The sequence below is a fragment of the Nakamurella leprariae genome (assembly GCF_016918035.1).
Lineage (GTDB): Bacteria > Actinomycetota > Actinomycetes > Mycobacteriales > Nakamurellaceae > Nakamurella > Nakamurella leprariae.
In genome coordinates, this window is the sequence record NZ_JAERWK010000010.1 from 344,048 (window position 1) to 401,718 (window position 57,671).

The following is a 57,671-nucleotide window of genomic DNA, read 5'->3' on the forward strand; positions in this document are numbered from 1 at the left end:
CCCGGATCTGCTCGTCGGTGGCGCCCGGCCGGCCGTAGCCGATGTTCTCGGCGATGGTGCCGTCGAACAGCCAGGTGTCCTGCAGCACCATGCCGATCCGGGACCGCAGGTCGTGCCGGGTCATCGACGCGATGTCGACGCCGTCCAGCGTGATGCGGCCGCCGTCCAGTTCGTAGTACCGCATGATCAGATTGACCAGCGTGGTCTTGCCGGCCCCGGTCGGACCGACGATCGCCACGGTCTGCCCGGGCCGCGCGGTGAGCGACAGATGCTCGATGAGCGGCTGGTCGGGCCGGTAGGAGAACGACACGTCCTCGAACCGGACCTCGCCCTTCGGGTCGGCCACGGTGGCCGGCTGCTGCGACTCCGGGATCTGCTCCTGCTCGTCGAGCAGCTCGAACACCCGCTCCGCGGAGGCGACGCCGGACTGCATGACGTTGGCCATGGTGGCCAGCTGGGTCAGCGGCTGGGTGAACTGGCGGGAGTACTGGATGAATGCCTGCACGTCGCCCAGGCTCATCGACCCCGACGCCACCCGCAGCCCGCCGACCACGGCGATGGCCACGTAGGTCAGGTTCCCGACGAACAGCATCGCCGGCATGATGATCCCCGAGGTGAACTGGGCCAGGAACGACGACCGGGTCAGTTCCGCGTTCTTCGCGTCGAACTCGGCCTGGACCTGCTGGCGGCGGCCGAACACCTGGACCAGCGCGTGCCCGGTGAACGCCTCCTCGACCTGACCGTTCAGCTCCCCGGTGGTGCGCCACTGCCGCACGAACATCGGCTGCGACCGCTTGGCGATGAGCGCGGTGATGACCAGCGACAGCGGGATGGCGACCAGCGCGACCAGGGCCAGCAGCGGCGAGATCGACAGCATCATGATCAGCACGCCGACCACGGTGAGCAGCGAGGTCAGCACCTGGGACAGCGTCTGCTGCAACGACTGCGAGATGTTGTCGATGTCGTTGGTGACCCGGCTGAGCACCTCGCCGCGGGGCCGGCCGTCGAAGTACTTCAGCGGCAGCCGGTGCACCTTGGCCTCGACCGACTGCCGCAGCCGCAGCACGGCCCGGTTCACCACGGTGTTGAGCAGGTGGGCCTGGGCCCAGGCGAAGAGCGAGGACGCCAGGTACAGCCCCAGCACGATGAGCAGGATGCGGCCGAGCGCGCCGAAGTCGATGCCCTGCCCGGGCACGATCCGCATGCCGGAGAGCAGGTCGGCGAAGGTGTCGTTGCCGGAGGCCCGGGCCTGCGCGATGGCCTGGGCCTGGGTGATGCCGGCCGGCAACTGCAGGGACAGCACCCCTTCGAAGATGACGTCGGTGGCCCGGCCCAGCACCCACGGGCCGAGCACGCTGAGCGCCACGCTGACCGCGCCGAGCAGGATCACGAACGTCATGACCACCCGGTCCGGGCGCAGCAGCCCGAGCAGCCGCTTGGCCGACGGGCCGAACTGCAGCGCCTTCTCGGCCGGCATGCCCATACCGGGGCGACCGCCCATGGGAGGGCGAGGCGCCGCGGGGCGGGCCGGCGCCTCGGCCGGCTGGTCGGCCGGCTCATCGGCCGGTGACGCGGCCGCCGGCTCCTTGGTCGTGCTCACGCGGCCACCTCCGTCCTGCGCTGCGACTCGGCGATCTCCCGGTAGGTCGGGTTCGTCTCGAGCAGCTCGTCGTGGGTGCCCAGGCCGACCACCCGGCCGCCGTCCAGGACGACGATCTGGTCGGCCTCGACGATGCTCGAGACGCGTTGCGCGACGAGCAGCACCGCGGAGTGCCGGGTCCACGGCCGGAGGGCGGCGCGCAGCCGGGCGTCGGTGGCCAGGTCGAGGGCGGAGAAGCAGTCGTCGAACAGGTAGATGCGCGGCCGGCGGACCAGGGCCCGGGCGATCGACAACCGCTGCCGTTGCCCGCCGGAGACGGTGGTGCCGCCCTGGGAGAGCCGGGTGTCCAGCCCGTCCGGCATCTCCCGGACGAACTCGGCGGCCTGCGCGATGGTCAGTGCCTCCCACAGCTCCTCGTCGGTCGCGTCCGGACGGCCGTGCCGCAGGTTCTCGGCGACCGTGCCGGAGAACAGATAGGGACGCTGGGGGACCAGTCCGATGCGGGCCCACAGCCGCTCCGGGTCCCACTCCCGGACGTCCAGTCCGTCGACGGCGACCGAGCCGCCGGTGACGTCGAACAGCCGGGGGATGAGCGAGAGCAGCGTGGTCTTGCCCGAGCCGGTGGCGCCGATGACCGCGGTGGTGGTGCCGGGCCGCAGGTGGATGGAGACGTCGCTGATGACGGGGGCGTCGGCGCCCGGGTAGCGGAACTCGGCCGCGTCGAACACCACCCCGGCCTGGTCGGGGCTCGGGTCGGCCGGCGGAGCCTGTGGGTGCTCCGGCGGTTTCACCGAGCTGCGGGTGTCCAGCACCTCGGTGATCCGGCCGGAGCTGACCGCGGCGCGCGGCACCATGATCAGCACGAAGGTGGCCATGATGATCGACATGAGGATCTGCAGCAGGTAGCTGAGCAGGGCGATGAGCGAGCCGACTTGCAGCGTCCCGTCGTCCACCCGGTGCGCGCCGAACCAGAGGACGGCCACGCTGGAGGCGTTGATGATCAGCATGATGATCGGGAAGAGCAGCGCCATGAGCCGGCCGACCCGCAGCGCGGTGTCGGTGAGCCGTCGGTTGGCGTCGCCGAACCGCTCGACCTCGTGGTCCTCCCGGACGAACGCTCGGACCACCCGGATGCCGGTGATCTGCTCGCGCAGGATCCGGTTCACCGTGTCCAGCCGCCGCTGCATGCGCTGGAACTGCGGCACCATCCGCGCCGCGACCACGGCGATGCAGGCGATGAGCAACGGCACGCTGATGAGCAGCAGCCAGGACATGCCCACGTCCTCGCGCAGCGCCATGATCACGCCGCCGACGGCCATGATCGGCGCCTGCACCAGGATCAGGCAGCTCATCAGCACCACGGTCTGCACCTGCAGCACGTCGTTGGTGGTGCGGGTGATGAGGGACGGGGCACCGAACTGGCCGAGCTCACGGGCCGAGAAGGTGCCCACCCGGGCGAACATGTCGCCGCGCAGCTGCTGACCGACGCCCATGGCGATGCGGGCGCCGAACCAGGTCGCGGCGATGGCGCAGACGATCTGCAGCACGGTCACGCCGAGCATGAGCCCGCCGAGGGAGATGATCCGTCCGGTGTCGCCGGTGGCCACGCCGTCGTCGATGATGTCCGCGTTCAGCGCCGGCAGCAGCAGCGCGGCGATGGTGCCGATGAACTGCAGCACCACGACGACGACCAACGCCCCGCGGTGGGGCCGCAGGGAACTGCGCAACAGCCGGATGAGCATCGGAGCTCCTCAGTGAGCCCGCCGACGGGCGGTGCCGGGCGGCGGGGTCGGAGGCCTGGCGGCGACTCGCGGGCGACGTCAGACCGGATCGCGGGGCGGATCGGGGTGCGGTTCGGTGCTGATCTCAGGGCGGCGGCGGACAGTTCCCGTCGGACAGCACCGGGCGGAGCGTAGGCCGGACATCCCCGACGATCACCTGGATTCCGCCCGCAGCTGATTCCGTGGCGGAAGCAACTGGGCGACCCGGCGCCGTGGCGTGGCTGAGCGACCGGCGAGCGTCTGCGTCCGTTCGCTCCTCGGGCCGGGTAGTCGGGTGGACGGTCGGTGAGGCCGGGCACGCCCGTGCTGATCCGGGCTGATCCGTGCTGATCCGTGCTGATCCGTGCTGATCGGAGCAATCCGGGCAGGCTCGCGGCTCGAACGACGACGGGCTGTGGCACCTGTCAGCGGCGTCGGTGCCGGGCTCTACGCTCTGCCTGATGCGGTTGCCCCCCCCCGGGGTCACCGCGGCACGCCACCCGACCGCACCATGCCGATCGTGACGATCATGACGAACCTGCAGGAGGGTCCTTCCGTGACCACGAGCACCCACGCTGGGCGCGCGCTCATCGTGTCGATCACCGACCACACCCTGCACGGCGAGGACGACGAGGGTGCGGGCGCGCTGGTCAGTGAGCTGCTCGTCGAGGCCGGGTTCGTGGTCGACGGGTCGGTGATCGTGCCGTCGGACGGGGTGGCCATCCGGACCGCGCTGAACACCGCGGTGATCGGCGGGGTCGACCTGGTCGTCACCGTCGGCGGCACCGGCGTGACCCCACGGGACGTGACCCCGGACGTGACCGCCGAGGTGCTGGACCGCGAACTGCCCGGCATCGCCCAGGCCTTGCGCTGGTCCGGCATGGCCGCCGGCGCCACCGACGCGGTGATCTCCCGCGGGCTGGTCGGGGTGTCCGGCTCGACGCTGGTGGCCAACCTGGCCGGCAGTCGGCAGGCCATCCGCGACGGCATGGCCACGCTGACCCCGCTGGCCATCCACGTCATCGAGGACCTGGCCGACCCGGAGCTCGAGGTCTGATCCGACCGCCGGGCTGCTCGGCGACGCCGGGCCACCAACAACACCGGACCGGCCGGGCCGCCGCACGCGGCCCGGCCGCCGCCGTCAGTGCTGAGGCTCGCCCGTGCTGTCCACCTCGTCCTGCACCTCGTCCTGCACCGCGTCCACCTCGGTCTCGACCGGCGGCTCGGCTGCATCGGGCTGACCGGCGTCCGGGCCAGCGGCGGCCGGGGCGTCGTCCCGTCCGGTGACCTTCTCGACCACGGTGCCGGCCACGTCGGTGATGGTGGCGCTGACCTGGCCGACCACCGCCGTGACCTTGTCCCAGGCCGGTCCGGCGGTCTCGCCGATCTTGTCGCCGACCTGACCGGCGGTCGCCTTGGTCTTCTCCCAGGCCGGCTCGGCCACCTCGCTGACCTTGTCGCCGACCGCGTCCGCGGCGGTCGTCAGCTTCTCGGTGACGTCGCCGGCCAGGGCCTTGGCCTTGTCAGCGGCCTTGTCCAGGAAGGTCATGACGCGGTCCTCCAGGTGATCGAGGGGTAGGGACTCCCATGATGATCGTTCGTCGGCGCCGCGTCGGTGAGATGGCACGCTCGACGACATGAGCGCGACGAACGACCCGGAGCCGGGCGCGGAGCAGCGAGGCCCGGCGGTGGACCGGCGGCGGCTGGACGAGGTGTTCGGCACGACGTTGCCGGACGTCACCCGGGACGAACTGGACCCGGGCAGCTCCGGCGCCGGGGGGACCGGCCGGGACGAACGGTGGTACCGGGAGAACCGGCCGCCGCACCACGGCGGCTGAGTCGGTCGGCGTCAGCGGCTGGTGGGGCCGTCGGTCGGATCGACGGCTGGACGAGGGGAGTCGGGCAGGCGGGACTCCACCTCGGCCGGCGTGGCCCCGTCGCGCAGCAGGTCGCGGATCTCCAGGAGGATCTCGATCTCGGTCGGGTCGGCCTTGACCGGCGTCTTGCGCGCGGCGAGGCGGGCGTTGATGGCGTTCATCGGCGCCACGAACACGAAGTAGACGACCGCTGCGGTGATCACGAACGTGATGAGCGCGGTGATCAGCGCACCGATGTTGACGAACGACTCGGGCTTGCTCGGCACCACCCGGAACCCCAGCCCGCCGGCATCGACCGAGCCCACCGCGTTCAGCAGCGGCTGGATGACGTTGGTGGTGAAGGCGGTGACGACCGCGGTGAACGCCGCACCGATGACGACCGCGATCGCCAGCGAGATGACGTTCCCGCGCAGGATGAAGTCCTTGAAGCCCCTGAGCATGCCCATCCTCGATCCCCGTTCCGGCTGCGACGTCAACGGATCCGGACGGTAGCAAGGTCGTCCATCCCGATCGATGCGGCTATCGGCGTGGCCCCGAGATCGGATGCGCAGCACGCCTCACCCCACCAACCGCAGCGCCAACGTCCCGGTGAGCGTCGCCGCCACCACCGCGTCGGCCACCGACTCCGGCAGCGCCAGCAGCACGGTGGCCGCCGGGTCCGCCCGTGCCGCACGTCCGTCGGATGGCGCAGCCGCGTCCAACCGCAGCACCAGCGCATCGTCGGTCAACGCCTCGGGAGCTCCGGCCGGACCACCGGTGGGATCGGCCGCGAGGCGCAGCACCGCCACCCGAGACCCCGGCTGCAGCACCGACAGCACGGCCGGGTCGGCCGGCGCGACCGGGACGACCGCGCGCCCCGGACCGGGATCCGGCGCGGCGCCGGTCAACCGGACGTCGGTGAGCACCTCGCCGCGGCGGATCGACGCAGCCAGGGTGCGGCCGTCCAGGGCGAGCGCCGGGTCGAGCGCGCCGTCCGGTGGGTCGCGACTCACTGCCGCGCGCAGATCACCGGGCTGCAGCACCGCGCCCAGCGGCAGATCCCGCGCGGCGATGGTCACCGGCACGCCGGCTTCCGCCTCCTCCGGGGGAGCGAGCGCGACCGCACCGGCCGCCAGCACCAGCGCGACCGCGATCAGCCGGCGCAGGGTCCGCAGCTGCCGGCCGAGCGGCCGCCGGTCGATCCACCAGGCCAACAGCCGGTCCCGCCGGCCGGCCGTCAACCGGTCCTCGACATCTCCACCACGATCTCCGCTCCGTCGCATGCCGCGGACGCTACGAAGCGCGAGCCTCCGGAGCAGGACCCGACGAGCACAGCTGTGGACAACCCGGCCATGGGGACAACTGCTCCGAGCCGGATCAGCCGTCGGTGTCCCACACCAGCAGCTGGTCGTCACCGTCGCGCGGGTCGCCGCGCCCGTCGGTGTTGGAGGTGGTGATCCACAGGATCCCGCCGGGACGCGCCAGCACCGACCGGAGCCGGCCGAACTCGTCGGCGAACCGCGGGACCGGCTCGCCGGTGGTCTCGTCGATCAACGGCACCTGCCACAGCCGTTCGCCGCCGAGCCCGGCCATCCACGCCGACCCACCCGTGATGGCCAGCCCGCTGGGGGAGGCCTCGTCGGTGGTCCACACCCGGTGCGGGTCGGTGAACCGCGGATCGCCGCCCATGCCTTCGACCTCGGGCCAGCCGTAGTTCGCGCCGGCGGTGATGAGATTCAGCTCGTCCCAGGTGTTCTGGCCGAACTCGGCGGCCCACAGCCGGCCGGCGGCGTCGAAGGCCAGGCCCTGCACGTTGCGGTGTCCGAGTGAGAACACCAGCGGCGCCTCCGGGAAGGGCGCCCCCGGGGCCGGGCTGCCGTCGAGCTGCAGCCGGAGGATCTTGCCGCCGAGCGAGCCGAGGTCCTGGGCGAGGGCGCTGTCGCCGCTGTCCCCGGTGCCGACGTACAGGAAGCCGTCCGGGCCGATGGCCAGCCGGCCGCCATTGTGGATGCGGCCCTTGGGCATGCCCTCGAGCACGACCTGCTGGCCGGCGATCGCGCCGTCGGTGACAGTGAGCCGGGCGACGCGGTTGTCGTCGGCCGCGGTGTACATCACCAGCAGGGTGCCGGAGATGGTGGCCGCGTCGAAACCGGGCGCCACGACCACGCCGAGCAGGCCACCCTCCCCGCCGGGCACCACGCCGGCGACCGTACCGAGCTCGCCGACGGTGCCGTCGGGGGCGACGGTGCGGACCCGGCCGGTGTCCCGCTCGGTGATCACCGCGCGACCGTCGGGCAGCGCGTCCAGCCCCCACGGGGTGTCGAGCCCGGTGGCGACGGCGGTCGGCTCGGCCGGCCCGGCGGGAACCGGAGCCGGCGACGGTGCCGGTGCCGGGGTCATGACGGTGGCCGGCGCGTCGGTGGTGGGGGACGCCGGCGGCGCGGCGCTCACCGTCGTCGTCGGGGTCGCGCTCTCCACGGCGTCGATGGATGACGACGACATCGTGGATGACGGGGCCGGTTCGGACCCGCCGGCCGAGCAGCCGGTGCCGACCGCAAGCGCCGCGGCGGCGAGAACGGCCAGAGCGGAGCGGCGCCGGATCGTCACCCGCTCCAGTGTGCCCGGCGCCCGCGCGCTCAGCTGGAGGTGGACGCCGCCTTGGTGCTCGACGAGGACGACGAGCTCGACGCGGCCGGGGTGCTGGCGGTGGAGTTGCTGGACGAACTCGTCGACTCCTTGGCCGCGGGCTTGCTCGACTCCGAGGACTTGCTGTCGCTGCTCGAGGACGCGCCGGAGGAGGTGTCGGTCGCGGACGAGCCGGACCGGGAGTCGGTGCGGTAGAAGCCGCTGCCCTTGAACACCACGCCGACCGAGCCGTACACCTTGCGGAGCTTGCCGTTGCACTCCGGGCAGGTGGTGAGCGAGGCGTCGCTGAAGGCCTGGACGGCCTCGAAGCGGTGGTCGCACTCGGTGCAGGCGTACTGGTACGTGGGCACGACATCCTCCTGGCTGGACCCCGTCCGTCGACGGGGATGCGCGGGCCCCCGCCCGCCATTGGCACTCGCAGCGCGCGACTGCCAGAACCGATGATGCGACGCGGGCCGACCCGGACGCAACCACGCTGGTCAGCGGCCTGGTCACACTCCTCGGGCGAGGCCTCAGTCGGCCGATCCGGTGTCCTGCACGGCATCGACGACCAGCTCGGCGATGGCCCGCATCCCGTCGGCGTTCGGGTGGTAGGGCGCGGCGGACCGTCGGCCGAGGGAGAACCCGGTGGTCCACGGATGCGCCGACCAGGCATGGTGGTCGGCGCTGACGGCCGAGGCACGGACCAGCAGGCAGCCGTGGCGCTCCGCCGCCGCGGCCGTCTCGGCCGCCAGTCGGTCTGCGGTCTTCCGGGCCTGGTCGGCGACCTCGTCCGGCAGCGGGGGCGCGGGCACGCCGGCCGGGGGCAGCACGGTGAGGTAGTCGACGACCACCACGGTGGCCTGCGGCGCGCGGTCGGTGATCGTGCCGAGCAGCCGGTCGAGGGTGGCGGGCAGCCGCGCGAACCGGTTCTCCAGCGGTTCGACCGCCGTCCGCCGGGCCCGCCACTGCGCCCAGGCCCGCAGCGGCCGCGGCAGGCTGGCCATGATCAGCCCGCCGATGTACCCGACGTCGTTCCCGCCGGCGGTCACGGTGACCAGCGAGGTCGCCGAACTCACCGCCTCGACCTGCGCGGGCATGCCCGGGCCGCCGTCGACCAGCTGGGCGGCGGTGGCCCCGGAGCAGCTGACGTCGGTGAGCGGCACGCCCAACCGGGCGGCGACGAGATGGGCGGCGTTGGCGCTGGACCGACCGGCCCGGCGCGGGCTGCCGGACTCCCGCGGCCGGATGCCCGGACCGGCGGCGAACGAACTGCCCAGAGCGACGTAGTGGCCGTGCGGTGCTTCCGTCACGACGCGGACCCGACCGCCCGCACCCCGCCGCGCGGGGTGACCACGTGCGTGACCGGGTGGTCGAGCGGATCGGCCGGCAGCGCGTCGAGCACCTCGTCGTCGAACACCACGGCGAGCAGCGGCGGCGGGGGACTGATGGTGCCGACGGTGTCGAGCAGGGCCAGCGTCCGGTCGTAGTGCCCGCCACCGCGGCCGAGCCGGTGCCCGGTGCGGTCGACCGCCAGTGCCGGCACCAGCACCAGGTGCACGGTGCCGATGGCGTCCGGTCCGAGCCGCGGGCCTGCCGGTTCTTCGATGCCGTGCTCGCCGACCGTCGTGGCAGCGGATCGGTACTGCACCCAGTCCAGCGGGGACGCCCCGGTCACGGCGGGCACCAGCACCCGCACCCCGCGGGCGGCCAGCGCGGGCAGCGCGACCGGGTCGAGCGGCTCGGTGGGCAGGGGTAGGAAGGCGGCCACCGTGATCGCGGCGTTGCGGGCGACGGTGAGCGTGTCGGCCAGGGCGGTGACGTGTCCGCCGACCGCCTCCCGCGCGGCCTGTCGCTCGGCGTCGGGTCGGGACCGCCGGCGGTCCAGCAGCTCGCGACGCAGCGCCGCCTTGGCGTCCGGGACCGAACTGGTCGCCGACTGGCCGGTTCGGTCGGGACCGTCGCCGTTGGGCCGATCGGGGGTCACGGGCGAGAACGTACCTGCGGTGACGAACCAGCGACATGGCCGGTTCGCGCGGTCTGCGGGCTGGTCGAACGCGTGATCGAACAAGTCGGCCTCCGGCGTGATGATCACCGCCTCCTGCGGCCGTGCTCGCCGTTCGGGGCGGCGCCACCCGCTAGCGTGAACGTCCATGAACGCGCAGACACGCCGCACCAGGTGCGCCGCGCTCGTCGCCGGCTGGTGCAGGGACCGGCCGCTCCCCGGGATCACGGCGGCGTCGGCCGGAGGGATCGGCTGATGCGGTCGGTCACCGAGCAGCTGGAACGGGTCCTGTCCGGCGTGGTCATGCCGCCGCCGGTGCGGGTGGCCATCTCCGAGGCGCAGGGCCTGCTGTGCGCCGAGGAGGTCGTGGCCTCGGCGGCGTTGCCGTCGTTCGACCAGGCCGCGGTGGACGGTTTCGCGGTCCGCTCGGTCGACGTGGCCGGTGCGTCCCCGGTCCGGCCGCTGACGTTCCCGGTGGTGGGCGAGCTGGAACCCGGCTCCCGCACCCCGCACCGGCTGCAGCCGCAGCAGGCGGTGTTCGTCCGGACCGGTGCGCCGCTGCCGACGGTCGCCGACGCGGTGGTGCCGCTGGGCGAGGCGCAGGGCAGCGCGGCCCGGGTGACGGTGACCCGCTCGGTCGCCTCCGGGCAGTACGTGCGACGCACCGGGGAGGACGTGCTGCCCGGCGACATCGCCGTCCGCTCCGGCGCCTTCATCGGGGCCGCCCAGGTCGGCCTGCTCGCCGCGGTCGGCAAGGACAAGGTGCTGGTGCATCCGCGGCCGCGGGTGTCGGTGATCAGCTTCGGCGAGGAACTCGTCGACGTCTCCCGCTCGCCCGGCCCCGGTCAGGTCACCGACGTCAACTCGTTCGCGCTGGCCGCGGCCGCCCGCGATGCGGGCGCCGACGTGACCCGGGTGGGCATCGCGCCGGGCGATCCGCGCCGGTTGCTGGAGCTGATCGAGGCGCGGCTGCTGGTGTCCGAGGCGGTGGTGCTGGCCGGTGCGGTCGGCGGGCACGCAGCCGACGTGGTGGCCGAGACCATCTCGGAGCTGGGCGAGCTGGACTTCACCCGGGTGGCCATGCAGCCGGGGTCGGCGCAGGCGTTCGGGCTGCTCGGCCGGGACAAGGTGCCGGTGTTCCTGCTGCCCAGCAATCCGGTGTCGGCGTTGGTGGTGTTCGAGGTGATGGTGCGGCCGGCGCTGCGGGTGATGCTCGGCCGCCGCAACCCGTACCGCCGCACGGTGACCGCCCGGACGCTGGAGTCGTTCGAGTCGCCGGTGGGGCGCCGGCAGTTCCTGCGCGGTCAGCTGCTGCGCGACGAGCGGGACCAGTTCCTCGTGCACATCCTCGGTGGGAGCGGGACCCACCTGCTGGCGTCGCTGGCCGAGGCGAACTGCCTGGTGCTCATCGACGAGAAGACCTCGACGGTGCCGGTGGGCTCCGAGGTGACGGTGTCGTTCCTGGCCCAGCGGGCATAGTTCGGGTTCCGGGACGCGGGTCGGGCGGCTCGCCGGGGGAGCGGAAGGGGCGGGCTGCGGATGGGGCCGGTCGGGGTGGCGCTCGGGGGATCGCTGCGGCATCCGGGCTGGCCGGTCGAGCTGGGTCCGCTGCACCTGCCCGCGCGTGGTCCCGGTGCGACCTCCGGGAGCGTGGTGCGGCTGCGGCCGCTGCGCCGGTCGGACGGCCGGGCCTGGCGGGAGATCCGGCTGCGGGACCGCGCGGTCATCGAGCCGTGGGACGCCAGCAGCGGGATGACCTGGGTACAGCGGCACGCCGCACCGATGTGGCGATCGCACCGGGCGCTGCTCACCGCCGGCGCCCGCCGGGGTGAGGCGGTCCCATTCGTGATCACCGTGGACGGCGTGTTCGCCGGTCAGGTGACCCTCGGCGGCATCCAGCGCGGCGCGGTGCTGTCGGGCTGGGTGGGCTACTGGGTCGACTCACGGCTGCAGGGACGTGGGGTGGCCACGGCGGCGGTGGCGTTGACGCTGGCCCACGCGTTCGACGCAGTGGGGCTGCACCGGGTGGAGGCGACCATCGCGCCGGAGAACATGGCCAGCCGCGCGGTGGTGACCCATCTGGGGTTCCGCCAGGAGGGTCTGCTCCAGCGGTACCTGGACATCGACGGGGCCTGGCGAGACCACCTGCTGTACGCCATGACTCGCGAGGAACTGCCTGGTGGGCTGGAGCAGCTGCTCGCCCGGTGGGCGCGAATCCGACAGACCTCAAGTGGAGGTTGAGACATGACGGCGTGTCGTCGAGGGTGCGTTCACCCACCCGGTTAGCCTCGCTCCACCGGATTGCCCCAGGTGGGGGAACCCGTCGTCCGATCCAGGATGAGTGGAGGCCGAGCCCGTGAACGTCCCGACTTCGCTCATCGTGGTCGTACTGGTGATCGCCTGGTTGGTGGTGTTGGTCCCGATGGTGGCCAAGTCACGCGATCGGGTGCCGCGGGTGCGATCGGAGGGCCGTGGGTTCCGCGTGCTGCAGCGCTCGACCACGGGGGAGTTGACCACTCCTTCGCGGCGTCGTCGTGCGGTCGGCAGCTCGCCGGCCCGGCGCGGATCCGGTGATCACGAAGCGTTCAGCAACGAGGAGGCCCTGGTGACCGTCGGCAGTTCGTCCCACCCCGCGGACGCAGCGGAGGAATGGGAGGCGGTGCAGGCTACGGCCTCGCAGCGCCGGCCCCAGACTTCTGCGTCCGAGTACGAGGCGCAGGACGAGGTCGACGCTGCCGACTCGGAACCTGAGGAGCACGCCATCCGGCGGGCTCGCCCGGGCCGCTCGAACTGGTTCAACTGGACCCGCCGCGGCGAGGCCATCGGGCCGGACGAGACCGAGCTGCGCGCCGAGCAGGAGCGCCTCGAGGCGGAGCGAGCCGGGTACGCGCAATACGTGCCGGAGTTCCAGCCGGTCGAGGCGCACGGCTCGCACCCCTACGATCCGTCGGTGCACCAGGACGAGGCCGCGACTGTGTCGACTGAGCAGTGGTACGACGAGGCCGAGCGCCCGGGCCCGGCGGCCCCGCGGCTGGCCGATGAGGATCACAACGACCTGACCGAGTTCGAGACCGGCCGGGCCGGGGCCGCCTACACCGCGGCCGAGGACGACCGGCTGCGTCCGGTGCCGCGTCGCGCCGGCCGGGGTGGGTTCGACCCGGAGGCGGCCGCGGCGGCCAAGGCCTACAAGTACGCGCAGCGCCGCAAGGTCGCGCTGAGCCTGCTGGTGGCGACGGTGCTGTTCGCGGTGCTGGCCGCGGTGGTGGCGTCGGTGCTGTGGGCGGGCGCGGCGATCGCCGGCCTGCTGTTGGTGGCCTACATGGTCTACCTGCGGCGTCAGGTGAAGATCGAGGAGTCCATCCGCCAGCGCCGCCTGGCCCGCCTGCAGCGGGCCAGGCAGATCCGGCCCGAGTTCCAGACCGAGGACGAGGCGTACGTGGCCGAGCCCGAGTACGCCCCGCGCCCGGTCGCGGTGGCCCGCGACGAGGACGCTGGCGCGGCCCGCCCGGCGGCCCGGCTGCACCGCACCCGGCAGATCGTCGATCTGGACGACGACGACCCGGCCTTCGATGACCTGGAGTACTACGACCCGACCGAGTACCGGCGGGCGGTCGGTCAGTGACCGTCTGAGCGGTGCTCGACTCGAAGGGCTCGGCCTCTTGGCCGGGCCCTTCGGCGTTCTCCGGTCTGTGCTCGGTTGGGCCTCGGGGTTTTGGCCGGCTCGGCGGGGCGCCGGTGGTCGTGGCGGGGGCCGAGCGCTGGTAGAGTTCCACACGGCTTCCGACGCAGGTCGGGGGCCGAGGGGCTGTAGCGCAGTTGGTAGCGCGCTTCGTTCGCATCGAAGAGGTCCGGGGTTCGATTCCCCGCAGCTCCACCATGACAGGCTGACTGCAAGCGGTGTTTTCTTGGACGCTTGGCGGGTCAAGTCACGGGTTCGAGTAGTTTGGCCAATCCCCATTAGGGCGGTCTTCCGAGTTCCTGGGCCTCCGAAGCGCGGCCGCGGCTGGTGGCGTTGCGGGCCGCATCTGGCGTGAGAACCTCCCAAGTCGCATTCAGCTGCTGCGAGACCCGCGGCGGCGAACGTATGCCGTCTTGGGATTCTGACCCGGTTCTCGAGACACGCTTGTGCATTGATCGCGTCGCTGCGACGGTGTGCGATCCGGAGGGCCTTGAAGGCAGCCGGGGCTGACGTTGCCAATGTAGACGTGCCGGGCGCCATGGGGTAGTAACGGCTGTCCATCCATTCGAAGATCGCACGTCCGATGCGTCAGACCGAGACCCGCTCACCGGTCGTCCGCAGTCCGGTTCCTGGCTGCGCTACCGGACGGCAGGTCGCACTCTTGCCGAAGCGTGTGCGACGGGCGGCGCTCAGTGGATGGATCGAGGTCGCTATCCCCGCGACACGTCCTAACTTCATGTGCCCGTTCTTTCACTCCTCCTGCTATGGTTCCGATGTCGGCGTCGTAGCGAGAAGGGACAGTTATGGCGATCCATACCCCAAAGACCCGCGAGGCTTTGGCGCGCCTGCTCGCGCCCATGCGACTCGAGTGCACCGTGTTCGAGCGGGCGGTGGCCGTCGCGGCAGCGGAGAGCCGTACCTTTGGCCCTGCTGCCCCAAAGTCTGCCCCAGAATTCACGCGCTGGGCGCGCACCATCGAGACGGTGCACGAGGGGCTGATGCTCCTGCAGCAGGGGTGGCAGCGGTTCGACCCGGAAAACCTCCCTTATTTCCTGCAACCTGAGCTCAACCTCGGGCTCATCGTCAGCAGCGGCAACGCCTTCACCGGCGTCACCTACGGCAGCCCGACCACCAAGAACCCTAAGGGAAGCGCCTTCGCTCGCCGTATTGACGAGAACGGTGCGGTTGCGATGTTTGGCCAGCCGACAGGCGAGGGTGAGGTGAACGTCGACGACGTCCGGATTCTTCTCTACGACGAGCGTGACGGCCTCGTCCACTTGGAACTTTCGCGGCCAGTCGGACGGCTCGGCAGTTTCGTGAGCAGCTGGTCCGAGCGAATCATATTTCCGGCCTTCGATCTGACACTCGGTTCATTCACCTTCGAAGAAGGCACCGACGACGAGGGATTCTCGTTCAAGATCGCCCGACGCTAAGACTAAGGTTTTACCCGATGAGCAACACCTTCGTTCCCGCGCGCCTGGACATGGCGCGCGCCATTCGGCAGATGACGGCCACCGCTCTCGCGGCTGAGGTAGGGGTCACCTCGCCGTGGATCTCTCAAGTAGAGAACTTGAAACGAACGCCCAGCCCCGAGCTGATCCACGAGTTCGCGCGCGCCTTGGACCTACCAGTCGACTTCTTCTACCGCCCCGTCAAAGCACTGCCGCCCACGGATGCGTTCCACTTCCGGGCTACCTCACGGTTGGCGAAGAGGGATGAGCGGACCGCTCGATCGCTCTCTGCGCTGGCCATTGAACTATCGGATTGGATCGAAGCGACCTACCAAGCTCCCGCGCCGGCGGTTCCAGAGCTCCAGGACCTGCTCGATGCCGACGAGGTGCTTCCGGCTGAGCAGGCTGCGGAGGCGCTGCGCGGCGCGTGGGGGCTTGGTGTGGCGCCGATCAAGAACATGCTGCAGCTCCTCGAGTCCAAGGGTGCGAAGATTTACTCAGCCGGTGGGCCGCTCCAGGCGATCGATGCGTTCTCGTTCCGGCATGGGGCGACGCCGGTGATTTTCCTTAACGTGCATAAGTCTGCCGAGCGTCTGCGGTTCGACCTCGCCCACGAGGTGGGGCACTTGGTCATGCATGGCGGCTCGCTGAGTGTCGAGCCTGGAAAGGAGAAGGAGCAGGCCGCCAACGACTTCGCGTCAGCCTTTTTGATGCCACGCGCTGACGTCCTCGGCTCGATCCGGGGCAACCTCATGCTTGAGGACATCCTGATCCTCAAGCGACGGTGGCGCGTCAGTGCGATGGCGCTGAACCTTCGTTCTCACAGACTGGGCGTGATCTCTGACTGGACATACAGCACGCTGGCAAGACAGCTCTCCAGTGCAGGCTTCCGGCGTGGCGAGCCGGGCTCAAACCTGCTCCCCGAAAGCTCTAGCCTGCTCACGCAGGTAATGACAGACGTGCGCTCCCAGGGCAAAAGCTTCATTGACATTGCTCGCACACTCGACGTGCGCGCCCAGGACGTTCGCGACCTTATGCTTGGTCTAGTCACCTTTGCCATCGAGGGCGAAGCGCACAGGCGAACGCCGAGCCGAGCCAACCTCAGAGCGGTGTAGGTTGATACGCCTTTGTTGTCAGCAATTTGGCAGGTCAAACTTGTCAAAGTCGCTTAGGGGCGAGCCGAAAATGCGTGCGCCGGAACCCACGATCCGACGAGGTGCATCCTGGATTCGCGGGAGTGTCGGTGCCAGTGGGCATGCTGGCCGCGATGGTACGAACGACGACGGCCGTGGAATGCGGTCAGGGTTCCGGCGGTCGGCCGTGCCCTTCGCTGAGGATCTGTTGGATACGGCTGCGGCTCATCCCGAACGCCTCCTGCAGTTCCTTGATCGACGCGCCGGCGGCCCTGAGTTCGCGACAGCTGCCGTCGCGCCGCCCCAGCAGTTCGTCGCGCTCCGCCTCGTTCTCGCGCAGGCGATCGACGAGATCGACGGCCTGCTTCAGCAGGACCGCCTTCCGCTCGGCGCGCGCAACAACGGACATAGCAACGATCGTACAGTCGCATGTGCAAACGTGTATAGCATCCTAGACTTCGAAGTTCAGTTCCAAGTACACTAGTGCGATGTACTCGACCGTCAGGGACACTCCATGACCATCTTCGGAGCAAAGGCGATCCCGACGGACGAGAAGCTCCGCGGCGGCTACTACACCCCGGCCCCGATCGCCGCGTTCGTGGCCGAATGGGTCGGCGTTGCCGGCAACCGCCTCCTAGAGCCGTCCTGCGGGGATGGAAACATACTCGAGGCCCTGACCAGGCTGTCCGACGACGTCCACGGCGTCGAGCTGTTTCCCGACGAGGCAGCGATGGCCATGGCTCGGACCGGCGTGGACGTCGTCGTCGGAGACTTCTTCGAGTGGTTCGACGACGAGAAGCACGGTGTCTTCGACGGCGTGGCTGGCAACCCGCCCTACATCCGCTTTGGCAACTGGTCGGAGCCGACCCGGAGCGACGCTCTCGACTTCATGCGGTCGGTCGGGCTGAGTCCGAACAAGCTCACGAATGCCTGGGTGCCCTTCGTGGTGGCTTCGATGGTCGCCTGCCGCGAGGGCGGCCGCATCGGCCTGGTAATCCCGGCCGAGCTGATGCAGGTCGGGTACGCGGCCGAACTGCGGCGGTACCTCATCGACAATTGCGCCGAAGTGAACGTTGTCACCTTCAAGCGACTCGTGTTCCCCGGCATCCTGCAGGAGGTGGTCCTCCTGCTGGCCGTAAAGGGAAGCGGGCCGGCCCGCATCCAGGTGGTGGAGATCGACGACGCGGCCTCGTTGGGCGATCTCGAGATCGGGACCGCGCACGTGCGCGCACCGCTCCACGAGAAGGAGAAGTGGACCAAGTACTTCCTTGAGCCCGAGCGGGTGACGGCTGTCCGAGCGCTGCGCGCCGACGCGCGGCTGCGTCCGATGGCGGCGTTCGCGTCGGTGGACGTCGGCGTTGTGACCGGACGGAACTCGTTCTTCGTGATGACGCCGGACGAGGCCGACGAGCACCGAGTGAGCAACTTGACAATCCCGCTGGTCGCTCGGTCTGCCCAGCTGAGCGGCATCGTTTACACGGACCAGGATCATCGCACTGCGGTGGGCAGGACGGCGCTGCTGGACGCGCGGGGAGTTCACCTGGGCAAGCACATCGGGCTGCGCGAGTACGTGTCGCTGGGCGAATCCCAGGGTGTGCACAGCGGGTACAAGTGCCGCATCCGGAAAGAGTGGTGGGTCGTGCCGTCGATCTGGGAGGCCGACGCCTTCATGTTCCGTCAGATCCACACGCACCCGCGGGTCGTCGCCAACGAGACGACGGCGACAAGCACCGACACCGTTCATCGAATGCGGATGGTCGATGGCGTCAGCGCGGCACGCTTGGCCACGGCCTCCTTCAACTCGATTACCTTCGCGATGAGCGAGGTCGTCGGGCGAAGCTACGGAGGCGGCATTCTCGAGCTCGAACCCAGCGAGGCCGAGGAACTCCGCGTTCCCGACCCGGAACTCGTGACCGACGACCTAGTCCAGAAGGTTGACGAGCTCGTCCGTGCGAAACGTATCGAGGATGCTCTTGACGCCGTCGATCGGGCCGTCCTCATTGACGGTCTCGACTTCACGCTGCAGGAGGTCTCGATTGCGCGAGAGGTTTGGGCCACGCTGCGCGATCGGCGAAACGGGCGAGCCAAGAGCAGGGTGGTCTGACTACGCGATAGTGAGCCAGAACGTGCCGTCGTTGTCGAGCGTGATGTCGAGGTGCTTGCGCGCGATATTGGTCTGCCGGAGGATGGAGCCGATGGGCTCGATGTGCAGCTCGGCCGTGTAGTTGTTCTGGCCTGCCTGCCGGCTCGAACCGTTGGTCACCTCGAAGTCGAGGATGCCGTGGTAAACACCGTCGATGGTGACGTTCATCGGCACCGTGGCCACTTCTATCGGCTGGCCGGTCCTGGCGGAAGTCGGCACCCACGTCTGCTGCCCGAACAGGTCGTTGCGGAAGTACGTGGTCTGATCGATCTCGCCCTTGTAGTCGCCCTGCACCAGTGTGATCGCCCCTCGCTGGTTGCCCGTCTTCTTACGCTGTGCGTCCGAGTCGGACAGCTTCTTGCCCCAGTGCTTCGCGGCAGCCAGCTTCGACGGTGGAGCCGGCGTCACCGGTGGGATCGCAGGCGTATCGGCAGTGGTGTCATTGGTGGGCTGAGTTGCTCGTAGTGCAGCAGTCTGGGCCAGAGAGTGCCGCACTGGCGGTGCAGCGACGAGCGGCTTGAGGGAATGCGAGGGCGTCGTGCCTGTGCCGTCGGACTCGACAGGTCGCACGGTCCGCGGCGGACGGGGCGGCGGGACGACACCGAGCACCCTCGCCTCCACGAGCGCGTCGAGGTCAGCGTCGTCGACGACGTCGTAAAGGCCCGGCCGCTTCGTGGAGAACCAGACGTCGATCGCTGCGGAGATCGACTCGAGCACGTCCGTCGGATCCCCCTTCCGGTCATCGAGGATGACCCCGGCCTCGACGTGCAAGGACGTCGTGCCGGGCACCGTGAGATTCGCCGAGCCGACATACGCGGTCGATGATCCGTCGAATCTCTGGATGTGAAATACCTTCGGATGGAAGAAGCCCGACTGGAAGCTGACGACCCCGACGCGCAGTCCATCGCGCGGGTGACCGACAACGGCGAGCAGGTCGGCCACAGCGCTGCGGCGAGTCTGCCCGTCGTTCGATCCGATGAGCAACCGTGTGTGCCCGTCCGTTCGTCTGAGAGCCGTCAGTGCATCTTCGAAGTACCCGAGCATCTGCGATCCGAAGAAGCCTGTCTGCACTCGTAGAGCCGTCAAGGGCGCAACTCCGATCAGCTCGCTGCCCAACCACGTGCCAAGGGCGTCTTGCGGGTTGCGAGACCCGGAATCGATGTACCGCATGCGCTCATCCTATGGGCGCGCGTTTTGCGGTACGGCATGCGGTCCGGAGCCGGACGACCCGCCGGAGTGTTGATCTGAAGGGTCTTGGCGCCCCATGGCACGGTATCTGGGCCGGCGAGAAGCCGGCGGATGGTGGCGGCCTCGGGCAGGCTTCGAGTGAGCGTTCGTTCCAGCAAAGGGCGGCGGATGACGATGGCCGCGGCGGATTGAGCCTGATCCAGATCCGCCGGGCATCTCGCCGGTGTCGCTCGGCGAGCGGGCGACAAAGCACATCTTGCCGGCTAGCTTGGCGGGTACTTCACGAGCCACGTGCGTCTCGCGGCTCGTTGTGGGGCCCGCCGGTTGTGGCAATGCTCGGCAGGGTTAGCGGCATTGGCGCGGCACGGACCCACGTGTGCCACCGTGGCAGTTGAGTGCTGTGTCAGTATCGCATATCGGCGAGTACGGCGAGCGGGATCAAGCTGAAGGGGACGACACGCCCCAATCGTCCCCGGAATGCCGTAACATTTCCGCTGTCGCTGCGGAGCGCGCCGACACCGTCGTTTACCTGGCCTGGCCCGGCGGGACCAATTCGGGGAGGTGCAATCAGGCTGCCAGAAAGCCTTCGTATCGTTCCAATAGCCTGTCGGTGTCTGGTCGCTCCCGTTTCGACACTGGTAACTTCATAAGGCGACGCCCGTGATGGTCTTGAAGTCCGTGCCTCAACATTGGGCCATCGATCTCACCGAGCAGGCGGTGGTGGATCTGGACCGTGTAGTCCGGTCGGATGCCTAGAATATTTCGGTCATAAGCCGCGTGGTGGAGTTTGCGAAGCGCCAGCGCATTGGTGATGACCGCGTCGCCATTCGGCTGTGAGTCCGGAATAATGTGGGCTGCGTCCAGTAGTTCACGGTGGTTAAGGGAGCAGACGGCGCAACGAGTCTGATAGGCAACCATTACCTGGCTGGCGAATACCTGCTGGTGCAGGCGGCGGTGAGTCATCGTTACTAGGTACTGGCGGAGTGCTGCCTCGACCCGACTTCCCGGCTGGAACTGTCGCTGTTCCTCGGTGAGCGCCATGATGAATTGAGCTTCATCGGGTTCTTCGCCGACGAGATAGACGGCAAAGATTGCCTGATATATGCTGGGACGGATTCCATAGAACCAAGTGAGCGGCACCTGCTGCAGCATGGCGGACCGTAGCCCCTCGTTCTCCGCCGCTCCGCGCTCGTCTCTCCGAAGTTTGTAGCGGTGCAGGCCGTCGGCACCCTTCGAGTCGTCATACGGGCGCGACGGCGTCCCCTTGGGTGCCGGGGTGAGGATGCTCAGCGCCGCGGACCATCCCCGAGGCTTTCGAATCCCGCGGCCGGCGTCCACCAATGGAAAGCGCGCCTCGTGAATATGAAAGTCGTCCCGCAACTGACTGCGAGTCACGGTGAGCGTGCCGTCCAAGGTTACCTTGTTCAACCAGTCAAGGGCGGCCGCTCGCACATGCGCCTCGGGAATCGCATCGTCCACGAAATGAGCGTGGATCTGAGAGCGTCCGCGGGCAATCACTACGCCTCCCCGGCGTGTCGGTTCAGGTAGCGCCGTTCCGGTCGCGGCTGGCACCTCCGCCGCTCAGCCGTGCAAGTGCCATAATGAATACGTGCAAGTCGTGCGAAGTTCGTTGACCGACACGATTCGTTCGCTGTCGGCCGATCCGCATGCTCTGGCCACGTCTGGTCGTCAGGTTCGCCTGACCCGACGGCGGACGGTCGACTTCGCGCTCGTCTGCAGCGCCCTTTGTCGCCCGTACAGCTGCTGACCGTCCCTTCGTCGCACCGCCGCTGACCTCCGGTTCGAGCTCCGCTGACACCCGTCACTGCGCCAGCTGAAGCCAGTTTGCCATCCCGTACGTCCGTCCTGCTCGCCAGCTCCTCACCTTGCACGGACGCCGCGCTGATCACCGAGAAGGAATTTCATGCCACGAACGAGTGCGACCGGCCGTCAGCTCAAGCTCGGCGCCGTCCTCTACGGCACCGGCGGTCCCGGTGACGACGCCAGCTGGCGCAGCCCGGAGATCCCTGGGGACGCCAGCGTCGACATCGACTGGTACATCAAGCTGGCCAAGCAGGCCGAGGCGGCCAAGTTCGACCTGATGTTCATCGTGGACAGCCAGTTCATCACCCCGAACTCGCCGCCCCACTACCTCAACCGGCTCGAGCCGCTAACCCTGCTGTCCGCGGTCGCGGTGAAGACCACCCACATCGGCCTGGTCGGCACCCTCACCACGTCCTACAACACGCCGTTCAACCTGGCCCGGCGGCTGGCGTCGCTGGACCTGATCAGCCACGGCCGGGCCGGCTGGAACGTCGTCGCTACCGGCGACGGCGGCACCGCGGCGAACTACAGCCTGCCCGAGCACTACGACTACGAGACCCGGTACGCCCGCGCGCTGGAGAGCGTCAAGGTCATCCAGGGCCTGTGGAACTCCTACGAGGACGATGCCTTCCCGCGGGACCGGGAGACCGGCCAGTTCGTGGACCCGAGCCGCCAGCACCGGCTCGACCACAAGGGCCAGTTCTTCCAGGTCCGGGGTCCGCTGAACATCGAGCGGTCCAAGCAGGGCCAGCCGGTGATCTTCCAGGCCGGCGACTCCGAGGGCGGCCGGGATCTCGGCGCGGCCGTCGGCGAGGGGATCTTCACCTTCGCGCCGACCATCGAGGCCGGGGTGGCCTTCGCGCAGGACATGCGGGCGCGCGCCGCGGCGAAGGGGCGCAACCCCGACCACCTGCTGATCCTGCCGCAGGTCAGGACGTGGATCGCCGACACCGAGGCCGAGGCGGTCGAGCAGGAGCGCTACGAGCGGCTGGGCCGAGACTTCTCCAAGACGCAGGCCCAGTTCGGCCGGCCGTTCGAGTGGCACGACTTCAGCCAGTACGACCTCGATGCGCCGTTCCCCGAGCTGGGCTCCCTGGGTGACCGCAGCTTCAAGACCCAGGCGGACCGGATCAAGGCAGTGGCCAAGGAGCGGAACCTCACCCTGCGGCAGACCGTCGAGTTCTTCTCGGACCAGTTCAAGTCGCCGTTCATCGGCACGCCGCTGGCCGTGGCCAACCGGATCCAGGAGTGGTTCGAGGCCGGCGCGTTCGACGGGGTCAACCTGCACGTGACCGTGCCGAGCGACTTCACCCGGTTCACCGACGAGGTGCTGCCGATCCTGCGGGAGCGGGGCGTGGTGCGCTCCGAGTACGAGGCCGACACCCTGCGCGGCAACCTCGGGCTGCCGATCCCGGAGAACCACTGGACGCAGGCCCGGCGGGCCACCGAGGAGGTGCAGTCGGGACTGCTCGAGACGTCCTGACTCCATGCACACGAGAAGGGGCGGGTCGCTCGTGCGGCCCGCCCCTTCGTCGATCAGGTCAGCTGGTGTGATCGAAGATCACGTGCTTGGCGATCGAGACCTCGGTGAGCCCATCGAGCGGCTCCACGAAGCCGCGGGCGGCAGCGATCGCGTGGTTGACGTCGTCGGCGATGCGTGGCTCTGCACGTACGTAGTCGTGTGGGTGACGGGGGAGAAGCTCGACGCCAGCGGGCCGTGATTGTGCAGCCAGGTCGTGTCGGTCTCCCCGGGCGTCAGACCCATCCCACCGCTCGAGCAAGGACGCGCACGTGATGGCGTCGAGCCTGATCAGGTACTGGTCCGAGTGGTCGAAGAACGTGAGTTCGTCGGCGGCCAGCTGGCTGGGGGTCTCTCGCACTGGATTCGACGGATCACGGTCCGGCCGGTGGCGGCGCGAGCGGGCGCCGACGCGCACCAGGGGGCGCTTCAGCAGTCATGCCAGGCACTCGGCGACCGCGTCAAGCTTGATGTCCAGGATGTGAGCATCGCCGGCGGTCGCGGGTGAGGGGGCCAGGATGGCGTCCAGCGGACCGATGGTTGCGTCGCCGACCAGCACCGATCCGCTGAGCACCACGAGCGCCGAGCAGGGCGGTACCGGTCCGTGCACCCGCACCGTGCGCACGTCCGCCCGGTACCTGGTCGGGTCGGTCATCACGTTGATCGCGCGGGTCGGGCCGTCGAGCAGCCTGACGGCAGCGGCAGCAGCGCCGCTGAAACGGATCGGTGTCGCCTCGGGCACGACGAACGCCCGGGAGTCGATCGTCAGCTCGACCGGGGGACCCACCACGGTGAACACCCGATCGATGTCCGGGAAGCTCGAGAACGGCCCGTCACGCAGCAGCTCCGCAACGCTCAGCCGCAACCCGACATCGGCCCCACCGCCGACCGGCAGCAGCCGCCGGGTCGTGCCGCCACCGTTGCGCCACGGCTCCGGCCTGGTGTCGGCGATCCGCCTGATGGTGTGCATCGCGCCCTCAGCACTGGTCGGTCGGTCGACCGGCGCCCGCCCGCCCGCACCGGGGACCGACCGCCGTGGCGCTCGCCCGGACGTCGGCGGTCATCGTGACGAGGCCGACGAACGCCCGGTGGGGGTGACTGCTCTCCCCGACGACCGCACATCCGTGCCGAGGAGCTCCGAGGTCAGAGCCTCGAGGCGTGCGGCGGAGTCCGGCACGGTGAGATGCCGCCGGTCGGCCACCACCTGTCGCCCGGCGATCACGACATCGGTGACGTCCGCTGCGCCCGCGGCGAAGACGGCGGTCTCGACCCGGGGGCCGCCTCCTGCGGTGCGCACGGATCCAAGATCGATGGCGACGAGATCGGCCAGCTGCCCGGGGCGCAGCGATCCCGCGTCCGTCCAGCCCAGGGCACGGTGACCGTCGGCGGTGGCGCTGGTGAGCATCCGGGCCGCCGGGATGATCCCGCGACGTTCCAACCGGAGTCGCTCGTGCAGTTCCACCGCGCGCGCCTCCTCGAACAGGTCGATCACCGCGTGGCTGTCCGATCCGAGACTGAAGGTGCATCCGGGGTCGGCGAGGAGATCGCTGGCCGGTCCGATGCCGTCGCCGAGATCGCGCTCGGTCGTCGGGCACCAGCAGACGCCGGTCCCACTGGCGTGCAGGTCCGCGACATCGGCGGCGGTGACATGGGTCGCGTGGACCGCGGTGGTCCTGGGACCCAGCACACCGAAATCGCGCAGCAACGCCGTCGGCGTGCACCCGTGCACCGCAAGGCACTGCTCCACCTCGGCGATCTGCTCCGACGAGTGCACGTGCAGCGGCGCACCTGCGGCCTCGGCCCAGCGCACCACTGGTCCCAGGTGACCGGTCGGGACTCCGCGAACCGAGTGCACCGCGGCGGCGACGAGCACGTCCGGACGATGTGCCAAGGTGGCCGCCAACGACTCCACCCGTTCGGCCCAGGCCTCGCCCGAACCGTCGCCGAAGCGGCGTTGCTGATCGTTCAGGGGCGAGCCGTCGACCGCCGAGGACAGGTAGCAGGTGTCGAGCATGGTGAGTCTGATTCCGGCCCTGGCTGAGCCTTCGGCCACGGCGACACCCATGACGTTCGGTTCGACGTACCTGCTTCCGCCGACGTCGTGATGCAGATAGTGGAACTCACCGACGACGGTGATGCCCGCCAGCGCCATCTCGGCGTAGACCGCGGCGGCCAGCTCGATGTACTGATCCGGCGAAATTCGCTGCGCCACCGCGTACATGACGTCGCGCCAGCTCCAGAAGCTGCCGTGGCCGCGTTGGGTGTGGGACCGGAGCAGACGGTGGAACAGGTGCGAGTGCGCGTTGGCCAGGCCGGGAACGACCAGTCCGCGCAGCACCGAAGCCTCGACGGGACACGGCACGTCGTCGAGAACCTCGGTGATCCGCCCGCCACGCGCGGTCACCAGCACCCCGGCTCGGACGTCGTCCCCACCGAGCCACGCGTGTTCGCACCACCACGACCGATGGTCCCGGCCGCTGGTCCTGCTCACCGGCGGCCGCCCGTCGCCGCGCGACGGTCGGTGACCGTCCCCGCCGACCGCCACCGCCTCACCGCGCCGACAGGCCGTCGGCCAGGGACCGCGATGTCGGCACCGGCAGACCCAGGTGATCGCGGAGCGTGGTGCCCCGGTACTCGGTGCGATACATCTCGCGTCGCTGGAGCTCTGGAATGACCAGGTCGACGAAGCTCTGCAGTCCGCCCGGCTCGACGTGGACGATGAACCCGTCGGCCGCCCCTCCGGTCACCCATTCCTCCATCACGTCCACCACCGTGGTCGCGGTTCCGTGGACGGTCCGCCCGGAGCCGTACCAGCGCGCGAGTTCCCGCAGGGTCGGGTTCTCCGCGTCGATCTTGGCGACGATCTGCTGGAAGAACTGAGAGTGGTACTTGGCGGAGGCAGGGATCAGATCGCGCGGGATCGGCGCGTCCAACGGCAGCCCGCGGACATCCACCTCCAGGTCGACCGCCATGGCCAGCGCCGAGGTCTCGTCGTCGGCCAGGCCGCGCATCCGTTCGACATCTTCCTGCGCCTGCGCTGCGGTCTCGGCGACCACCACGGTGATGGACGGCAGCAGCTTGATGCCCTCCGGGTCCCGACCCACGGCGACCATCCGGCTCCGGACGTCCTCGTTGTAGGCCCGCCCCTCACTCACCGTCTTGGCCCCGCTGAACACGACCTCCGCGGACTCGGCCGCGAGCTGGCGGCCGTCCGGGCTGCCACCGGCCTGGATGATCACCGGCTTGCCCTGCGGCCCTCGCTCGATGTTCAAGCCACCGCCCAGGACTTGGACGTGCTCGCCCTGGAACCACACCGGGTGCAGCTTGTCCGGCGAGTAGTAGGTGCCCTCGGCCTTGTCGTAGACGAAGGCGTCCTCGTCCCAGGTCTCCCAGAACGCGTCGACGGCCTTGAGGAACTCCCGTGCTCGGTCGTACCGGGAGCCGTGGGCCAGCAGATCCTGCTGGCCGAAGTTGAGCGAGATGAAGGCGTTCGCGGAGGTCACCGCGTTCCAGGCCGATCGGCCGTTGGAGATGTGATCGAGCGACTGGAAGAACCGCGCGATGTGGTACGGCTCGTAGTAGGTGGTGGTCGCGGTCCCGCCCAGACCGATCCGTTCGGTTCTGGTCGCGACCGCGGCCAGTGCGGTGATCGGCTCCAACGCGTTGTGGAAGAACGGCCGTCGGCTCCACAGCTCCGGTGGGTCCGTCCGCAGCCCGGAGGAATCGGCCAGGAAGTACAGGTCGAACAGGCCTCGCTCGGCCAGCTGCGCCTCCTGGACGTAGGCGCTGATCTGCGTCGCGCCGGCCGGGTCGGCCGCCGGATGACGCCACGCGGTACCGCCCGCGCAGATGGTCGAGATCAAGCCCAGATGGATCTGCTGTCGATTCGTCATGCCGCCTTGTCCCTTCGTGCTGACGTGGTGCGCGTGATGGCACCGATCTGTTGGCGAACTGCCTGATGCCCGGCTATGCCGCGCCGGCGGTGAAGGTCGACCCGTCGCCCTCCGGTCGTGGCTCGACGACCTGCCGGCCGGCCCGCCACACCGCCCAGGTCATCGGCACCCCGGGCCGGTAGGCCAGATGCGCCACGCTCGGCGCGTCCAGCACCTGCAGGTCGGGCCGCGCGCCGACGGCGATCGTGCCCGCCGGAGAGCTCGACGCGGCGCCGAGCGCGAGCGCACCGCCGCGGGTCGCGGCGAACACGGCCTGCTCGACCGTGAGCTGCATCTGCAGCACGGCGGTCGCGACGCAGAACGGCATGGAGGTGGTGAATGAACTGCCCGGATTGCAGTTGGACGCCAGCGCGACCGCGCCGCCGGCGTCCAGGATCCGGCGAGCCGGGCCGAACGGCTCACGGGTCGAGAGATCACACGCGGGCAGGAACACCGCGATGGTGTTCGAGGCGGCGATCGAGTCGATGTCCCGATCATCGAGGTGGTTGCAGTGATCGACGCTGAGCGCCCCCATCTCGACGGCCAGCCCGACCCCGCCGCTGGGTCCCAGCTGATTGCCGTGCACATGCAGGTCGAGGCCGGCGTCGGCGCCGGCCTGCAGCACCTCCCGACTTTCCTCGACCGAGAAGGCCCCCTCCTCACAGAACACATCGACCGCATGGACGTACGGGCGGACCGCCTGCAGCATCGGCCCGGTGACCAGGTCGACGTACTCCCGGCGATCCGACCCGGCCGGGACGACGTGCGCGCCGAGGTACGTCACGCGATCGGCCACCGCTGCCGCGACCTGGGCGCAACGTCGCTCGGTGTCGATGTCGAGCCCGTATCCGGTCTTGGTCTCCAAGAAGGTGGTGCCCTGGAGCTCGGCCTCCCGCCGCAGGCGTGTCGCGTGTGCGCGCAGCTCGCGCTCGCTCGCCGCCCGGGTGGCAGCCACCGTCTGCCCGATGCCGCCCGCCGAGTACCGCCGGCCGGCCATCCGGGCCTCGAACTCGGCCGCGCGCGAACCCTGGAAGACCAGGTGGGTGTGCGCGTCCACCCAACCGGGCAGCACGGCGCGACCCGCGACGTCGACCATGGTGTCCGCGGCCGGCGCACGATCGGCGGGACCGACCCACAGGATGCTGCGCTCGTCGAAGACCACGGCCGCGTCGCGGAGGCGGCCGAGGTCCGGGTCGTTGGTGGTGAGCTCGCCCACGCCGGTCAGGAGCACCGTCACGAGAGCCGCCGCTGACTCGGGCCGGGGTGCATGGTGCTCACCGGAGCAGATCTCTCAGCGCCGTCTCCAACGCCGCCACCCCCGCCGCGCAGTCCGCCGCTTCCGCGAACTCCCCAGGCGCGTGGGAGATCCCACTCGGATTGCGGACGAACACCATCGCGGTCGGCAACGACTCGGACAACACGCCGGCATCGTGGCCCGCACCGGTCGGCAGTATCGGGACGTCACCGAGGACGCCCGCGACCCGTGCCGCGAGGTCAGGATCGAACGTCACTGCGCCTGACCAGGATTCCTGCCGGAACGACGTGGCGCCGACCTCGGCGGCGATCTCGGCGACCATCGAGCGGACCTCGACATCGGTCGCCGATCGCACGTCGACCCACAGCCGCACCTCCGACGGGATCACGTTGGTGCCACCGGGAACCACGCTCATCCGGCCGACGGTGGCCCGCCCGTCCGAGGTCGCTCCGGCGACTCGTTGCACGGCCAGCACCGCCTGGGCCGCGGCGATCATGGGATCGTCACGATCGGACATCGGTGTGGTCCCGGCGTGGTTGCCCTGGCCGTGGAACGACAGCGCCCATCGGCCGTGGGCGAGGATCCCGGAGGCAACACCCACCGCGCTGCCCTGGTCGACCAGCCCGCGGCCTTGCTCGATGTGCAGCTCGATGAACTGTTCGATCCAGCCGACGCGCTCCGGATCGGGTCCCAGGCCGTCGGTGTCGAATCCGCACCTGCGTCCGGCCTGCTCCAACGTGACGTCGTCACCGTCGATGAGCGCTCGAGCGCGGGCCGGGTCGACGGAACCCGTCATCAGCCTCGACCCCAGGCAGGCGATACCGAAGCGAGCACCTTCCTCCTCGGCGAAGGCCACCACCGCGACCGGGCGCTCGGGTCGAACGCCGGACCGCCGGAGCCGCCCGACCGCCTCGAGTGCGCTCACCACGCCCAACGGGCCGTCGAAGGCCCCGCCGCCGGGCACGCTGTCCAGGTGGCTGCCGGTCACCAGCGCGCCCGGGCCGGGCTGTCCCCACCAGGCCCAGAGGTTGCCGTTGCGGTCCTGCTCGACGTCCAGGCCGAGCGCCGTGGCTCGGGCCCGGAACCACTCCCGCAGCTCGAGTTCGGCGTCGTCCCACAGATGACGGGAGTAGCCGCCCCGGTCTCGATCCCGGCCGACCTCGGCCAGGTCGTCGAGATCGGCCAGCGCGTCCAGGGCACCGGGTGGGGTCATCGGCCGTCCAGCATCGGGATCTGCAGTCCACGCTCCCGCGCGACAGCGGCGGCGCGTTCGTATCCGGCGTCGACGTGTCGCATCACCCCGGAGCCCGGATCGTTGGTCAGCACCCGCTCGATCTTCTGCGCGGCCAGCGTCGTCCCATCGGCGACCACCACCTGCCCAGCGTGGATGCTCCGTCCGATGCCCACGCCGCCCCCGTGATGCAGCGACACCCACGTCGCGCCGGAGGCGGTGTTCAGCAGGGCGTTGAGCACAGGCCAGTCCGCGATCGCGTCGGAACCATCAGCCATACCCTCGGTCTCGCGGTACGGTGAGGCGACCGAACCCGAATCCAGGTGGTCTCGACCGATGACGATCGGCGCTCGGAGCAGCCCTTGGGCCACCATCTCGTTGAACTTCAGACCGGCCACGTGGCGCTCCTTGTAGCCCAACCAGCAGATCCGTGCGGGCAGGCCCTCGAACTGCACGCTCGATCCTGCCTGCTCGATCCACCGTCGCAGCGCGGTGTTCTCGGGGAAGAGCTCCACGACGGCTCGATCGGTCGCCCGGATGTCCGCCGGGTCGCCGGACAGCGCCACCCATCGGAACGGTCCCTTGCCCTCCTCGAACAGCGGCCTGATGTAGGCGGGCACGAACCCGGGGATGTCGAACGCCCGTTTGCACCCACCCACCGCCGCTTCGGCCCGCAACGAGTTGCCGTAGTCGAACACCTCGGCGCCGCGGTCCAGGAATCCCACCATCGCGGCGACCTGCTTGGCCATCGACTCCCGGGCCAGTGCGGTGAACTTGGTGGGGTCCTGCTCGGCGAGCTGGCGCCAGTCGTCCACCGACACCCCTTCGGGCAGGTACGCCAGGGGATCGTGAGCGCTGGTCTGATCGGTCACGATGTCGACCTGCAGGTTGCGCTCGAGGATCTCGGCGAACACGGTCGCGGCGTTGCCCACCAGACCCACCGACAACGGCTTGCGCTCGGACTGCGCCGTCGTGACGAGCGAGATCGCCTCGTCCAGGTCGACGGCCACCATGTCGAGGTACCTGTGCTCGACACGACGCCGCAGTCGCGATTCGTCGACATCGACGATGAGCACGACCCCTTCGTTCATGGTCACCGCGAGCGGCTGGGCTCCGCCCATGCCACCCGCTCCGCCGGTCAAGGTCAACGTGCCCGCCAGGGAACCGCCGAAACGCTTGACGGCGATCGCCGCGAACGTCTCGTAGGTACCCTGCAGGATGCCCTGGGTGCCGATGTAGATCCACGATCCGGCCGTCATCTGGCCGTACATCGTCAGACCCAGTGCCTCGAGGCGACGGAACTCCGGCCACGACGCCCAATCTCCCACCAGATTGGAATTGGCGATGAGCACCCGCGGTGCCCATTCATGAGTGGTGAAGACGCCCACCGGCTTCCCGGACTGCACCAGCAGCGTCTCATTGGATTCCAACACCCGCAGGGCGGCCGCGATGGCGTCGAACGACTCCCAGTTCCTGGCCGCTCGCCCACTGCCGCCGTAGACGACCAGATCCTCCGGGCGTTCAGCGACCTCCGGGTCCAGGTTGTTCATCAGCATGCGGAGCGGCGCTTCGGTCTGCCAGGACTTCGCGCTCAACGCGGTGCCGCGCGCGGCTCGGACGACCCGGGGTCCTGATGCCGCCTCAGCAGTGGTTGCAGGGTGGATGACTGGATTCACCGGTTCATCTGAACATGATCCGGAACGCGCCGAACTGGTGCTCGCAGACGAACAGTCTGCGTCGTCAGACACGCTGAGCCGCCCTTCATCGGGCCTCGTCTCCGTCGGGTCGGAACCTGGGTGCATGTCACATTCCTGCCCCGGCGGCGACCACAGTCGGCGAACTGGGCGTCGGCAATCCCAAGTGGCCGCGCAGCGTGCTGGCCTGGTACTCGGTCCGGTAGAGGCCTCGCCGCTGCAGTTCCGGAACGACCTTGTCGACGAACTCGGTGGGACCGGCCGGCAGGTCGAAGGTCAACATGAAGCCGTCGGCCGCGCCCGCGGTGAACCATTCCTCCATCAGATCCGCCAGATCGGACGCGGTGCCACGGTGTGTCGCCGACTCCACCCACCAGCGCGCCAGATCGCGCAGCGTCGGGGATTCCGCCTTGATCTTCGCCACGATCTGATCGAAGAAGTGGGTGTGGAACCTGGCCGAGGTGGGCAGGATGTCGAGTGGAACCGGCCGGTCCAACGGGAGCGCTCGCAGATCGACCTCGAGGTCGACCGCCATCCGCAGGACCGCGGTCTCGTCGTCGAGCAGCGCGCAGATCGCCCGGTACTTGTCCTCGGCCTCGTCGGCGGAATCCGCGACCACCACACGGAATCCCGGAAGGATGCTCATCGTCTCCGGATCCCGCCCGGAAGCGGACATCCGGGACTTGACATCGGTGTTGTACGCGACACCCTCGGCCACCGACCGGGCCGAGCTGAAGATCAGATCCGCTGATTCGGCGGCCAGCTGGCGCCCGGCGCTCGAGCCGCCGGCCTGGATGATGACCGGCTTGCCCTGAGGGGCGCGGGCGATGTTCAACCCACCCCCGAGCACGTTGACGTGATCGCCGCGGTAGGTCACCGGGTGCAGCCCCTGCGGGTCGTAGTAGAGCCCGGACTCCTTGTCGAATCGGAACGCGTCGTCGTCCCAGGTGTCCCACAGCGCGTTGACCGCCTCCATGACCTCCCGGGCGCGGACGTACCGCGAGCCGTGGTCGGGCAACTCGATCTCACCGAAGTTGAGGGAGATGAATGCGTTCGCCGAGGTGACCACGTTCCAGGCGGCCCGGCCCGCCGAGATGTGATCGAGCGAGCTGAACAGGCGAGCGATGTGGTACGGCTGGTAGTAGCTGGTGGTGGCGGTTCCGCCGAGCCCGATCCTGGAGGTGGACATCGCGATGGCGGCCAACGCGGTCGCCGGCTCCAGCACATTGTGGAAGTACGGTGTCCGGCTCCACAGCTCAGGGGGATCGTTGCGCAGTCCCGAGGAGTCGGCCAAGAAGAACAGGTCGAACAGGCCGCGCTCGGCTTCCGCCGCCTGGTGGCTGAACGACCGCAGTTGGGCTGCCGCCCCAGGTGTCGACGTCGGGTGCCGCCAGACGGCCCCTTCGGTCCTGCTCGCCAGCAGCGCCAGGTGCATCTGTCGCGGGTGTGCCATGGTCGTCCTTCCGAGTCGTCCGCCGGACCCCGGTTGGCGGGGACCGGTCGAGGTGATGGTGCTGGTTCGGTCGGCGGCGGCCTGGCGCCGACGACGTGTGCTCAGGTGACTTGCCCGACCCAGCCGGGCCGGGCGTCCGTCCGGGGCGCCCGCACCTCACTGGGTATCAATCAGAAGGACGGGATGAGACGGGCATCCAGCAGCTTGCGGGTGTAGTCGTGGTTCGGGTGGTCGAAGACGTCCGCAACGGTCCCGCGTTCCACGACGCGGCCCGACTGCATCACGCAGATCTGGTCGGAGATCGCGGCCACCGTGTCCAGGTCGTGAGAGATGAACAGGTAGCTCAGGCCGAGCTGCTCTTGCAGTGACCGCATCAGGACCAGGATCTGGGCCTGGAGCGACGCATCCAGCGCGGAGAGCGCCTCGTCCGCGACGATGAGTTTCGGGCCCAGTGAAATGGCGCGGGCGAATGCGACGCGCTGCTTCTGCCCTCCGCTGAGTTCGTCCGGCAGGACGGTGAGGAAGCTGCGGGCCGGGGTGAGACCCACGATCTCCAGGAGCTCCTCGACTCGACGCGTGGCCTGCTCACGCTCGACCACACCGTTGATCACCATGCCGGTGCCGATGCTGCTGAGGACCGACTTGCGCGGGTTCAACGAGGAGCCCGGGTCCTGGAAGACCACTTGGACCTCGCGGCGGAACTGGGACCGCTCGCGCTTGCTGAGACGATGCAGCTGCTGTCCTCGGAACATGACGCTGCCCGAAGTCAGTCGTTGCAGACCGAGCACGACGCGCCCCAGAGTGCTTTTTCCGGAACCACTCTCGCCGACGATACTCACTGTCTGGCGATGGCCGACCTCGAGCGAGACCGAGTCCAGCGCGGTCATCCGCCCGCCGCGCCCGCGGCTGCCCGGGTACACCACAACGGCATCCGACAGCGCCATGATGGCGAGGTCCTTCGTCGGGTCGTGCTCAATCATTGGCGACGGCTCCCTCGTGCAGGTGGCGTCCAGGGCGGGATTCGAGCAGATGACGGGTGTAGGCGTGCGTCGGCCGGGTGAACACATCCGAGGTGGGTCCGCCCTCGACGAACCGGCCCTGGTTCATCACGTACACCCGGTCGCAGACGGTCGCCACCAGGGCCAGGTCGTGCGAGATCAGCAGGACGCCGAAGTGCTGCTCCGTCCGCAGGCGCTGGAGCAGCCGCAGGATGTTCGCCTGTACCGTCGCGTCGAGCGCGGTGGTGGGCTCGTCCGCGATCAGCAGCACCGGTTCGGTGGCCAGCGCCATCGCGATCATCACCCGCTGCCGTTGCCCACCGGACATCTCGTGGGGGAAGCGGCGGCTGTGCGTCGGGTCCAGCTCCACCCTGGTCAGGAGCTCGGCCACTCGCTCGGACCGCGTCTGGGTGTCCAACCCACCCGGCAAGGCCTCCTCGAGCTGGCGACCGATGGTCATGGTCGGGTTCAGGAATGCGAGCGGGTCCTGGAAGACCATTGCGATGTGACCGCGACGAGCCCGTCGCAGCGCATCGTCGCGGAGGGAGCTGAGCTCCACGTCACCGATGCGAACCGATCCCTCGAGCGTCTCGATGTCGGCGATGGGCAACAGGTGCGCAATCACCCTGGCCAGCGAGGACTTGCCGGACCCGGACTCACCCACGACACCGACGATCTCGCCGCGCTCGACGTGCAGCGACACGTGGTCCACGGCCGTCACGGTCCGGCCGGTGGCTCGCATGCGCAGGACGATGTCGCGGGCGCACAGCGCCGCGTCCGGGCCCATGGTGGCGCGTCCGCTCGTGGCCTCGATCGCTGTCGACGACCCGGTCGATGCGACGGTCGGGCCGACGGCAGGGGAGCGACGCGCCCGGCGGACCAGCGACAGGAACTTCACCGCGCGGGGATTGAACGCGTCGTTGAGTGCATCCGAAGCCAGTGTGAAGGTGATGACGACCAGCAGGATGGCCACACCGGGCAGGATGCTGGCCATCGGTGCGATCTCCAGGTAGGGCTGGGCGGCGTTGATCATCTGACCCCAGCTGGGATTGTTGAGATCGCCGATGCCCAGGTACGCCAGCACGGCCTGCGCGAGGATGGCTTCGCCGACGCTCATCGCACCCTGGACGAGCATGGGGGGGAAGGCGTTCGGCAGGATCTCGGAGAAGACGATCCGCGCGTTCGAGTACCCGGCGACCCGTGCCGCGGAGACGAACTCACGCTCCCGCAGGGTCAGCACCTGGGCGCGGATGATGCGCGCCTCAGAGGTCCAGCTGGTGAGTCCGATGATGAGGATGATCGTGACGAGGTCGGCGCGGAACAGCGCGGCGACGACGATCGCGATGATGATGCCGGGCACGATCTGCATCAGTTCGGTGACCCGCATCAGCACGCCGTCGACCACCCCGCCGAAGTAGCCGGCAGCGGATCCGACCACCGTCCCCACCGCGACCGCGATCGCGGCGGCCAGCAGCCCGACCATGAGAGAGGACTGCGCCCCGTACACCAGGTTCGACAGCACATCGCGTCCCAGATGGTCGGTGCCGAACGTGAATTCCGACCCGAACGGGGCCAGGTTCGGACCGACGACCTTGATCGGGTCGTACGGGGCCAGCAGCGGCGCGGCGAGCGCCGTGATCACCAGGACAGCCAGCAGGATGGAGGCGGTCATGCCCTTCGGAGACCGCAGGAATCGGCGGAGCACCCCGTGCTCGGCGCGCCGAGGCACCGGCTCGGCTCCCGGCGGCGTCGGGCCCAGGTTGCCGATCGCAACGTTCATCTGCGCCACTTCGTCGTTCGTCGCCCGGCCGGCGCTGTCGGTCTCAGGCATTGCGGATCCTCGGGTCGGCGACGCTGTAGACGAGATCGGTGATGAGGTTGGCGGCCACGACGGAGATCGCGATCACCATCACGATGGCCAGCAGGACCTGGTTCTCCCGTTGCCCGATCGACCGGTACAGCAGTGAACCCATGCCGGGCCAGTTGAACACTGTCTCGATGAGAATTGATCCGGCGATGGCCCGGCCGAATCGGCCGCCGATCACCGTGATGGCCGGAAGGCTTGCGTTGCGGAGTACGTGCCGGATCCCGATCTGGCGCTGGGTCAGGCCCTTCATCTGTGCCGTCGTCACGTAGTCGAGTCCGATCACCTCCAGAGTGGAGGCGCGGGTGACCCTGGCGACCGCGCCGAACTCGATGATCACCAGCGCGGCCAACGGCAGGACCAGATGCCACAGGACATCTGACACGCTGCCGGCGTCGGCACCCCGCATGGATTGCATGCCGCTGTTGGGGAACCATCCCAGTTGGATGGAGAACATGATGACCAGCATCTGAGCGACCCAGAAGCTGGGCAGTGCCAGCGAAATCAGAACGGACGTACTGATCACGTCATCGGTCCGCCGCGACCGGCTGAAGCCGGCCATCAGGCCGAACAACAGGCCCAGCGCGGAGCTGATGAGCAGTGCGGGTACGACCAGGATCAGCGTGCCGCCCAGACGACTCCACACCAGGTCGGCCACATCGGAGCCATTGGCGTACGAGTACCCGAAATCGAAGGTGATCGCGCGCAGGAAGTACGTCCACAGTTGCTCGCCCAGTGGACGATCCAGGCCGTACAGTGCCTCGAGCTGCTGCCGGTACTCGTCGGGTACCGGGAATTCGCCGATGATCGAGTCGACAGGACTTCCCGGGGCTGCGCGGAGCAGGAAGAAGAGCACGATCGGGACGGCCAGCAGCAGTGGTACGGCGTACACGGCTCGTCTGAACAGCATGGTCAGCATGTCGTCGACCTTCTTCTCTGCAACTGCCTTCTCTGCACCTGCGGGGTTCACGGGATCTGCCCGCTCACCGCGGCGCGGGCCGCGGTGAGCGGGTCGGCTGGTCAGCTCTCGGTGAACGACACCGTGCCGAAGTTCGGCCAGTTGGCGGAGGTGGAGCTGAGCTCCTCCACACCGTGCAGATTGGACCGCCATGCCCGCTGCAGCTGGGGATTGACCATGACCAGATACGGGACGTCTTCCATGATCACGCTGGTGGCATCGGTGATCGCGGAGTCGTACTCCTCAGTGGTCGTCGCGGCCAAGAGATCGGCCAGCGCCGCGTCGAGCTCGGGGCTGCAGTACTGCGACATGTTGCCGTACTGGACGCCCACACTGCCACAGCTGTACTGCCGGTTGAGGATGAACGCCGGATCCGCGTCGAAATAGGTCGTGTGGAACAGGTCGAAGTCGAAATCGGTGAAGACGACCGTGGGGATCGACGCATTGTCGACAGCCTCGATGCTGACTTCGACCCCGACCTCGGCCAGCTGCGATCGCAGCAGCTCTCCCACCGACAGGGACTGCTCGTTCCCGGCGAACGTCTTGTAGACGATGCTGAACCGCGGACTGTTTCCGGACTGCGCGTACCCGGCGGCGTCCAACGCCGCCTTCGCGGCCTCGACGTCGTACGGATAGCTTGACGTGTAGGTGATGTCGGGGTCGTAGCGGCCGACGAAGGATGGCGCGATCGGGCCCTCGCCGATCTGCCCGGCCCCGCTCCAGGCGCTCTGCAGGATCTGGTCGCGATCGATGGCCTGCACCAGCGCTCGTCGGACGCCAGGATCGGCCGTCGGGCCGTCGACGGTGTTGAACGCCAACATCGCCTGGGTCGGGAAGACACCCGCGGACGGCCCGACGACCACCTCGTCATCGCCGGCCACCAGTGTCATGGCAGTGTCGGGGAACCAGGGGGTGTAGTCGATCTCGCCGGTCCGGAGCGCGTTGACCACCGCGGTGGTGTCGCTGAACAACGCGATGGTCACGCCGTCCAGGGCGGGCGCGCCGTCCCAGTAGTCCTCGTTGCGGACGTAACTGATCGACTCGCCCTTGGCCCAGGAGTCGAACTTGAACGGTCCGGTGCCGATCGGGGCCAGGTTGGCCTCGCTCGTGGTGATGTCGGTGCCTCGGTAGACGTGTGCCGGCAGGATCCGCACGACGGCTTCCGACAGCACCGTCGGCAGCACCGATGACGGTTCGGACAGGACGATCTCGACGGTGTGGTCATCGAGCGCGGTGATCGACGTGGCGTTGGCCAGCGCCAACTTGGCGTTGGCCAGGTTCGCCACCCCGTCGGTCAACGTCCAGACGACATCCTCGGCGGTGAACGGCTCACCGTCATGCCAGACCACGTCCGGTCGGAGGTGGTAGGTGTGGGTCAGTCCGTCCGACGAGGACTCCCACGATTCCGCCAGTCGGGGCTGCGGCACGAAGTCCGCGTCGAGATAGGTCAGCCCCTGCGCCCAGAGCGCCGACGCCGCCAACGTCTGCTGATTGGTCGTCAGCAGCGGGTTGAGCGTCGTGGGCTCCAGGGAGTACCCGATGATCAGCTCGCCGCCTGCGACCGCCGACCCCGCGGTCGAGGTCGAGTCCGACCCCGACGATGACGTCGACGGTGACGTCGAGGAACATGCGCTGACCGTCATCGCGGCGGCGACCGCGACTGCCGTCAGCGCTCTTCGCAACGCGCCTCGGAAACTCAATGGATCGTCCTCTCGTGTACTTCTTGTGCCGTGGTCGCCCGGCTGATGCGGCCTGTCGGAGAGGTCCCCTCGGCGCACCGGCTTCGGCCGCGTGCGGGGCCGCAGTGACGGGCCAATGACACCATCCGAAGACAGCCGGGGGATCAGGGTCATCGAGCCACGCGTCCACGTCGGTGGACGGTGCACCCGAGCGGAAACACGCCCGTCACAGAGCAAGCCGGCCACGCCGGCACCGGTGGGACGGTGGTCACCGGGCCGTCGAGCTGGGCGTCCGGTTCGGCAGGGCCTGTCGCCGGGCGCGGGAGCGGACCCCGCGGTCAGCCAAGTCGACGGGACAGGGCCGTTGCCGCCCGCATCACGTGCGTGGCGAGTTCACCGAGCCGACTGTCGTTGGCTGACCGTGTCGGAAAGGTGACTCCGATGCTGGCCACCGGCAACCCACGCTTGTCCCGCACCGCGGCCGCGACCGAACTCAGGCCGGGCGCGATGAATCCGGCTTCGTGCGACCATCCTCTGATCTGCTCGTTCTGCAGGAACGTCCGCAGCTCGGAGTAGGTCTTCGGGCCGACCCCGGTCCGCTCCACGAGATTGTTGGACATGGCGAACAGGGCGAGGACCTGTTCACGCGGCAACCAACACAGCATCGAGCGACCGGTGGCGGTCAGATGCGCCGGGAGCCGGACCCCGACGTCGGTGACCAGCGAGATCCGTCGGATCGGCGACTCCTTGAGCAGGTAGAGCGAATCGTTGCCGTACAACACCGCCAGGTGCGTCGTGTGCTGAACGGTGGCCGCGACCCTGGACACGATGGGTCTGGCCAGGTTCTCCAACGGTTCATGTCGCAGGTACGCCGAACCCAGATCGAGCGCGGCTTGTCCGAGCAGATAGCCACGACTCTCAGGAATGCGCACGACGAAGCCCTCTTCGATGAGGACCTGCAGGAGCTGATAGGTCGAGCTGCGTGGCATCCCGATCCGCCGCGAGATCGAACTGGCAGGGAGTGGGTGCGTGGAGGACGCCAGCAGGCGCAGGGCAGCGATCCCTTGTCGCAGCGCCGGCATGCGAGGTCGGAGCTCGCCGTTGAACCGCTCAGCGTCCTCGGGTTCCACACACTCGTCGTCCTGCACGTGTTCGACCTCCACCCGCCATCACGAAGTTGCGCCCCCCGGTTCCGTCGAACATGCGACAGCGCTTGCCGGTCGCGACGCGCGGACACCTTGGACGCCCCGGACGCCGCAACCGTGGGCCCGGACGAGGTCACGATCGCGTCAAGGCCGCGACAGGCAGCCTCGGCGCACCGGTCTCATGGTCGCCACCGAACACCCGATTTGCGTCGATGCCGAGTCACGGCGGTTACGCCGAGTTTGCGCAGATGGAGGAACAGCCCGGGCCACCCGGCGGCAGGCAATGCCACTGGACACACCGGTCGCCGGGCCCCGGGCGTGAGGCGAGGCGGCAGTTCGGCGGCGGAGGCGTCTGCTCGACCAGCGTGCAGCCCGGACAGTGTTGCGGTTCGGAATGTCTCGCTCGTCGTCGAGGCAGCAGAGATCAGTGCCGGCGCTGCGGGCTTCGATCGGTTCGACGAGCGCCGGAACAACCTCGGCTCGAATGGTCCGGGATCGACCGCCCATGGGCTGCGGAACCTCGACCAGGACGACCTCCGTCGCGCGGAACGCGCGACGGAGCAGTCACTCCCGCCACCGCCCGCCGGAGGCGGCGCCGACCGCCTTCAGGTGCCGGCGTGCCGTCGGCGACCACCCGGCCAACACCTCGTGCCGGGTGTTGGCCGATCCGGTGAAGTTGATGGTGGCGGCGGGTGGCGACCAGGGGGACAGTGCGTCGAGCACGCCGCGGACGGCACCCGATGCCGCCGCCCGGGGTGATCCGGGGCCGACCGGGTCGAGTGGGAACGGATGGCTGGACACCCACAGGCCGAACGCCGCGTCGCGTCCCGGGACGCAGTCGGCTCGATCGTCGGGGGCGTCAACGAGGGCGCCACCGAGGTGTCGGATCTCCACCAGGGTCAACGGCGTCGGCACCTGCGGGCCGGCCACCTCGACGAGTGCGTGGGCGGTGTCGGCGGTGAACGCGTCCAGCAGCAGCCCGCCGCCGACGTGCACGCGTGGGGTGATCGGATCGTTGTGGATCTCGCCGATCCGCGCCCACGGCAGCGGTCCGACCCCACCCAGCACGGGCCGGGCCATCCGACGGAGGGCAGCCGGGACCTCCTCGTCCCCGACGGTCGCGCCAGTGGCCGCCACCCGCAGGTGCGCGACCGTCCGGCCGGCCAGCACGGGCGGCAGCGTCGGCAGGTCAGGCAGCCGCAGCACGGCCAGTGAGGTGGTCAGGTCGCTGGGGACGTCGCCCTGCAGCCAGCGCTGGTAGCCGTCGACGACGGCGGGGATGTCCGCCGCGGCGAAGTACAGGCCGCCCGCCCGCAGCGGTTCCTGCGCGACCAGCGCCAGGTCCACCCCGGTGACCACGCCGATGTCGGGCCGGCCGCCCAGCAGCGCCCCGAACAGGTCCGGGCGGTGATCGGCGTCCACGGTGAGCGGACCGCCACCCGGAAGGACCAGATGGACCGCTCGGACCCGATCACTGCAGGCCCCCAGGCTCCGGGCCAGGGGGCCGAAGCCACCGCCGAGCAGCAATCCGACCACCCCGACGTCGGGCGCTGACCCGCACACCGGGGCGAGGCCGTGCGGGTCCGCGGCGTCCATCACCGCTCGCCACCGGGCCCCGGCGCCGACGCGGGCGATGCGCGTCGCCGGGTCGACCGTCACCGACCCCAGCCCCGCCGTGGTGACGACGAGACCGCCGCGCACCGAGTCGATCTCGGCATGACCGGTGCCGTGCACCAGCCACGGCACGTCATGATCCCGAGCCCAGTCCAGCGCGATCAGCACATCGGCGGCGTTCGAGGCCTGCACCACCACGTCGGGCCGGTGGGCGACCGTGGGGTTGAACGCGGCCAGCACGCCGGGCACCCTCGGGTCGTTCCCGTCCAGCACCGTTCCGCGGATCCGGCGGCGCAGCCGGTCCAGTCCCGGCCGATCCCCTCCGACGAGACGGTCGATCATGCGGTGGGTCCCTCTCGTGACGGCGGTCAGGCGAACAGCTCGGCGACCTTGCCCTGGTCGTAGTAGCCGATGACCTCGCGGACCGCGCCGTCGGCCACCCGCATGAGCCAGCAGTACCGCATGGAGTAGTCGGTGCCGTTGCGGCCCAGACCGCCGACGCCGGAGAACTCCACCAGGCCCCAGTCGCCGTCGACCATGATCCGCAGCACCTCCGGTCGCGGCCAGCGCTCCAGTCGCTCGGCGAGCGGTCGGTAGATCCTCTCCAGGTACTCGGCTCTGCCGTGGCACGTGCCCGAGATGGGGGAATGGCCGGTGGCCGTCCAGACGATGTCGTCGGCCAGGCCCGCGGCGAAGACGGCCCCGTCGAAACCGCTCTCGGTCAGCCGCCGGAACCAGCCGGTCAGGAAGGCGCGGGTGTCGGACTCCGGCTCGGTCGAGCTCATGTGCTGCTCCTGACTGGACGGGACCTTCGGTCGGCCGGTGCGAGGCGGGGATCCTGCCGAGGCTGTCATGTCCGCCGCCGGCGGGACGCAAGCAGGACCAGCGCGACGCCGCCGACGACCGCGGCGCCGCCGACGACCACCAGCGGTGCCACGTCGGTACCGGTGGCCGCCAGGCCGGGACCGTCGCCCTGGCCGGAACGGAACTGGGCGGCGGCCACGGTCGACAGCCGATCAGCGGCAGGCGGTCCCGCCGGTGGACTGCCTGCGCCGTCGGCCGCCGGGATCGCCGTGGTGGTCGGCGGTGTTGTCAGGACCGAGGTCGACAGATCCGGCACAGTCGTCGGTGGGGTCGTCGGTGTCGGGCGGCCCGGGGTGGTCGGCACCGTGACCGGCGCGTCGTCCCCGCCGACGGCCGCCTGCACCTCGACCACGGACGTCCCCGGGGTGAGCCCGGGGTAGGAGGCGGTGAACGTGTGCGGACCGACGCCGTGCACGGTGACCTCGTTGGCGTCCACCGTGGAGAAGACGTCGGCGGCCACGCTGCTGTGGTAGCTGGCGTCACTCGTCGCGTCACCGACGAGATTGCCGTACGCATCGATGCCTTCGACCATGAGGATCACCGTGCTGCCGTCGGTCGCAGTCGGGGGGACGCCGACCATCCGCAATCCGGCGACAGCGCCCGGCTCGACGTCCACCGTCGTGCTGGCGGACCCGGCGGACACGCCGTTCCAGGCTGCGGTGATGGTGCGGTATCCGGCCGTGGTCATCACCACCCCACCGGCCGTGAACGTGTCCGTGGGTTCGGAGCTGGCGACGGTGACGTGTCCGGTGGGATCGGGCAACAAATTGCCCTGGCTGTCCACGGCGCTGACCGTGAACGGCACCGCCGTGGTGGAGGCCGTGACCGTGGCCGGCAACCCGGTCAGATCGAGCTGGAACCCGCTGTCCCAGAACAACTGGATGCTGCCCGCGCCGGTCAGCGGGGCCGTGCCGATGGTGCCGTCGAACACCGGCCCCGGGTCGGCGACCAGGCTCTGCCCGGCCCCACCGCCGCCGCCACCGGCGGCCAGCGCCGTCGCTGCGCCGACCCCACCACCCGCGCCGCCGTACAGGGCGCCGCCGCCTCCGCCACCACCCGGGCCGTTCGTGCCCTGGGCGGTGTTGATGGCGTCGGCGCCGACCGCACCGGGGGTGCCGATGTTGCCGCCCGCGGCGCCGCCTGCCCCGCCGCTGTCCCTCGGGGTGCCCGACCCGGGCGCCCCACCGGTCGGGGTGGCACCGCCGTTCCCGCCGGCACCACCCTTGACCGCCGAGCCGTCGTCGATGGACCCATCCGCGCCGCCCCCTCCGCCCCCGCCGGCGACGGTCATCGCCGTGCCGCCGCCGCCCGTCAGGATGACCGAGGCGCCGCCGCCACCTCCGGCGCCCACGAACCGCTGGTCATCGATCCACAGCGCGGTGCCGGACGCGCCACCGCTGTACTGACCGCCCCACCCGCCCGGGCCGCCGGAGATCCCCATGCCCCCCACGATGAGCTCGAGCTGATCGCCGGGCGTGACGTAGAAGGAGCCGGTGGTCACCCCGCCGAGACCGCCGGCTCCACCGGCCACCGCGTCGGCGCCGGACCCGCCCACCGCCTGGAAGCTGACCGCCTGCACCCCGGCCGGGACCGTCACCGTCTGGACGGACCCGGTGAAGGAGAACATGATCGGGCCGGCGCTGTCGCTGACCGGCAGCGCGGCCGCTGCGACCGGAGCCACCCACCCGGCCGCGGCGGCGGTCACGGCGGTCACGGCGGCGATGTGAGTGGCACGCTGCACGGCTCGGCGCAGCCCGGTCGGTCGCCGACGGGTGGCGGGGGCCGGGATTCGTGGGTGCTGCACGGTCGTCTTCTCTCGGTGCGAGGTCGGGGCTGGTTGCGACTGGCTGGGTGCGACTGGCTGGGTGCGATCGGAGGGTCCTCAGCTGCCGGAGCACGCCCGCGCGTCCAGCTCCGGCGGCAGGTCGTCGGCCTGGGCGCAGACCGTGGCCCGGTCCTGGTACGCCCAGCTGCCGGACACCTCGCGCCAGATCCCGGTCGCCTGGTTCCTGCCGTCCGCCTCGTACGTGCCGACCGCCCAGTCGCCCGAGCAGGTGATGGCGTCGATCGGGTACTGCGGGTCGTAGTCCGGGGTCACCGACCGCAGCGTGGCGTCGTCCGGGCAGGGGTTCGGTGCGCTGCCGCTGTGGTCATCGCCTCCGGTCGGCGTGCTCTGCCCGCCTCCGCCGTCGTCGGCACTGCTCCCGGTGGTCGGAGCGGCAGTCGTGGAGCTGACGACGTCCGTCTCGGTGACGGTGGCATCCGGCGCCTCCGCAGTCGACGTCACGGTGGCCATCGAGGTGATCACCGACGTGGTGCCGGCGATCGACGCGGCCGGCGTCGACCCGCCGCACGCGGTGAGGCCGAGCGTCAGCACCGCCAGCGCTGCGGCACCGGTCACCCAGTGCCGAGCGATCCGTCGGTTCGTGGCCTCGACACTCATGGATGTCCCCTCCGATGCCGCGCGGCCGGTGTCCGCCGCGATGACGACGCGTTGATGATCAGCAGGATGGTCGCCGGCGCTTGCATTCCGCTTCCATCGCTCGGGCGCGGGATGCAGGCGGGATGACAGCGGGCTCCGACACGATCAGCGCCTGCCGATGACCAGGAGGCCCGTCATGCCCACCACCGAGTCCCCGTCGCCGACCGGGTCCGACCCCACGTCGGACGATGACGGCGCACCCGTGCTGATCGTCGGCGCCGGCCCGGTGGGCCTGGTCGCGGCGTGCGAGCTGGCTCGACACGGCGTCACCGCTCGGGTGGTGGAGGCGCTGGACGAGCCGACCACGCAGTCCCGGGCAGTCGGGGTGCAGCCCCGCTCCCAGGAGCTGTTCGCGGCCCTGGGGATCCTGGACCGCGTCGCCGGGCTCTCCCTCCCGCAGCGCCACATCGAGATCGACACCCGCGATGGTGACGGGGTGCGCCCGCTGGTGCGCATCGACATGCAGGAGCTGCCCACCCGGCACCCGACGATCCTGAACCTGCCGCAGACCGCCACCGAGGCCGTGCTCCGCGAGCGGGCCGCCGAACTGGGCGTGCGGATCGAGCGGGGTGTCCGGCTGACCGGCCTGACCCAGGACCCCGACGGGGTGGACGTGGTGCTGCAGTCGGCGACGGGCACTGAACGCGCGCGGTACCCGTGGGTGGTGGGGGCGGATGGGGGGCACAGCGCGGTGCGGGGACTGGCCGGCAGCGCCCTGCAGGGCGAGTTCCGGGGCAGCCACTTCGCCATGGCCGACGTCACGGTGCACAGCGCGTTCCCCACCGACGTCACCCGCCTGTTCGCCTCACCCGGTGGGCTCACCGTGATGTTGTGCATGGCTCACGGCCGGACCCGGCTGATGTTCCAGGTGCCCGATCCCGGCCCGGACGCCGGCACCGGCCCGTCGTTGGAACTGATCGCCCAGCTCGCCCGCGACCGGATGGGGGCCGAGGTCACGGTGTCGGATCCCAGCTGGCTGACCTACTACTCCATCCATCACGCCCAGGTGCCGCAGTACCGGATCGGCCGGGTGCTGCTGGGCGGCGACGCCGCGCACATCCACAGCCCGGCCGGTGGCCAGGGCATGAACACCGGGATGCAGGACGCCGCGAACCTGGCCTGGAAGCTGGCCCTGGTCAGCCGGGCCGCCGCCGGGGCCGAACTCCTGGACTCCTACCACGACGAGCGTCACCCGGTCGGGGCCGCGGTGGTGCGCAAGGCGACGGTGATGGCCGACGCCATGACCCTGCCAGGGGTCCGCGCGACGGCCCGCAACGCGGGGATGCGACTCGTCGGTCGTCTCGACGCCGTCACCCACGCCCTGGCTGAGAACCTCGCCGAACTCACCGTCGGGTATCGGCACAGCCCGATCGTGCGCCGCGAGGACCACCGGCCGCGCGGCGCCCTGCGGGCCGGTGACCACGCGGAGGACCTGGTCGACCTGACCGACGGGCACGGCGTGCCGGTCCGCATCGAGGATCTGCTCGGGCGTCACCCCGGGCACCTCCTCCTGGTCGGCACCACCGACACGGAGTTGCTCGGGCAGCTGCGCGACGTGCTCGGCGAGCTCGGCGTCGTGCTCCCCCTGGTCGCCACCGCGCAGGGCGCGCCCGAGGACGCGGTGGTGGACGCCGGCGGCGAGTTGGCGCGGCGCTACGGGATCGGCGAGCGGGGGATGGCGCTCGTCCGACCCGACGGCTACCTCGGCTACCTGGCCGGGCGGATCGATGCCGATGGCCTCGCCGATCATCTGTCCCAGGACCTGCACGTCCCGCTGTCCATCTCCCGGGTGTGATCGACTCGTCCGGCATGATGGGCCGGTGCCGGCCGGCCAGGACCCACCCCGCCCGAGGTTCCGCGACCTCGGCCCACTGGTGGTCGACGTCGACGGGCGGTCCCGATCACCCGGGGGCGTCCGCCTCACCGCGGCGCTCGCCCTGCTCCTCGTCCACGCCGGTCGCCGGGTGTCGGCCGATGCCCTCCGCGACGCGGTGTGGGGGCCGGCGGCGGCCGGTCGGGCGCCGTCCACGCTCGAGACCCACATGTTCCGCCTGCGCCGCGTCGTGGAGCCAGCACGCGCGGCCGGGCAGCCCCCGTCGGTGCTGCTGTCCGACACCGGGGGCTACCGGCTGGCGGTGACGACCGACGAGGTCGACTCCCTGCGGTTCCTGGCCCTGGCCGGTGAGGCCACGGGGTTGCTGCGCGACGGGCAACCGGAACGGGCGCTGCGCCGGTGCGAGCAGGCCCAGGAACTCTGGCGGGGCCGCCCGTTCGAGCCGCACACCGACCAGGACTGGGCGGCGGCAGCCGTGGCCCGGCTGGACGAGACGCACGTGCAGCTGCGGGAACTCGCCGTCCAGACCCTGCTCGACTGCGGCCGTCCGGAGCAGGCGCTCCTCGAGGCCGACGCTGTCCTGGCCGGAACGCCGCTGCGGGAACGGGTCTGGCGTGACCGCATGCTCGCTGCGTACCGGTGCGGTCGGGTCGACGAGGCATTGGACAGCTACCGCCGCGCCCGTCGCCTGCTGCGCGACGAGCTCGGCGTGGAACCGGGAGCCGAGCTGCGCGACCTGCACGCCGCCATCCTGGCCGGCGACGACCGCGTGCCAGCTGCGCCGCGGGGTGCATCGCGTCGGGACCCGGCCGCGGTCACCGTCCGCCTGCCTCGCCGGCGGGGCTCACTCATCGGTCGGGAACGCGCCCTGGAGGATCTCCGGGAGCTGTGCAGCACTCGCACCGTGATCACGGTGACCGGGGCGGCCGGGTGCGGCAAGACCCGGCTGGCCGTGGAGACCGCCGCTCGCTGCGCCAGCGAGTTCGTCGACGGCATCCACTTCGTCGACCTGACCACCGTCGACGACCCGGACACCGCGGACCCGGCGCTCGACATCCGGGCCGACCCGGGAGCCGACACCGGAGCCGACACCGGGGTCGACAGCGTGGCCGACACGGTGATCTCGACCCTGGGGCTGGCCCCGTCCGCGGCAGGTGCGGTCGCCACGCTGCGCACGTTCCTGCGGCGGCGGCGGATGTTGTTGGTGCTGGACAACTGCGAACACGTGGTGGACGCGGCCGCTGGACTGCTCGACGCCCTGCAGGGCACCGGTTCCGAGACGACCATCCTGGCCACCAGCCGGGAACCGCTGCGGGTCGGCGGGGAGGCGGTGTTCCCGCTGGAGCCGCTCGCGCTGCCGTCGGTCCAGGACCAGGCCGACGGGCTCGTCGACCTGGCCGAGGCGCCGGCGATCCGGTTGTTCCTGGACCGGGTCGGATCGCACCCGATCGGCGAACAGCAGCTGCCGCTGGTCGCCGAGATCTGCCGCGCCGTCGACGGTGTGCCGTTGGCCGTCGAACTGGCCGCCGCTCGCGTCGGCGCGTACAGCCTCGAGGAGATCGCCCGCCAGGTCACCGCCGACCTCGGTGCTCTGCAGCAGACCCGCCGCGGCGTCCCCGGGCACCAGCAGAGCCTGCAGCGCACCGTCGAGTGGAGTCACCGCATGCTCTCGGCCTCCGAACAGCTCGTCCACCGGCGGGTCGCGACCATCGCCGGTGCGTTCACCACCACCGCCGCCGCGCGGGTCAGCGGGGTGGATCCGGCGGGCGTCGCCGACCTGCTGGCCGGGCTCGTCGACAAGTCCATGCTCGTGCCCCTGGGACCCCTCCGCGATGACGGACCGTCGCAGTTCTCGCAGCTGGCCACCGTCCGCGCCCACGCCCGCCGGGCGCTGTCGGACGCCCACGAGACCACCGCCGCTGCGCGGCGACGCGACGGGTGGGTCACCGCCCTGGTCGAGGCCAAGCCCCCGCTGGGTCATCCCGACGAGCGGCGCTGGTTCAACGAGCTGGACGACGACCTGGCCAGCATCCGCGCCACCCTGCACGACGCCGTCCAGACCTCCGACGCTGCGGCATGTCTCATCGCCGGGCGGCTGACCATGTACTGGTACCACCGGGGACTCGTCCCGGAGGGGGCCAGGTGGGCCGAGCTCGCCCGTCACATCAACACGGCCTCCGCCCTGGACCAGGCCCTGGCCACGTTGTGCGCGGCCGGGGGCCAGGCGCTCGCCGGACGTCTGGACCTCGCCGTGCCCCTCATCCAGGAGGCCCTGCTGATCCGCTCGGATCGGACCCGGGACGAGGACATTGCGTTCGCCGAGGCGCTGCTGCAGACCGCCGGCGGTGTCCAGCTGGCCGGCGATCAAGCAGTGTCGGCCTCCCTGGCCCGCCGCGCGCTGCGGATCGCCGACGATCACCAGGACCCGTCGTTGGCATTGATCGCCCGGGCCCGGCTCGCCCTCGACCCGTCCGGGCCCACGGCGACCGACGCCGAGGCGATCTACGGGGCGGCCATGCATGCGGGCAATCACTACGCGGCGTACCTGGCGGCCAGCGGCGCCGTGCTGCGTGCTGCGCTCCGGCAGGACTCGTCGACCGGGCTGGCCTGGTCGGACCGGATCCTGGCGCTGCACCGTCGGCAGGACATCGCCCAGGCCCCGGTGGTGCTGGAGATCCGCGCCAATCTGATGACGATGGCCGGCCGGGTGCAGGAGGCGGTCCGGCTGTACTCCGCCGCCCAGGTGCACAACTCCCGGGCCGGATTGCCGTGGCCCAGCCGCGACTTCACCGCAGCCCTGCTCGCCCGGGCCACCGAGCAGCTGGACCGCACTCGCTTCCAGGACGCCTGGGACAGCGGCCGGGCGCTCACCCTGGACCAGGTCGAGCTCGTCACGTCAGGCGAAGCGGACCGCCCCGTGGCTGAGCCGATGGTCACGGAGCCGGGCCTGGCTTGAATCGGTGCACCGGGATGGGCCTACGGCAGCCTGAGCCGCTGCGCGGCCCGAGTCACCGCCGGCCCCCACCGGGCGGCCATCGCCACCCTGGCCGCCGCCACCTGGCGCGGGTCGGCGTCGGGACGGTCCGGACCGCCAGCGTCGAACGGGGGCTGCGGCGCGTACTCCAGGGTCAGCTGCCGCCCTCTCGCCACGTCCACTCCGGCCAGCTGGGCGGTGACGGTCAGGGCGAAGTCGATGCCACTGGTCACCCCGGCGCCGGTGATGACCGTGCCGTCCCGCACGACCCGTTCGCGGACCGGGACGACGCCGAGCAGCGGCAGCAGGTCGAACCAGGCCCAGTGGGTCGTGGCCCGGCGTCCGGTCAACAGTCCGGCGCCGGCCAGCACGAACGACCCGGTGCACACGCTGGTGACCAAGGTGGCCCCGACCGCCTGACGGCGCAGGAAGTCCAACGCCACCTCGTCCTCGAGCAGCGCGAAGGCGCCCTCCCCACCCGGGACGAAGACCACGTCGGCGGGTGACGCCTCGGTGAACGTGGTGGTGGGCAGGACGGCGAACCCGGCGTCGGTCGGGATCGACTCGATCCGGTGCCAGGCGAAGGACTGCTCGACGCCGGGGAGGTGGGAGAAGACCTGCGCCGGACCGGCCAGGTCGAGTGCCGTGAGGTCCGGGAACAGCAGATGCACGATGCGCAGGGGTTCGCTCACCGTTCAGAGTCTCCGCCGCCGTTCGTGGCCAGCGGATCCCGGGGCACGGACCCGCTCCGCCACCACGGCCCCGTTGGCCGCCTGCGTGCTGCGTCGAGCACCCCGTGGTCGACTGGACAGCCGAAGGGGCGGGGTGCCTCTGGCGGCCCGCCCCTCGTGTCGATCGGCTCAGCTGGTGTGATCGAAGATCACGTGCTCCTTGGTCATGAAGCAGCGCGACTGGTCCATCTGCACGAAGCGGCGCTCGTCCTCCGCCATGGCCTCGCCGGCGTGGCGGCTCTCGTCGGTCGGCTCGGCGCGGGCGGCGGGGTTGGCGATCCAGACCTCGGTGAGCCCGTCGAGCGGCTCGACGAAGCCGCGGGCGGCGGCGATCGTGTGGCTCGCCACGTACTTGGTCCTGTGGTGACGGAGAGAACGTGCACCAGCGGGCCACGGACGTGCTACGAGGTCCTCGGTGTGTGTCGAGCCGTGTTCGCTGTTCGGCCAGCACGACACGAAAGGTCAACACCAGCGACGACCACTGTCTCCAAGACTTGGCGCATCAGTGCTCGTCACGAAGCCAGGTCGTCGACATTCGGATTACCGCTTGCTCGACCGCATCCGCGGACGATCCCACCTCGTCGTGCTCCCAGAACCTCAGGACGGTCCATCCGATGGCCGCGAGATGAGCGTCGGTGTCTCGGTCGCGTCGAACGTTGGTTGCCAGTTTCTGCGCCCACCACGCGCTGTTGTTGACCGGGGCCGTCCCGTGCTCGGGGCAGGCGTGCCAGAAGCAGCCGTCGACGAAGACGGCGATACGACGACGGGGGAAGAGGACGTCGGCGCGCCGACGGGCCATTCCCGGCAGCGGGTGATCGACACGGAAACGGAGGCCGCGACGGTGCAACTCGCGCCGAAGGGCGATCTCGGGGGCGGTATCGCGACGTAACTGTCGCGACATGCGTCCCGATACCCCGGCAGTCGTGGTAAGACCCCCAGCCGAGGTGCCTGGGCGTGCCGACGTAGGACCGTCAGTGCCCGCATCTACGATCCCCGTCGTGTCATCGAAGATCGCATCGACCCCCACCCGGTCGTCGCCCATCGCCACTCCGCTGACCGTACTCGACCTGTTCGCAGGCGCTGGCGGCATGACGGAGGGCTTCCACGCGGCGGGCGGATACCGATCGGTCGAAGCAGTAGAGCTTGATCGCGATGCTGCGGCGAGCTACGCCGCGACCTTCCCAGATGTCGAGGTGCACGTGTCGGCCGTGCACGAATGGCTCGAGCAAGGGACGGTGCCGTCGGTCGATGTCGTCATCGGGGGTCCTCCTTGCCAGGGCTTCTCCCCACTGGGGAAGCGGGACGTGCTCGATGCGCGCAACTTGTTGTGGAACGACTACGCCAAGGTGATCGTGCGTGCCCAACCAGCGTTCTTCGTCTTGGAGAACGTCGGCGCTTTCATGCGGTCCACTCAGTTCCAAGACCTCACGGCCGCGACCGAGCCCGGTGGTGTGCTCGCCGAGTACCGCTTCGACGCGGCAGTGCTGAACGCCGCTGATTACGGCGCGCCGCAAGCGCGGAAGCGAACCATCTTGATCGGCCACCACCGGGATCTGCCAGCACCCGGGATGCCGGCTCCGACCCGGGTGGGTCGGCACCGGACGGTCAGGACTGCACTACGGGGAGTCGGACCGATCGTCACGACGATCGACCTCCCGCACCGGTGGACCGCTGTCGGTGACGAACTGCGGGCTGGTGCGTTCATGACCACTGAGCTCCACGTCGGTCGACGTTATGAGCCCGTGACCATGGCCCGGATCAAATGCATCCCGCAGAACGGCAATCGCTTCGATCTACCGCCCCATCTGCTTCCGAATTGCTGGAAGAACCACTACTCCGGTTCGGCCGACGTCATGGGGCGGCTCAACTGGGACCGACCGTCCGTCACGATTCGCACGGAGTTCTGGAAGCCAGAGAAGGGTCGGTACCTGCACCCAGACGAGGACCGGGCAATCACACACTATGAGGCGGCCCTACTCCAAGGCTTCGATCGCAATCGAAAATGGGTGGGGACCAAGGCTTCGATCGGTCGGCAGATCGGTAACGCCGTCCCGATTGCACTCGGGAAGGCCATCGCGGCTCACCTCGCCGCCGCAACGACCGCGTGAGCGGGCAGGATGCGACTTTTCGGTTGACCATCGGCGCCGCTGCGTGAGTGCATCTCCAGCGTGAGACCCTGAATTGGACCTGCCGGTCAGTTTGCTAGAAGCCATGCTGACAACCAATTCCGTTTCGCCACGGCGCCCGCTACCAGCGGTCACCATTGCCCGCGTCGATCGGTGAGTCGTTGTCCTGTGGACGATTGAGCGGTGCCGCAGTCGGAACCTTCCGTCACCGAGACCAGTGAGCCAGCGGCCGGGAGCCACTGCCGAGTGAGCGCGCCGATCACTTGACGCACCTAGGAGGTGTTCAGGAGCGCTGTCTGCGGGATCACCCGTGGATCACCCATGTTCTTCGCAGACACCACGGAGTGATCGAGCGCATCAGACCGTGGTCAATGCTTTCCGCTACCGGTAACATCAGCAGTCGACGTCATCGCGGATGTCGCAACCTCGTCGCACTCGAGGGCAGCTGCCGCGCGCCGAACGCGTCCACGCAACCGTGCGGGCGGCCGCGTCGACGCAGCCGTACATTAGCGGAGGGGACTTTTCTGTGGTATTCGATCGTCGATCGTGGATGCCCGACGCAGGCTTGGTTTCCGAGGTCGAAGAACAGCTCGCCAGCACGTTGAGCGCGTATCGAGCCCAACCCAAGCTGATCGCGGAGCATGCGAACCACGAGGAGTCCATGCGGACCGGGGGGTACGCCAAGCGAACTCTCCTCGAGCTCGTGCAAAATGCGGCCGACGCGTTGGCCGGGGCGGACGAATCGAACGGGTCCGTCGTCGGTCGAGTCGAGATCATCCTCGACACGACCAATGCCACACTCTATTGCGCAAACGCAGGACGCCCTTTCTCGTCGACGGGCGTGGACGCTGTCACAATGGCGCATCTCAGTGAGAAACGAGGAGACGAGATCGGTCGGTTCGGTCTGGGATTCAAGTCGGTTCTCGCCGTTACGGATAGACCGCAGATCCTCAGCCGTTCGGTAGCCTTCGAGTTCAACTCTGCGCGTGCGCGCCGAGAGCTCGCCGCGGTTGCCAATGCGCGGCGCTATCCGATTCTGCGTACTGCGACGCCGATCGATGCAGTGGCGGAGTTCGATCGGGATCCCTTGCTCGCCGAGTTGGCAGTCTGGGCTTCGACCATCGTCAAGCTGCCCGAGGCCACGGGACTCGACAGACTGCTTGCTGAGATGAAGGACTTCAATTCCGAGTTCCTTCTTTTCGTAGGCGCCGTTCGCGAGGTCAAGCTCCGTGTTCTCGGCGCCGACCCGTTCGAGACCAGTCACATCTCCCGTGAGCTCGGCGGCGGAGTGCTCCGGATCGACCGACCGAGCGGGACCGGGGACGACTGGATCGTCGCCAGTCGTATGCACGCCCCGTCCAAGGAGGCGCGCGCGATCGTCGGGGAAGCTGTCTCGCGTGACAAGGTGAAGGTTTCGGTCGCAATACCTGCGCAGCAGAGCCGCCTGCGCATCGGTCAATTCTGGTCTTACTTCCCGCTGCGGGACACCACGTCGGCGTCGGCATTGTTCAATGCGCCGTGGAGCGTGAACGACGATCGAACCAATCTCCTGTACAACGACTACAATCGAGAGATGTTCCGATCCCTTGCGGAACTGTTCGTAGAAAATCTTCCAAGGGTCCGGACCGATATCGATCCAGCTGCGCACCTGGACTACCTGCCGGCTCGTGGTCGGGGTCAGGAAAGTCACGGTTTTGGGGACGAGAATCTCGCAGCGCATATCATGCGACTTGCTGGAATCGGCAGTATCATCCCGGATTCAGCAAGCGAGCTTTGCAACGGTCAGGATCTGCGCCCGTTGGATCCGACGGTCCGGTTCGACGCCATCGTTCACCGCGGTTGGAGCTCGTCGCCGAACACTGGTGCTGACGCACCGCACTGGCGATGTTACTCGAACCCAACTCGCGCGACTCGGCTCCGCGATCTGTTCGTGGCAGCTCAAAGCTCCGATATCGACCCCACGGCGCGCGACACCAAGCTTGCTCTTGAACGCATGCCGAAGCGTGGGCTGCTGTCGTGGTTGCGTGAATGGGCGGAAGGCGACGATGCCACGTCTGCTGCCAACGCTCTGCGAACGGTCGCCAACAATCTGAGTCTCGAGGATATCGCCAACGCCAAGGTGATTCCGACATCCGCCGGCATGCGATCGCTGGCTGACCGGAGCACCGTGTTCCTTCACCGTGAGGCCGATCTCGAAATCGAAGGAGCGGCATTCGTCGATCCCGCCTTCCTGGCCGAGGAGGGTGTCGAGGAACTACTACGGGCGAATCGATTCCGTGATCTTGATCCCGAAGCGATCCTGAATGCTCGGCTGGTGACTCTTCCACCTGATCCCGACGGTAACGACTTGAGCAGGCTGTGGGACGCGGCTCTCGAGGTCTCGGTCTCAGCCGCGGCCAGGCTGATGCAACGGACGAGTGCCGTCAAAGTGCCCACGCTCGATGGTGGTTGGGCATGGCCCAGACAAGTCGTCGATCTGGACGTCGCGGTTGGCGATGCCGCCGCCCCGCGTGTGTTGGATCGAAAGCGGTGTATTCCGGATGTCGCTCTGCGGCTCGGCGTCATCCGCGAACCTGTAAAAAGCTTTGCTTTCGAGGACGAGTGGCTCCGTGACTCCTTCGTCGCATCCACGCTCGATGTCTTGAACAAGTCCCGCGGGCCGGGCGACCGTCCGATCGACTCGGTCGAGTTCGGTGCAGCGGAAGGAGCAGGGCCTGCGTCCGTCCTTTTCTTGATGCGGGACGCTGATGCGTCATCTGCTGCTCGAGTGGTTTGGACGACTCGGTTGTTGCTGCTCAACGACACCAAGTGGGAATGCGAGGACGTCGATACGGGGCGGGTGCACAGAGTGCCATCTCCCGCACGGTGGGCCGTCGCTGAGGCGGGATTGCTCATGACGGCGCGTGGTCCGCGGCCACTGGGCGATGTTGTCGCGCCATCCTTGGTGCAGTTCGACGGACTGCTCCCCTTGTACAAGGGGCCCAGCCAAGCCTTGCAGACCATCGACCTTCCCGACGAGCTGGACGACGTGCCTGCGCATGTGCTTCGGGAGGCACTCGAAAGCGGAGTTTTCCCGCGCATCCACCACGACGCACTGACAGAATTCATCCTCGCGGCTGTCCGCATAGGCCTGGCCGGTACCAAGCCCCTGACGATTCCCGCGCAAGTCAAGCAAGTGATCGAGGCGCACGCCCCGAGTACTGTCTATCTTGCGACTACCGACGAACAAGAGAATTTTCTGCGAACGCGGCTGCGTCCGTACTTGCGGGTGTCGTCGAATCAGGTCGACCAGTTGGTGGAACTCGTCGGATGTCGCCGGTTCGAGGACAGCTTCGCGTTTTCGATCGTGATCGAAGGCCAACAGGAATCGCAGCGGATTCTGGACGTCTATACGGGTTTGCGAGCCGAGTTCGGCAGCCGCCTCAATGGAGCGAGGGTCTCCCGGACCGCCGTCATCGCGAAGCGGGTGACAACCGAAGACGGTGTTGAGGATCAACCACTTGACTCGCACCTCGATGGAGGTGATTTGTTGGTACGGAGCGATGTCGACGATCGGCAGATGCTCAAATTGATCAGTGACGCGTTCGGTCTTCGCCTTGACAACGCACGACTCAGTGCTGTACTTCGCGCCGGACTGGATCACTCACTGGAAATTCGTCGCCAGCAGGCATGCACTATCGACTCGGATGCCGAACGTCTCGACCACTACATCGGTCCGGATGATCTCAAGGATGCGCTGCCCGCCGGTCTCTGGTCCGCATTGGAGGCTCAAGGACTCGTCGATGCCCGGACTTCGGTGGCACAGCTCTTCCTCACGGTGTACGGGTCAGATTCGTTGCGAATGCTCCAGGACAGGTTCCGCGACGAGGGATTCGGTGACGTCCCGACGACCTGGGCCGGGTCGTCGTCGGCGCTCTCCTGGGTCCGGAAGATGGGTTTCGGTGCCCAGTACGCGGGTGACCGGAGCAGGCCCCAGCCGGAGGAGTTCGTGATTGCGGGGGCTGTGCGCCTCAATCAACTCCACAGCTACCAGAAGCGAATCAGCGCCGATCTGCGGACCGTCCTGACACAGCCGTCGGCGGAGGGCCCAGCGCAGAAGGCGATGGTGGAACTGCCGACCGGCGCCGGCAAGACCCGCGTTGCCACCGAGACGGTTCTCAGGCTGTTCCAGGACGAGGTGCTCGAGGGACCGGTCCTGTGGGTCGCGCAATCCGCCGAGCTGTGTGAGCAAGCGGTCCAGACGTTCCAGGCGGTCTGGAGGTATCTCGGGGACGAGCAGCCGTTGACGATCGGACGGCTATGGGGCAGCAACACGGTGCACCAACCGGACACGCGCTTCTCCGTGATAGTCGCCACGGACGCCAAGCTGGAGTCCGTCATGCACAACTCGGAGTACGAGTGGCTCAGCCGTCCGGCTGCCGTCTTCGTTGATGAGGCTCATCGGGCGGGTGCGTCGACCCGCTATACGTCCATCCTGCGATGGCTTGGCGTTGACGGCCGGAGCTGGGAGCGCCCGCTCGTTGGTCTGTCCGCCACACCGTTCAAAGGCCGAGCGGGGCAGACCAGCGCTACCCGAGACCTGGCCGCGAGATTCGGCAACAAGCGGCTCACCGCGTTCGAGTCGGACGCCTATCGGCAACTGGTACAGCTGGAGGTCCTGGCCCGAGTCAAGCATGAGGTCCTGTCCTCAGGAGTCGACATCGAGCTGAGTACATCGGAGCGAAGCAAACTGCAATCTGATCGCCTGATCGACCGGAACCTGTACGAGAAGATCGGCCGGAACGAACAGCGGATGCGCGTCCTGGTCGAGCACATCATGCAGCAGAATCGTGATTGGCCGATCCTGGTCTTCACGCCCAGTGTGCTGTCGGCACAGGTGCTGGCAGCCTCGCTGCGGTATCGGGACGTCCAGGCGGCCTCCGTCAGCGGCCAGACCGGCCGACAGGAGCGGCGTGATGTCCTCGATCGATTCCGGAGCGGCGAGATCAAGGTCCTCGCCAACTGCGACCTGCTGGTGCAAGGTTTCGACGCCCCCGGCGTCCGTGCCCTGTACATCGCGCGTCCGACCTTCAGCCCCGGTGCGTACATCCAGATGGCAGGACGCGGACTGCGGGGCAAGGAGAACGGCGGCAAGGAGGAGTGCCTCATCGTTGACGTCGCTGACAACTGGGGTGCGATGAATGACTTCCTGGGGTACCGCGACTACGAGGATCTCTGGTCGGAGCAGCGCGGATGATCCTCGTCCCGACGCTGGCCGACATCGAGAAGCGGTCACCGAGCGCAGGCGAGCGGGCCTTCGCCCGGCTGTTGCGTGACGTCGACGCCGACCCGAATGCCGTTGCGTTCCATTCCGTCGACCTCCGCTCGCACGCGTACAAGCAACAGGCAGAGGCGGACTTCGTCATCCTGTGGCGGGGAACGGTCATCGTCGCGGAGGTCAAGGGCGGCGGAGTCCGGAAACACGATGGATCGTGGTATTCGGTCGACCGACGCGGCGATTGGCACAAGCTTGCGGGTTCCCCCATGGAGCAGTCACGTTCCGCCGCGTTCGCGCTGCGTGACATCTTAAGGGAGCAGGGAGTCGGTTGGTTCCCGCACGAGGCGATCGTCATCACCCCGGACATCGATTCCCCCCCTGATGCCGTGGGATGGCTGCCCACCCACTGGCTCGCTCGGGGCGACATGACGTCGGCCGACATCGCCCGCGCGCTCGACAAGGTGGTCGCCGATGCTAGGACACCGCCTGCGGGTTCCAAGGTGGCGAGGCAGGACGACCTCAGGGCACAGCTCTTCGGGGAGTTCACCAGGATGCCGGTGGTGGACGCGCAGCGAGGCGCAGTGCTCGAGGAACAGAACCGGGCGACAGCGGGGCAGGCGCGGGTCTTGGCGTCACTGGCCAGGAACCCCAGGGTTCTCGTCTACGGCGGTGCCGGCACGGGAAAGTCGCTCGTCCTCGTGGAGGCCGCCAAGCTGGAGGCCGATCAAGGCCGCTCGGTGCTCGTCACGTTCCGGTCGCCGTCGCTGAAACAGTACTTCACCCCTCATCTCGCTGGT

The 57,671-nt window shown here is 69.3% G+C and carries 47 protein-coding genes and 1 tRNA gene (2 of these 48 running past the window's edge); 16 read left to right on the top strand and 32 right to left on the bottom strand.

Annotated elements, in window-relative coordinates:
- Positions 1 to 1,501: the 5' portion of an ABC transporter ATP-binding protein gene (locus JL106_RS09190; RefSeq protein ID WP_205260463.1), read on the bottom strand. The gene continues 413 nt to the left of window position 1, outside the view; 1,501 of the gene's 1,914 nt are visible here — the first part of the coding sequence; the start codon lies at positions 1,499 to 1,501; the stop codon falls past the left edge of the window.
- 95 nt (positions 1,502 to 1,596) lie between these two features.
- Complete coding sequence (locus JL106_RS09195) at positions 1,597 to 3,342, bottom strand: ABC transporter ATP-binding protein (protein WP_205260382.1); 1,746 nt, start codon at positions 3,340 to 3,342, stop codon at positions 1,597 to 1,599.
- A 547-nt stretch (positions 3,343 to 3,889) separates the two neighbouring features.
- Between JL106_RS09195 and JL106_RS09200 the strand changes: the two genes are divergently transcribed.
- Positions 3,890 to 4,417: a MogA/MoaB family molybdenum cofactor biosynthesis protein gene (locus JL106_RS09200; RefSeq protein ID WP_205260464.1), complete on the top strand. Its 528-nt coding sequence runs from the start codon at positions 3,890 to 3,892 to the stop codon at positions 4,415 to 4,417.
- Positions 4,418 to 4,501: 84 nt separating this feature from the next.
- Here the strand turns inward: JL106_RS09200 and JL106_RS09205 are convergent, their stop codons facing one another.
- Positions 4,502 to 4,909 (bottom strand): hypothetical protein, encoded by a 408-nt coding sequence (locus tag JL106_RS09205; protein ID WP_205260383.1) that lies wholly within the window; start codon positions 4,907 to 4,909, stop codon positions 4,502 to 4,504.
- An 88-nt stretch (positions 4,910 to 4,997) separates the two neighbouring features.
- Here JL106_RS09205 and JL106_RS09210 point away from each other — a divergent pair, with 88 nt between their 5' ends.
- Entirely contained in the window at positions 4,998 to 5,198 is a 201-nt protein-coding gene (locus JL106_RS09210) for a hypothetical protein (RefSeq protein ID WP_205260384.1), read from the top strand.
- Positions 5,199 to 5,209: 11 nt separating this feature from the next.
- On the opposite strand, the gene mscL is transcribed toward JL106_RS09210, so the two are convergent.
- The 6 genes from mscL to JL106_RS09240 all read right to left on the bottom strand — a co-directional run bounded on the left by mscL (position 5,210) and on the right by JL106_RS09240 (position 9,828).
- The gene (gene mscL, locus JL106_RS09215) at positions 5,210 to 5,677 is read right to left on the bottom strand and encodes a large conductance mechanosensitive channel protein MscL (protein WP_205260465.1); all 468 of its coding nucleotides are present in this window, start codon (positions 5,675 to 5,677) and stop codon (positions 5,210 to 5,212) included.
- A gap of 117 nt (positions 5,678 to 5,794) precedes the next feature.
- On the bottom strand, positions 5,795 to 6,499 hold the full coding sequence (locus tag JL106_RS09220; protein WP_205260385.1) for an SAF domain-containing protein: 705 nt from the start codon (positions 6,497 to 6,499) through the stop codon (positions 5,795 to 5,797).
- Positions 6,500 to 6,593: 94 nt separating this feature from the next.
- Positions 6,594 to 7,718: a PQQ-dependent sugar dehydrogenase gene (locus tag JL106_RS09225; protein WP_205260386.1), complete on the bottom strand. Its 1,125-nt coding sequence runs from the start codon at positions 7,716 to 7,718 to the stop codon at positions 6,594 to 6,596.
- A gap of 134 nt (positions 7,719 to 7,852) precedes the next feature.
- Positions 7,853 to 8,212, bottom strand: a complete 360-nt coding sequence (locus tag JL106_RS09230) for an FmdB family zinc ribbon protein (RefSeq protein ID WP_205260387.1) — start codon at positions 8,210 to 8,212, stop codon at positions 7,853 to 7,855.
- Between the two features lie 162 nt (positions 8,213 to 8,374).
- Positions 8,375 to 9,154, bottom strand: coding sequence for an SGNH/GDSL hydrolase family protein (locus JL106_RS09235; RefSeq protein ID WP_205260388.1), 780 nt, complete (start codon positions 9,152 to 9,154; stop codon positions 8,375 to 8,377).
- The gene (locus JL106_RS09240) at positions 9,151 to 9,828 is read right to left on the bottom strand and encodes a 5-formyltetrahydrofolate cyclo-ligase (RefSeq protein ID WP_205260389.1); all 678 of its coding nucleotides are present in this window, start codon (positions 9,826 to 9,828) and stop codon (positions 9,151 to 9,153) included. Before JL106_RS09240 ends, JL106_RS09235 begins: the two co-directional genes overlap by 4 nt.
- 273 nt (positions 9,829 to 10,101) lie before the next feature.
- Between JL106_RS09240 and glp the strand changes: the two genes are divergently transcribed.
- The 6 genes from glp to JL106_RS09270 all read left to right on the top strand — a co-directional run bounded on the left by glp (position 10,102) and on the right by JL106_RS09270 (position 16,091).
- Positions 10,102 to 11,325 carry a molybdotransferase-like divisome protein Glp gene (glp, locus tag JL106_RS09245; RefSeq protein WP_205260390.1) on the top strand — a complete coding sequence of 408 codons (1,224 nt, stop codon included), beginning with the start codon at positions 10,102 to 10,104 and terminating at the stop codon, positions 11,323 to 11,325.
- Positions 11,326 to 11,385: 60 nt separating this feature from the next.
- Complete coding sequence (locus tag JL106_RS09250) at positions 11,386 to 12,087, top strand: GNAT family N-acetyltransferase (protein ID WP_205260391.1); 702 nt, start codon at positions 11,386 to 11,388, stop codon at positions 12,085 to 12,087.
- 115 nt (positions 12,088 to 12,202) lie between these two features.
- A complete protein-coding gene (sepX, locus tag JL106_RS09255) occupies positions 12,203 to 13,468 on the top strand; it encodes a divisome protein SepX/GlpR (protein ID WP_205260392.1) in 1,266 nt (421 codons plus the stop codon).
- A 179-nt stretch (positions 13,469 to 13,647) separates the two neighbouring features.
- Positions 13,648 to 13,723, top strand: a tRNA-Ala gene (locus JL106_RS09260).
- A 605-nt stretch (positions 13,724 to 14,328) separates the two neighbouring features.
- A complete protein-coding gene (locus JL106_RS09265) occupies positions 14,329 to 14,958 on the top strand; it encodes a hypothetical protein (RefSeq protein ID WP_205260393.1) in 630 nt (209 codons plus the stop codon).
- A 17-nt stretch (positions 14,959 to 14,975) separates the two neighbouring features.
- The gene (locus JL106_RS09270; RefSeq protein WP_205260394.1) at positions 14,976 to 16,091 is read left to right on the top strand and encodes an ImmA/IrrE family metallo-endopeptidase; all 1,116 of its coding nucleotides are present in this window, start codon (positions 14,976 to 14,978) and stop codon (positions 16,089 to 16,091) included.
- A gap of 184 nt (positions 16,092 to 16,275) precedes the next feature.
- Here the strand turns inward: JL106_RS09270 and JL106_RS09275 are convergent, their stop codons facing one another.
- A complete protein-coding gene (locus tag JL106_RS09275) occupies positions 16,276 to 16,518 on the bottom strand; it encodes a hypothetical protein (protein ID WP_205260395.1) in 243 nt (80 codons plus the stop codon).
- 105 nt (positions 16,519 to 16,623) lie between these two features.
- On the opposite strand from JL106_RS09275, the gene JL106_RS09280 reads away from it, so the two are divergent.
- The gene (locus JL106_RS09280) at positions 16,624 to 18,213 is read left to right on the top strand and encodes an Eco57I restriction-modification methylase domain-containing protein (RefSeq protein ID WP_205260396.1); all 1,590 of its coding nucleotides are present in this window, start codon (positions 16,624 to 16,626) and stop codon (positions 18,211 to 18,213) included.
- On the opposite strand, the gene JL106_RS09285 is transcribed toward JL106_RS09280, so the two are convergent.
- Both JL106_RS09285 and JL106_RS22000 read right to left on the bottom strand, forming a co-directional pair.
- Positions 18,214 to 19,422 (bottom strand): phospholipase D family protein, encoded by a 1,209-nt coding sequence (locus JL106_RS09285; RefSeq protein ID WP_205260397.1) that lies wholly within the window; start codon positions 19,420 to 19,422, stop codon positions 18,214 to 18,216.
- Positions 19,423 to 20,007: 585 nt separating this feature from the next.
- A complete protein-coding gene (locus JL106_RS22000; RefSeq protein WP_205260398.1) occupies positions 20,008 to 20,919 on the bottom strand; it encodes an HNH endonuclease in 912 nt (303 codons plus the stop codon).
- Between the two features lie 445 nt (positions 20,920 to 21,364).
- On the opposite strand from JL106_RS22000, the gene JL106_RS09295 reads away from it, so the two are divergent.
- Entirely contained in the window at positions 21,365 to 22,747 is a 1,383-nt protein-coding gene (locus tag JL106_RS09295) for an NtaA/DmoA family FMN-dependent monooxygenase (RefSeq protein WP_205260399.1), read from the top strand.
- Positions 22,748 to 22,805: 58 nt separating this feature from the next.
- Here the strand turns inward: JL106_RS09295 and JL106_RS09300 are convergent, their stop codons facing one another.
- The 12 genes from JL106_RS09300 to JL106_RS09355 all read right to left on the bottom strand — a co-directional run bounded on the left by JL106_RS09300 (position 22,806) and on the right by JL106_RS09355 (position 37,649).
- Complete coding sequence (locus tag JL106_RS09300) at positions 22,806 to 23,201, bottom strand: hypothetical protein (RefSeq protein ID WP_205260400.1); 396 nt, start codon at positions 23,199 to 23,201, stop codon at positions 22,806 to 22,808.
- An 18-nt stretch (positions 23,202 to 23,219) separates the two neighbouring features.
- Positions 23,220 to 23,753, bottom strand: coding sequence for a HutD/Ves family protein (locus JL106_RS09305; RefSeq protein ID WP_205260401.1), 534 nt, complete (start codon positions 23,751 to 23,753; stop codon positions 23,220 to 23,222).
- Positions 23,754 to 23,843: 90 nt separating this feature from the next.
- Complete coding sequence (locus JL106_RS09310; protein ID WP_205260402.1) at positions 23,844 to 25,274, bottom strand: formimidoylglutamate deiminase; 1,431 nt, start codon at positions 25,272 to 25,274, stop codon at positions 23,844 to 23,846.
- A gap of 58 nt (positions 25,275 to 25,332) precedes the next feature.
- Positions 25,333 to 26,676: an NtaA/DmoA family FMN-dependent monooxygenase gene (locus JL106_RS09315; protein ID WP_205260403.1), complete on the bottom strand. Its 1,344-nt coding sequence runs from the start codon at positions 26,674 to 26,676 to the stop codon at positions 25,333 to 25,335.
- 73 nt (positions 26,677 to 26,749) lie between these two features.
- The gene (gene hutI, locus JL106_RS09320) at positions 26,750 to 27,952 is read right to left on the bottom strand and encodes an imidazolonepropionase (RefSeq protein WP_205260404.1); all 1,203 of its coding nucleotides are present in this window, start codon (positions 27,950 to 27,952) and stop codon (positions 26,750 to 26,752) included.
- 37 nt (positions 27,953 to 27,989) lie between these two features.
- Positions 27,990 to 29,183: an allantoate amidohydrolase gene (locus JL106_RS09325; protein WP_205260405.1), complete on the bottom strand. Its 1,194-nt coding sequence runs from the start codon at positions 29,181 to 29,183 to the stop codon at positions 27,990 to 27,992.
- Positions 29,180 to 30,877, bottom strand: a complete 1,698-nt coding sequence (gene hutU / locus JL106_RS09330) for a urocanate hydratase (RefSeq protein ID WP_328841883.1) — start codon at positions 30,875 to 30,877, stop codon at positions 29,180 to 29,182. Before hutU ends, JL106_RS09325 begins: the two co-directional genes overlap by 4 nt.
- Before the next feature lie 127 nt (positions 30,878 to 31,004).
- Positions 31,005 to 32,348 (bottom strand): NtaA/DmoA family FMN-dependent monooxygenase, encoded by a 1,344-nt coding sequence (locus JL106_RS09335; protein ID WP_205260407.1) that lies wholly within the window; start codon positions 32,346 to 32,348, stop codon positions 31,005 to 31,007.
- 170 nt (positions 32,349 to 32,518) lie between these two features.
- Positions 32,519 to 33,328 (bottom strand): ABC transporter ATP-binding protein, encoded by an 810-nt coding sequence (locus JL106_RS09340; protein ID WP_205260408.1) that lies wholly within the window; start codon positions 33,326 to 33,328, stop codon positions 32,519 to 32,521.
- A complete protein-coding gene (locus JL106_RS09345; RefSeq protein ID WP_205260409.1) occupies positions 33,321 to 35,177 on the bottom strand; it encodes a dipeptide/oligopeptide/nickel ABC transporter permease/ATP-binding protein in 1,857 nt (618 codons plus the stop codon). Before JL106_RS09345 ends, JL106_RS09340 begins: the two co-directional genes overlap by 8 nt.
- A complete protein-coding gene (locus JL106_RS09350) occupies positions 35,170 to 36,129 on the bottom strand; it encodes an ABC transporter permease (protein ID WP_205260410.1) in 960 nt (319 codons plus the stop codon). Before JL106_RS09350 ends, JL106_RS09345 begins: the two co-directional genes overlap by 8 nt.
- Positions 36,130 to 36,230: 101 nt before the next feature.
- Complete coding sequence (locus JL106_RS09355) at positions 36,231 to 37,649, bottom strand: ABC transporter substrate-binding protein (RefSeq protein WP_205260411.1); 1,419 nt, start codon at positions 37,647 to 37,649, stop codon at positions 36,231 to 36,233.
- Between the two features lie 58 nt (positions 37,650 to 37,707).
- On the opposite strand from JL106_RS09355, the gene JL106_RS09360 reads away from it, so the two are divergent.
- Positions 37,708 to 37,914 (top strand): hypothetical protein, encoded by a 207-nt coding sequence (locus tag JL106_RS09360; protein ID WP_205260412.1) that lies wholly within the window; start codon positions 37,708 to 37,710, stop codon positions 37,912 to 37,914.
- A 271-nt stretch (positions 37,915 to 38,185) separates the two neighbouring features.
- Here the strand turns inward: JL106_RS09360 and JL106_RS09365 are convergent, their stop codons facing one another.
- The 5 genes from JL106_RS09365 to JL106_RS09385 all read right to left on the bottom strand — a co-directional run bounded on the left by JL106_RS09365 (position 38,186) and on the right by JL106_RS09385 (position 43,913).
- Positions 38,186 to 38,995 carry an IclR family transcriptional regulator gene (locus tag JL106_RS09365; protein WP_205260413.1) on the bottom strand — a complete coding sequence of 270 codons (810 nt, stop codon included), beginning with the start codon at positions 38,993 to 38,995 and terminating at the stop codon, positions 38,186 to 38,188.
- A 561-nt stretch (positions 38,996 to 39,556) separates the two neighbouring features.
- Positions 39,557 to 40,948: an FAD-binding oxidoreductase gene (locus JL106_RS09370; protein ID WP_205260414.1), complete on the bottom strand. Its 1,392-nt coding sequence runs from the start codon at positions 40,946 to 40,948 to the stop codon at positions 39,557 to 39,559.
- 26 nt (positions 40,949 to 40,974) lie between these two features.
- Complete coding sequence (locus JL106_RS09375) at positions 40,975 to 41,391, bottom strand: nuclear transport factor 2 family protein (protein ID WP_205260415.1); 417 nt, start codon at positions 41,389 to 41,391, stop codon at positions 40,975 to 40,977.
- A gap of 65 nt (positions 41,392 to 41,456) precedes the next feature.
- Positions 41,457 to 43,184 (bottom strand): hypothetical protein, encoded by a 1,728-nt coding sequence (locus tag JL106_RS09380; RefSeq protein ID WP_205260416.1) that lies wholly within the window; start codon positions 43,182 to 43,184, stop codon positions 41,457 to 41,459.
- 168 nt (positions 43,185 to 43,352) lie between these two features.
- Positions 43,353 to 43,913 (bottom strand): hypothetical protein, encoded by a 561-nt coding sequence (locus JL106_RS09385; protein WP_205260417.1) that lies wholly within the window; start codon positions 43,911 to 43,913, stop codon positions 43,353 to 43,355.
- Between the two features lie 175 nt (positions 43,914 to 44,088).
- Here JL106_RS09385 and JL106_RS09390 point away from each other — a divergent pair, with 175 nt between their 5' ends.
- Together JL106_RS09390 and JL106_RS09395 are read left to right on the top strand one after the other, a co-directional pair.
- Positions 44,089 to 45,747, top strand: coding sequence for an FAD-dependent monooxygenase (locus JL106_RS09390; RefSeq protein ID WP_205260418.1), 1,659 nt, complete (start codon positions 44,089 to 44,091; stop codon positions 45,745 to 45,747).
- 25 nt (positions 45,748 to 45,772) lie between these two features.
- On the top strand, positions 45,773 to 48,742 hold the full coding sequence (locus JL106_RS09395) for a BTAD domain-containing putative transcriptional regulator (protein ID WP_205260419.1): 2,970 nt from the start codon (positions 45,773 to 45,775) through the stop codon (positions 48,740 to 48,742).
- 20 nt (positions 48,743 to 48,762) lie between these two features.
- Here JL106_RS09395 and JL106_RS09400 read toward each other — a convergent pair whose 3' ends face one another.
- The 3 genes from JL106_RS09400 to JL106_RS09410 all read right to left on the bottom strand — a co-directional run bounded on the left by JL106_RS09400 (position 48,763) and on the right by JL106_RS09410 (position 50,392).
- Positions 48,763 to 49,452 (bottom strand): DJ-1/PfpI family protein, encoded by a 690-nt coding sequence (locus JL106_RS09400; RefSeq protein WP_205260420.1) that lies wholly within the window; start codon positions 49,450 to 49,452, stop codon positions 48,763 to 48,765.
- Positions 49,453 to 49,620: 168 nt separating this feature from the next.
- The gene (locus tag JL106_RS09405; RefSeq protein WP_205260421.1) at positions 49,621 to 49,839 is read right to left on the bottom strand and encodes a hypothetical protein; all 219 of its coding nucleotides are present in this window, start codon (positions 49,837 to 49,839) and stop codon (positions 49,621 to 49,623) included.
- Between the two features lie 154 nt (positions 49,840 to 49,993).
- Entirely contained in the window at positions 49,994 to 50,392 is a 399-nt protein-coding gene (locus JL106_RS09410) for a very short patch repair endonuclease (RefSeq protein ID WP_236007127.1), read from the bottom strand.
- A 97-nt stretch (positions 50,393 to 50,489) separates the two neighbouring features.
- Here JL106_RS09410 and JL106_RS09415 point away from each other — a divergent pair, with 97 nt between their 5' ends.
- From JL106_RS09415 to JL106_RS09425, 3 genes are all read left to right on the top strand, one after another.
- A complete protein-coding gene (locus JL106_RS09415) occupies positions 50,490 to 51,599 on the top strand; it encodes a DNA cytosine methyltransferase (RefSeq protein WP_205260423.1) in 1,110 nt (369 codons plus the stop codon).
- Between the two features lie 568 nt (positions 51,600 to 52,167).
- Positions 52,168 to 56,853, top strand: a complete 4,686-nt coding sequence (locus JL106_RS09420) for a sacsin N-terminal ATP-binding-like domain-containing protein (protein ID WP_205260424.1) — start codon at positions 52,168 to 52,170, stop codon at positions 56,851 to 56,853.
- Positions 56,850 to 57,671: the 5' portion of an NERD domain-containing protein gene (locus JL106_RS09425; protein ID WP_205260425.1), read on the top strand. 699 nt of this gene lie beyond the right edge of the window; only the first 822 of its 1,521 coding nucleotides appear in the window; its start codon is at positions 56,850 to 56,852; the stop codon falls past the right edge of the window. The genes JL106_RS09420 and JL106_RS09425 overlap by 4 nt, the downstream gene beginning before the upstream one ends.

What these genes read in the sequence shown, in the direction of transcription:
- JL106_RS09195 (WP_205260382.1), bottom strand. Translation starts at nt 3,342, where the DNA reads ATGCTCATCCGGCTGTTGCGCAGTTCCCTGCGGCCCCACCGCGGGGCG.
- JL106_RS09200 (WP_205260464.1), top strand. Translation starts at nt 3,890, where the DNA reads ATGACGAACCTGCAGGAGGGTCCTTCCGTGACCACGAGCACCCACGCT.
- JL106_RS09205 (WP_205260383.1), bottom strand. Translation starts at nt 4,909, where the DNA reads ATGACCTTCCTGGACAAGGCCGCTGACAAGGCCAAGGCCCTGGCCGGC.
- JL106_RS09210 (WP_205260384.1), top strand. Translation starts at nt 4,998, where the DNA reads ATGAGCGCGACGAACGACCCGGAGCCGGGCGCGGAGCAGCGAGGCCCG.
- mscL (WP_205260465.1), bottom strand. Translation starts at nt 5,677, where the DNA reads ATGCTCAGGGGCTTCAAGGACTTCATCCTGCGCGGGAACGTCATCTCG.
- JL106_RS09220 (WP_205260385.1), bottom strand. Translation starts at nt 6,499, where the DNA reads ATGCGACGGAGCGGAGATCGTGGTGGAGATGTCGAGGACCGGTTGACG.
- JL106_RS09225 (WP_205260386.1), bottom strand. Translation starts at nt 7,718, where the DNA reads ATGTCGTCGTCATCCATCGACGCCGTGGAGAGCGCGACCCCGACGACG.
- glp (WP_205260390.1), top strand. Translation starts at nt 10,102, where the DNA reads ATGCGGTCGGTCACCGAGCAGCTGGAACGGGTCCTGTCCGGCGTGGTC.
- JL106_RS09250 (WP_205260391.1), top strand. Translation starts at nt 11,386, where the DNA reads ATGGGGCCGGTCGGGGTGGCGCTCGGGGGATCGCTGCGGCATCCGGGC.
- JL106_RS09265 (WP_205260393.1), top strand. Translation starts at nt 14,329, where the DNA reads ATGGCGATCCATACCCCAAAGACCCGCGAGGCTTTGGCGCGCCTGCTC.
- JL106_RS09270 (WP_205260394.1), top strand. Translation starts at nt 14,976, where the DNA reads ATGAGCAACACCTTCGTTCCCGCGCGCCTGGACATGGCGCGCGCCATT.
- JL106_RS09275 (WP_205260395.1), bottom strand. Translation starts at nt 16,518, where the DNA reads ATGTCCGTTGTTGCGCGCGCCGAGCGGAAGGCGGTCCTGCTGAAGCAG.
- JL106_RS09280 (WP_205260396.1), top strand. Translation starts at nt 16,624, where the DNA reads ATGACCATCTTCGGAGCAAAGGCGATCCCGACGGACGAGAAGCTCCGC.
- JL106_RS09285 (WP_205260397.1), bottom strand. Translation starts at nt 19,422, where the DNA reads ATGCGGTACATCGATTCCGGGTCTCGCAACCCGCAAGACGCCCTTGGC.
- JL106_RS09295 (WP_205260399.1), top strand. Translation starts at nt 21,365, where the DNA reads ATGCCACGAACGAGTGCGACCGGCCGTCAGCTCAAGCTCGGCGCCGTC.
- JL106_RS09305 (WP_205260401.1), bottom strand. Translation starts at nt 23,753, where the DNA reads ATGCACACCATCAGGCGGATCGCCGACACCAGGCCGGAGCCGTGGCGC.
- JL106_RS09315 (WP_205260403.1), bottom strand. Translation starts at nt 26,676, where the DNA reads ATGACGAATCGACAGCAGATCCATCTGGGCTTGATCTCGACCATCTGC.
- JL106_RS09325 (WP_205260405.1), bottom strand. Translation starts at nt 29,183, where the DNA reads ATGACCCCACCCGGTGCCCTGGACGCGCTGGCCGATCTCGACGACCTG.
- JL106_RS09335 (WP_205260407.1), bottom strand. Translation starts at nt 32,348, where the DNA reads ATGGCACACCCGCGACAGATGCACCTGGCGCTGCTGGCGAGCAGGACC.
- JL106_RS09340 (WP_205260408.1), bottom strand. Translation starts at nt 33,328, where the DNA reads ATGATTGAGCACGACCCGACGAAGGACCTCGCCATCATGGCGCTGTCG.
- JL106_RS09345 (WP_205260409.1), bottom strand. Translation starts at nt 35,177, where the DNA reads ATGCCTGAGACCGACAGCGCCGGCCGGGCGACGAACGACGAAGTGGCG.
- JL106_RS09350 (WP_205260410.1), bottom strand. Translation starts at nt 36,129, where the DNA reads ATGCTGACCATGCTGTTCAGACGAGCCGTGTACGCCGTACCACTGCTG.
- JL106_RS09360 (WP_205260412.1), top strand. Translation starts at nt 37,708, where the DNA reads ATGATCAGCTCGCCGCCTGCGACCGCCGACCCCGCGGTCGAGGTCGAG.
- JL106_RS09370 (WP_205260414.1), bottom strand. Translation starts at nt 40,948, where the DNA reads ATGATCGACCGTCTCGTCGGAGGGGATCGGCCGGGACTGGACCGGCTG.
- JL106_RS09375 (WP_205260415.1), bottom strand. Translation starts at nt 41,391, where the DNA reads ATGAGCTCGACCGAGCCGGAGTCCGACACCCGCGCCTTCCTGACCGGC.
- JL106_RS09385 (WP_205260417.1), bottom strand. Translation starts at nt 43,913, where the DNA reads ATGAGTGTCGAGGCCACGAACCGACGGATCGCTCGGCACTGGGTGACC.
- JL106_RS09390 (WP_205260418.1), top strand. Translation starts at nt 44,089, where the DNA reads ATGCCCACCACCGAGTCCCCGTCGCCGACCGGGTCCGACCCCACGTCG.
- JL106_RS09410 (WP_236007127.1), bottom strand. Translation starts at nt 50,392, where the DNA reads ATGTCGCGACAGTTACGTCGCGATACCGCCCCCGAGATCGCCCTTCGG.
- JL106_RS09420 (WP_205260424.1), top strand. Translation starts at nt 52,168, where the DNA reads ATGCCCGACGCAGGCTTGGTTTCCGAGGTCGAAGAACAGCTCGCCAGC.